This is a genomic window from Pseudomonas sp. NFACC39-1 (assembly GCF_900110355.1).
Classification (GTDB): domain Bacteria; phylum Pseudomonadota; class Gammaproteobacteria; order Pseudomonadales; family Pseudomonadaceae; genus Aquipseudomonas; species Aquipseudomonas tehranensis.
In genome coordinates this window covers 1-55,389 of record NZ_FODL01000017.1, presented here as the reverse complement: position 1 = coordinate 55,389, position 55,389 = coordinate 1, and the positions used below count along the sequence as shown (strand labels likewise).

Here is a 55,389-nt window from a genome sequence, read left to right as displayed (position 1 = left end):
CATTCGCGCCAGGAACACTTTGGCGAATCTGATTGACTGCTGCTGCCCCTTTCGACCGATTTCGGCCTGCGATGATGACATTCGCACCGGCACGGGCCAGCGCCAGCGCGTCCTGGAACCCAAGGCCGCCAGTACCGGTGACGACCGCCGTACGGCCGCGTTGGGAAGGGATATCGGAAGCTGTCCAGTGAGTCATGATCCTTGCCTGCCGAGGAGTGGGAACGTACACTAGGTGCACATAAATATGCACTTAGTGCTAAAACTTAATGCACTTAGTGCATAAATGCAACAGGCCATCGAAAATGTCAGAAACCCTCCCTCCCGCAGGTGCAGCCCCCACAGAAGGCTTGCGGGAACGCAAGCGCCGCGAAACACGTCAGCGCATCGCCGAGGCCGGCCAACGCTTGTTCCTCGCCAACGGTTACGAAGGCACAACGCTGGACACCATCGCGGCAGCGGCTGGCATTTCGCGCCGCACGTTTTTCTCGTACTTCAAATCGAAGGACGACATCATCTTGTTCTGGCAGGACGCCGATTCGGCCAGACTGATTGCCGACCTGCTGAAGACATCGCCCGACGTACCGCCACTCGATGCTGTTCGCGATGTGATGGTCAAGCACATCGCGCGCTATACGACCGAGCAGATGACAGCCGTGGACAATCTCATGCGTTCGAGCGAATCGCTTCTTGCACGCAAGCAGGCGTACTACGCGGAACAGGAGCAAGCGCTGTTCAATACGCTGTGTGAGGTCTGGCGGCAGCCTGAGCGGCGGCTGGCCCTTCGGATGGTGGCTGTGGTGTCCGTCGGTGCGATGAGACTCGCGCTTCAGGCGTGGCGGGATCAGACCGGCCAGCGAAAGCCGGTGGCCGAGTTCCTGCAGGACGCCTTTGACAGTTTGAGAACAGAGCTTTGACTGTGGCGACGAGGCGTTTGCGGTTGGCCATTGAGACCGGACGCGGCAGAACTGCCGCGTCCGGTTCGGGAAGAGCCCCGGCGCACGCCGGGGCCATACTGCGAGGTCATACGGCCAGTGTGGAGGCCACCCTCTCCTCGGCGGCATCTTCCGGCCCATCGTCATCGCTCAGCATGTGGCGCCGCTGCTCGGCGTACTCGGCCTTGTTATAGACCGAGCGCGAAGAACGTCCGTCCTCAGCTTTCGTGACGTACCTTTTTAATCAATACATTACAGCGGCTTTTCGATGGCCTGCGGTTGACCCCAAAGGACCTGATTTCACTCCCACTCAATCGTCGCCGGCGGCTTGCTCGACACGTCATAAGTCACGCGAGAGATGCCTTCGATTTCATTGATGATGCGTCCGGAAACGGTTTCCAGCAGCTCGTACGGCAGATGCGCCCAGCGAGCGGTCATGAAGTCGATGGTTTCCACAGCGCGCAGGGCGACGACCCAGGCGTAGCGACGGCCATCGCCGACCACGCCGACCGATTTCACCGGCTGGAACACCACGAACGCCTGGCTGACCTTGTGGTACCAGTCGGCCTTGCGCAGTTCTTCGATGAAGATGTGGTCGGCGCGACGCAGCAGGTCGGCGTATTCCTTCTTCACTTCACCGAGGATCCGCACGCCCAGGCCTGGGCCCGGGAATGGGTGGCGGTAGACCATGTCGTACGGCAGGCCCAGTTCCAGGCCAAGGCGACGTACCTCGTCCTTGAACAGTTCGCGCAGCGGCTCGACCAGCTTGAGGTTCATTTCTTCCGGCAGGCCACCGACGTTGTGGTGGGACTTGATCACGTGGGCCTTGCCGCTCTTGGCGCCGGCCGACTCGATCACGTCGGGGTAAATGGTGCCTTGAGCCAGGTACTTGATGTTGTCCAGCTTGCAGGATTCGGCATCGAATACGTCGATGAAGGTGCGGCCGATGATCTTGCGCTTCTTCTCCGGGTCGGACTCGCCGGCCAGGTTGTTCAGGAACTGCTCTTCGGCGTTGGCGCGGATCACCTTGACGCCCATGTTCTCGGCGAACATGGCCATCACTTGCTCACCTTCGTGCAGGCGCAGCAGGCCGTTGTCGACGAAGACGCAGGTCAGTTGATCGCCGATGGCCTTGTGCAGCAACGCGGCAACCACCGAGGAGTCCACGCCGCCGGACAGGCCGAGCAGTACGTTATCGGTGCCGACCTGGGCGCGAACCTGGGCGATGGCGTCTTCAGCGATCTTCGACGGAGTCCACAGGGCCTCGCATTCGCAGATGTCGAGGATGAAGCGCGACAGGATGCGGCCGCCCTGCTTGGTGTGGGTCACTTCCGGGTGGAACTGTACGCCGTAGTAACGGCGATCATCGTTGAACATGCCGGCAATCGGGCAGCTCGGAGTGCTGGCCAGGATGTGGAAGTCTTCCGGCATCTTGGTGACCTTGTCACCGTGGCTCATCCACACGTCGAGGCCGAACAGGCCGTCGGCGTCGATGTGGTCTTCGATGCCGTCCAACAGGCGGCTCTTGCCAACCACGTCGACGCGAGCATAACCGAACTCACGCAGGTCGGAGCCTTCTACCTTGCCGCCCAGCTGCTCGGCCATGGTCTGCATGCCGTAGCAGATACCGAAGACCGGCACGCCGAGGTCGAACACCGCTTGCGGGCAACGCGGGCTGTCGGCTTCGTGCACAGACTCGGGGCCGCCGGCGAGGATGACGCCTTTAGGCGCGAATTCGCGAATCGCTTCGTCATCCATGTCGAACGGATGCAATTCGCAGTACACACCGATTTCACGCACGCGGCGGGCGATCAGCTGGGTGTACTGGGAACCGAAGTCGAGGATCAGGATGCGGTGAGCGTGAATGTCGAGGGCCATGACTCATTCTCATGTAGTGAATCAGAAACAACTCGGGGCTGAATGAACAGCCCCGGTGATTAACGTTTTACTGAAGGCCTTAACCTACTCGGTAGTTCGGCGCTTCCTTGGTGATCTGCACGTCGTGGACATGGGACTCGGCCATGCCGGCGCCGGTGATGCGGACGAACTCCGGCTTGGTGCGCATCTCGTCGATGTTGGCGCTGCCGGTGTAGCCCATGGAAGAACGCAGGCCGCCCATCAGTTGATGGATGATGGCGCTCAGGGTGCCTTTGTACGGCACGCGACCTTCGATGCCTTCAGGCACCAGCTTCTCGGCGCCTGCGGAGGAGTCCTGGAAGTAACGGTCGGAGGAGCCCTGGGCCTGGGACATGGCGCCCAGCGAGCCCATGCCGCGATACGCCTTGTAGCTGCGGCCCTGGAACAGTTCGATCTCGCCTGGCGCTTCTTCAGTACCGGCGAACATCGAACCCATCATCACGCAGGAGGCCCCGGCGACGATGGCCTTGGACAGGTCACCGGAGAACCGGATGCCGCCGTCGGCGATCAACGGTACGCCAGTGCCTTCAAGGGCAGCGGCGACGTTGGCGATGGCGCTGATTTGCGGCACGCCGACACCGGCAACAATGCGGGTGGTGCAGATCGAGCCAGGGCCGATACCGACCTTGACTGCATCGGCGCCAGCTTCGGCCAGGGCCTTGGCGGCAGCGCCGGTGGCGATGTTGCCGCCGATCACCTGCACGTCAGGGAAGTTCTGCTTGACCCAGCGAACGCGGTCGATCACGCCTTTGGAGTGACCGTGGGCGGTGTCGACCACCACCACGTCGACGCCGGCATTGACCAGGGCCGCGACGCGATCGCCGGTGTCCTTGCCGGTGCCGACCGCAGCGCCTACGCGCAGACGACCCTGGTCGTCCTTGCTGGCCAGCGGATAAGCCTTGGCTTTTTCGATGTCATTGACGGTCATCATGCCCTTGAGGGCAAACTTGTCGTCGACGATCAGCACGCGTTCGATGCGGTGTTTGTGCAGCAACTCGCGAACTTCGTCCTTGCCGATGCCTTCCTTGACCGTGACCAGACGCTCTTTAGGCGTCATCACCTGGCGAACGGTGGCGTCCAGACGGTTCTCGAAACGCACGTCGCGGGAGGTGACGATGCCGACCAGGTCGCCATCGTGCAGCACCGGAACGCCGGAGATGTTGTGCATGCGGGTCAGTTCGAACAGATCACGGACCGTGGCGTCAGCCTCGATGGTGATCGGATCCTTGACCACGCCAGCCTCGAACCGCTTGACCTTGCGCACTTCGGCGGCCTGCTGTTCGATGGTCATGTTCTTGTGGATGATACCGATACCGCCTTCCTGGGCCATGGCAATAGCCAGACGGGCTTCGGTCACGGTGTCCATGGCGGCGGAAACCAGCGGAATATTCAGCTCGATGCCACGGGTAAGACGGGTTTTGAGACTGACTTCGTTAGGCAGTACCTCGGAATAACCAGGCACTAAGAGAATGTCGTCGAAGGTCAGAGCTTCTTGGCTGATACGCAGCATCGCGGGGGCTCCCGAGCGGGAAAATGGAAGCGCGCCATTATACTCATGGACCCCCTCTGGCTCAATGTAAAACTCTGTCTATTATTGCCTGGCTGATCGATGGGCTAAAACACAACACTCCTTGTTGCACGCCAGACCCTGTGGCGAGGGGATTTATCCCCGCTGGATTGCGCAGCAGTCCCAAAGCAGTCGACTCAATATGCCTAATGTACCGCATAGCCTGGGTTTAGGGCCGCATCGCGCCCCAGCGGGGATAAATCCCCTCGCCACAAAAGCAATCTCCAGCGCGCCCTTACAACTCCACCTTCACCCAACTCACCGGCTGATCCAGCCAGTCGGCGAACTCGTCGATAAAGTCCTGCTTGAACCCCGCCTCCAGCCAGTTATTGAAGATGAACCCCAGGTTGGAGAAGCCACACGGCTGCAGGAACAGGAACCCGTTGATGTCATCTTCATGCCCACACTCGGGACAAGTGAAGTTATCGGTGCGGGCAGGCATCCACTCCTCCAGGCTTTCGAACAGCGCCTCGCCGATCTCCTTGCGGCATTCGGCGCAGCCCGCTTCCTCGAGAAAGCCTTTGGCCGGGGTATAGATGCAGCGCTTGGTGATGATTTCCAAGCCATTGACCGGCTCGCCAAACGGCAAGGCTTCAGGGTGCATGACCACCTCGCGGGCGCCGGGGGCGATGGCGTGGGCCATGCGATTGCCGGTACGCCCGCAGGTGGTCAGTTGTTCTTCGACGATATTCTTGCGGACCAGCCAGCGCACAACCGCCCGGGCCCGAGGCTCGTGGACCGGCAAGGAGGAAATTTTCGGGACGATGATGCTTTGCGAATTCATGGGACATCCTGCGGTGAATCTACCGGTGGCGACGAGCAAGCCCGCGCCCACCTTGAACCTATGGGCAATGGTGCATTGTACCGCGCCAATTCCCGGAAGGTTTTGCGGTGAGCGTGGAGATTGAGCAGCGAATACCCTTATCATGCGGCCCATGATTAAAGATCCCTTTGCCCGACTGGGCCTGGACCGCGAGGTCCTGACTGTCAGCCAGCTCAACGGCCGTGCGCGGGTGTTGCTTGAAGACGTGTTCAGCAACATCTGGGTCGAGGGCGAAATCTCCAACCTTGCCCGGCCCGCTTCTGGCCATGTGTATTTCACCCTCAAGGACAGCGGCGCCCAGGTGCGCTGCGCACTGTTCCGGCAAAATGCCGCGCGGGTGCGTCAGGCCCTCAAAGACGGGCTGGCGGTGAAAGTACGCGGCAAGGTCTCACTGTTCGAGGGCCGCGGCGACTATCAGCTGATTCTCGACACCGTGGAACCGGCGGGCGATGGCGCCCTGCGCCTGGCCTTCGATGCGCTGAAGGAAAAGCTCAGCGCCGAAGGTCTGTTCAGCGCCGAACGCAAGGTGCCGCTGCCGGCCCATCCGCAACGCATCGGCATCATCAGTTCGCCCACCGGCGCGGTGATCCGCGACATCATCAGCGTCTTCCGCCGCCGTGCGCCGCAGATTTCCCTGACGCTGATCCCCACCGCCGTACAGGGCCGCGAAGCCACTGCGCAAATCGTCCGCGCGCTGAAACTGGCGGATGCCCGGGGGTTCGATGCGCTGATCCTGGCCCGGGGTGGCGGTTCGCTGGAAGACTTGTGGTGCTTCAACGAAGAAGCCGTGGCCCGGGCCGTGGATGCTTGCGTCACGCCGATCGTCAGCGCCGTCGGCCATGAAACCGATGTGTCCATCAGCGATTTCGTCGCTGACGTGCGCGCCCCGACCCCGTCCGCCGCTGCCGAACTGCTGGCCCCCGATGCCGGCGACCTGGTGCGCCGGGTCGAAAGCCTGCACCGGCGGTTGGTGATGCGCATGCGCGACCGCCTGATGCGCGATCAACTGCGCCTCGAAGGCCTCACCCGCCGCCTGCGCCACCCCGGTGAGCGCCTGCGCCAGCAAGCCCAGCGTCTCGACGACCTGGACATGCGCATGCGCCGGGCCTTCGAGCGCAGCCTCAATACCCGCCGCGAACGCCTGATCCGCCTGGAAACCCGCTTGGCCGGGCAACATCCGGGGCGGCAACTGGCACTGCTGCGCCAGCGCCTGGACAGCCTCGCCTCGCGCTTGCCCCGTGCGATGCGTGAAGGGCTCAAAGCCCGACGCGTGCAGCTGCACAACCAGATGCAGACGCTGCACATTGTCAGCCCCCTGGCGACCCTCGGCCGGGGCTACAGTATTTTGCTGGACGAGCGCGACCAGGCGATCCGCAGCGCCGGGCAGACCCAAACTGGCCAGCGCCTGACCGCGCGGCTCGGTGAAGGCGAACTGCTGGTGCGGGTCGAAGACAATCACCTGACGCCGGTCACCCTTTCTCTATTGGATTGATTCATGCCGCGATATCTCGCCCCATTGCTTTTGCTGTGCCTGACCTTCAACGCCAACGCTGACAGTTACATCACCCGCCTGCTGAACAAGCCAGTGCCCGGCGGCGTAGCCGTGGTAGACCTGGGCAGCGCGGCCCAGCCGCCAAAAGCCAGTTACCAGGGCAAACCGGTGCTGGTGGTCAAGGAAAAGGACAACTGGCTGGCGATTGTCGGCATCCCGCTGACGGTCAAGCCCGGCACCCAGCAGATCAGCAGTGGCGGCAGCACTCAGCCGTTCGTGGTCGGCTACAAAAAGTACCCCGAGCAACACATCACGCTGAAGAATAAGCGCCAGGTCAATCCAAATCCGGCGGACCTCAAACGCATCAACGCCGAGCTGGCCGTGCAACTGAAGGCGTATCGCAGCTTCAGCCCGAACATCCCCAGCAACCTGCTGCTGGACAAGCCGGTCAATGGTCCGATGTCGAGCAAGTTCGGCGTGCGGCGCTTCTTCAACGGCGAAGAACGCAACCCCCACGCCGGGCTGGACTTCGCTGTGCCCGCCGGCACACCCATCAAGACTCCGGCCGCAGGCAAGGTGATCCTCACCGGTAATTACTTCTTTAATGGCAACACCGTATTCGTCGATCATGGCCAGGGTTTCATCAGCATGTTCTGTCACATGTCGAAGATCGACGTGAAGGTCGGCCAGCAGCTCAAGCGCGGCACAGTCGTCGGCAAAGTCGGCTCCACGGGGCGGGCGACCGGGCCACACATGCACTGGAACATCAGCCTGAACGATGCGCGGGTGGATCCGGCGATTTTTATCGGGGCATTCCAGCCCTGAATTTTTGCGGTGAAGCTGCCGGCCTCATCGCGAGCAGGCTCGCTCCCACATGGGGATCTCTGGTGAACCCAGCATTTGCACCACCAGAGATCCTGTGGGAGCGAGCCTGCTCGCGATGACGGCAGACGCCTCACCACCATCCTGTGAATTGCCAAGCTCAAAACATCGACGCAATTTCCAAGATAAACACCTCTAATATGCGCGATTAAATCTCGCAAACCAGTCTAAAAACAGAACTTATCTCAATTTTTCCCGACTGCTTGCGATCCGTCCTCCGCGCGGTTAGGGTTGAGGGCATGAAAACCTCTCACACCCTCATCCAGCTTCGCCAGCACCGCAGCCTGTGCCTCGTCAGCGCACGACTGCCAGGCTGAATCGCGGCACCTCGTTCCGGCTTTAAGCCACCCCCGTACGAACCACCGGCAGGCCGCCTTTTTCCGGCCACGACAATAAAAGGATTCCCAGATGAGCATGCTCAAAGACCCGTCTTCCAAGTACCGCGCCTTCCCCACCATCAACCTGCCGGATCGCACCTGGCCGTCGAAGACCATCACCGCCGCGCCGATCTGGTGCAGCTCCGACCTGCGTGACGGCAATCAGTCGCTGATCGAGCCGATGGACGCCGCCAAGAAGCTGCGTTTCTGGAAAACCCTGGTCGCCGTGGGCGTGAAGGAAATCGAAGCGTCGTTCCCGGCGGCTTCGCAGACCGACTTCGACTTCGTGCGCACCCTCATCGAAGAAGGCCACATCCCGGACGACACCACCATCCAGGTGCTGACCCAGGCCCGTGAAGACCTGATCGCCCGCACGTTCGAATCTCTGCGCGGTGCGAAAAAAGCCATCGTTCACCTGTACAACGCCACCAGCCCGTCGTTCCGCCGCATCGTGTTCAATCAGGACAAGGAAGGCGTGAAGGAAATCGCGGTGAACGCGGCCAAGCTGTTCGTCAAATACGCCGCGCAACAGCCAGAAACCCAGTGGCAGTTCGAATACTCGCCAGAGACCTTCAGCGCCACCGAGCTGGAGTTCGCCAAGGAAGTCTGCGACGCGGTGATCGAGGTCTGGAACCCGACGCCTGAGCGCAAGGTCATCCTCAACCTGCCGGCCACCGTGGAAGTCGCCACTCCGAACGTCTACGCCGACCAGATCGAATGGTTCGGTCGCAACATCACCCGTCGCGACAGCGTGCTCATCAGCCTGCACACCCATAACGACCGTGGCACCGGCGTAGCCGCCACTGAACTGGGCCTGATGGCCGGCGCCGACCGTGTCGAAGGCTGCCTGTTCGGCAACGGCGAGCGCACCGGTAACGTCGACCTGGTGACCGTCGCGCTGAACCTCTACACCCAGGGCATCAACCCTGAGCTGGATTTCTCCGACATCGACGGCGTGCGCAAAGTGGTCGAAGAGTGCAACCAGATCCCGGTGCACCCGCGCCACCCATACGTGGGCGACCTGGTTCACACGGCATTCTCCGGCTCGCACCAGGACGCAATCCGCAAGGGTTTCGCCCAGCAGAAACCGGACACCCTGTGGGAAGTGCCGTACCTGCCGATCGACCCGGCCGACATCGGCCGCAGCTACGAGGCGGTGATCCGGGTCAACAGCCAGTCGGGCAAAGGCGGGATCGCCTACCTGCTGGAGCAGGAATACGGCATCAGCCTGCCGCGTCGCATGCAGATCGAGTTCAGCCAGGTGGTGCAGCGCGAAACCGATCGCCTGGGCCTGGAAATGACCGCCCAGCAGATCCACGCCCTGCTCCACAGCGAATACCTGCAAGCCAACACCCCGTATGCGCTGGTCAGCCATCGCCTGCAGGAAGAAAACGGCAACAGCGCCGTGGAAGTCGAAGTGGCCAGCAAGGGCCAGGGCGAGACTAACCTGCATTGGCGCGGCAAGGGCAACGGCGCGCTGGAAGCGCTGGTGGCCGGCCTGCCGATCCCGGTGGAGATCATGGACTACAACGAACACGCCATCGGCGCCGGCACCAACGCCAAGGCTGCGGCGTACATCGAGCTGCGGGTCAACGGTGAGCGCGCGGTCCACGGCGTGGGCATCGATGAGAACATCACCACCGCCAGCTTCAAGGCCCTGTTCAGCGCGCTGAACCGCTCCCTGAGCCAGCCGGAAGCCAAAGCGGCCTGATGGTTTAGCTGAAATACAAAAGGCCCCGGGGTGTGAACCCTGGGGCCTTTTTGTTTGGCTGATATTTTGTGCTGGCTGTTCCGGCCTCATCGCGAGCAGGCTCGCTCCCACATTGGAATCGCAGCGCCGCACCCTGTGGGAGCGAGCCTGCTCGCGATTGTGCCTGTCAGACGACCGGGATCGTCAGGCATGGGTATCGATCGAAACAGTCATCGCCTGCAGTAAAGCGGCCTGCAAGGTCTGCAATGTGGCCTGGGTGGCCATGATCTGAGTCTGGATCGCCATGGTCTCTTGGGCTTTCTGCTCCTGGTTGGCCTGGCTTTTCTGCACGCGAGCCAACTGGGCTTGCTGCTCGGCCAGCAGCTTTTCAGTCTGCTCTATCTGTTTTTTTAGCTGTTCGATGACATCGCCACTGCCGCTGGCCGGCGCGCCAGCGATGTTCGCGCCACTGGTGTCAACTTTCAACTGGCGGTCTTTGTCTGCGCTGGCGTCAGTCGATACTGCCGAGCTGACCGCTGCTTCATCTTCCGCACCCTTGATAGAAACTTTGGGTGCAGAGAGTGGGTATGGATTTACCGTGATTGCGCTGATGCTGGTCATAGGGGGACTTCTCCTTGGCTGCCCCGGTTATCGGCCACCATCAGCGGGTCTGAAGGGCTGAATCGTTTCAATCAGATGAATTCGAACGTGTCGGCATCCAGGTTCGCCGGAAAGCGTGTGCGATATGCCGCCAGGTCCGCCGCATTCAAACACACGGTGAACACCCCGTCGGCCTCACCGGCGCTGAGCAGGGTTTCGCCCTGGAAGTCCAACACCTGACTGTCACCGGTATAGGCAAAGCCCTTGCCGTCGTGGCCGATGCGGTTTACCGCGGCCACGTAGCACAGGTTCTCGATGGCCCGGGCCGGCAACAGACGATTCCAATGCTGGCGCCGCGCGCCGGGCCAGTTGGCGGTGTACAGCAACAGATCAGTGTCCTCGGCGTCGCGGCTCCACACGGGGAAACGCAGGTCATAGCAAATCAGCGGACGGATGCGCCAGCCGTTGAGTTCGAACAGCACCTGGCGCTCGCCCGGCGTGTAGTGATTGTGCTCACCGGCCATGCGGAACAGATGACGCTTGTCGTAATGCAGCACTTCGCCGTCCGGTCGCGCCCAGAGCAGACGATTGCGATGGCTGCCGTCGGCGGCCTGGATAATCACACTGCCGGTGATCACCGCTTCAAGCTTCGCTGCCTGAGCCTGGAGCCACTTGTGTGAAGGGCCGTTTTCCGGCTCAGCCAAGGTCTCGGACTCCATGGAGAAACCTGTGGTGAACATCTCCGGCAGGATAATCAGGTCCGCCCCGCGCGCCTGCGCAAGCAAGCCCTCGAAATGTTCCAGGTTGGCCTGGCGATCGTGCCAGGCCAGGGTGGTCTGGATCAGCGCCACATTGAGGTTGGGCAAGGCACTCAGATCACGCATAGCTTTTCCGCCGCTTCGCGCAGCGTCTCCTCGCGTTTGGCAAAGCACAGGCGCACCAGGCGCTGGCCTTCGGGTGGGTTCTGGTAGAACACCGAGACAGGGATCGTCGCCACGCCGTGCTCACGGGTCATCCAGATTGCCATGTCGACGTCATTGAGGTCCGGGCGGATCTGCGAGTAGTCCACCAACTGGAAATAAGTGCCGGGCACCCGCCTGAAACTAAAGCGCGAAGGGGTCAACAAGTCACAGAACAGGTCACGCTTGGCCTGGTAGAAGTCCGGCAGCTCTTCGACGTGTTCCGGGTGATCGGCCATGTAGTCGGCCAGGGCGTACTGCAACGGCGTCACGCCGCAGAAGCTGACGTACTGATGCACCTTGCGCAGTTCCGCCGTCAGGGCGGGTGGCGCCACCACGTAGCCGGTTTTCCAGCCGGTGACGTGGTAGGTCTTGCCGAACGAACTGACCACAAAGGCCCGCCGGTACAGCTCTTCATGGGCCAGGACACTGGCGTGGGCGACGCCGTCGAACACTAGGTGTTCGTAGACTTCATCACTGATCAGGTAAATGTCGCGGTCGCGAATCAAGGCCGCCAACTGGTCGAGCTCAGCGCGGCTGATCAGGGCGCCACTGGGGTTGTGCGGCGTGTTGAGAATGATCATGCGCGTACGCGGGCTCAAGGCTTCACCGAGCTTCTGGAAATCGATGGCGAAATCATCCAGGCCCAATTGCACATGCACGCAACGGCCACCGGCCAACTCGACGGCAGGTTCATAGCTGTCGTAGCAAGGGTCGAACACAATCACTTCGTCGCCGCTGTGAACCACGGCCGCGATGGCACAGAAAATCGCCTGGGTCGCACCGGGGGTCACGGTCACTTCCTGGTCGGCATCAACGCTGACGCCATAGCTGCGGGCAATCTTCGCCGCAATCTGCTGGCGCAGCGCCGGCAAACCGGTCATGGGCGAGTACTGGTTATGACCTTGGGCCACATGCCGGCCGACTGCATCGCGCAGGGCCTGCGGACCATCGAAATCGGGAAACCCCTGAGACAGATTGAGCGCGCCGGTCTGCGCGGCGAGTTGGGACATCTGGGTGAAGATAGTGATGCCGACATTCGGCAACTTGCTGGTGATCATTGGGGTTCCCTGCGTCTACACCCGGCTCTGGCGCGGCGCGGGAGAGCTCGAGGATAGCCCAATCGCCGGGCATGAAAAAGGGTGCCCATGGGCACCCTTCTCATTTGTCGCAGAGTGAACCACCGTGGCGAGGGAGCTTGCTCCCGCTGGGTTGCGCGTAGGAGCTGCCGAAGGCTGCGATCTTTTGATCTTTCGCTTGGGACTCAAGCGTCTAGGGAAAGATCGCAGCCTCGTTGCACTCGACAACTCCTACAGGGCGCAACCCAGCGGGAGCAAGCTCCCTCGCCACAGTAGTTCCCAGGCAATCGTCATCGAATCAACGCTTATCGCGGCGCTTCTTGTCGGCTTTTTTGTGGTGCGACATCAAACGGCGCTTCTTGTTGACCTGACGGTCGGTGAGCGTGTTCTTGTTGCCTTCGTACGGGTTCTCGCCGCCCTTGAACTCGATGCGGATCGGCGTACCGACCAGCTTGAGGACGCGGCGATAAGTGTTTTCCAGATAGCGGACGTACGACTTGGGCACTTTCTCGATCTGGTTACCGTGAATCACGATAATCGGCGGGTTGGCGCCACCCAGGTGAGCGTAACGCAGCTTGATCCGGCGGTTGTTGACCATCGGTGGCGCGTGCTCGCCGACGGCGTCTTCCAGGATCTGGGTCAGGCGGTTGGTCGGCCAGCGGGTGACCGCCGACTTGAACGAGTTCTGCACCGACGCGTAAAGGTTACCCACGCCCGTACCGTGCAAGGCCGAGATAAAGTGGATGTCGGCAAAGTCAACGAAGAACAGCCGACGCTGCAGTTCGACCTTGACGAAATCCCGTTCGCTAGGCGTCATGCCGTCCCACTTGTTGATCGCGATGACCAACGCACGGCCGGCTTCCAGAGCGAAGCCCAGCAGGTTCAGGTCGTGATCGACCACGCCTTCGCGGGCGTCCATCACGAAGATCACCACGTTGGCGTCTTTGATCGCCTGCAGGGTTTTGACCACGGAGAATTTTTCGACTTCTTCGTGGATCTTGCCGCGCTTGCGCACACCGGCCGTGTCGATCAGCGTGTACTTCTCTTCGTTACGCTCGAACGGGATGTAGATACTGTCGCGGGTGGTGCCGGGCTGGTCGTACACGATGACCCGGTCTTCGCCGAGCATGCGGTTGACCAGCGTCGACTTGCCGACGTTCGGACGGCCGATGATGGCGATCTTGATCCCGTCTTTTTCGCTAGGGCCAGGAATGCGCTTGGCTTCCTCACCTTCGGCAACGATTTCTTCTTCGCCGTCTTCCGGTTCGTCTTCGTCGTCTTTCGGGAAGTCAGCCAGGGCGATTTCCAGCATCTGGGTGATGCCCCGACCATGCGCACCAGCAATCGGAATCGCCTGGCCCATGCCCAGCGGAGCGAACTCGGCGCGGGCCATGTCCGGGTCGATGTTGTCGACCTTGTTGGCCACCACGTAGGAACGCTTGTTACGTTTGCGCAAATGCTCGGCGATCATCTGGTCGGCGGCAGTAAAACCGGCCTTGGCGTCTACCAGGAACAGCACCACATCCGCTTCTTCAATGGCGAGCAGCGACTGCTCGGCCATTTTTTCGTCCATGCCGTGTTCATCACCGGAGATGCCGCCAGTGTCGACCAGAATATAGGTACGCCCTTGCCACTTGGCCTCACCGTATTGGCGATCACGGGTCAGACCGGACAAGTCGCCAACAATGGCGTCGCGAGTCCTGGTCAGGCGATTGAACAAGGTGGACTTGCCGACGTTCGGTCGGCCCACCAGGGCGATTACGGGAACCATGCGGCTCTCCACTTCGTTATTTCAGAAAATACAAAAGCCGCTGCGAGGCAGCGGCTGGTGCTCGGAGGCAGTCCTGTGGGAGCGGGCTTGCTCGCGAAGACGGTGTGTCAGTTAACAAATTTTCTTCTGATACACCGTATTCGCGAGCAAGCCCGCTCCCACAAGGACGGGCCGCTTGAGATCTAGCCCCAAGCATAGTCTTACTTGATGGTCAGGGCTTCCAGTTTGCCGCTGTTGCCATACACATAAATCATGTTGCCCACCACCAGCGGACGGGCGCGCAGGCCGTCGCTGTCGATGCGCTCACGGCCGACAAAGCGACCGTCCACCTGGCTGAGCAGGTGCAGGTAACCTTCCAGGTCACCGACTGCAACGTAGCTGGAGAAGACTTCCGGGGCCGACAGTTGACGACGGGCCAGGGAATCGTTGCTCCACAATGCGGTGGTGGAACGCTCGTCGACGCCTTCAACCGTGCCCGAGGACAGGCTCACGTAGACGCTGCCAAAACCTTGGGCGACACCGGCGTAGCTGGACGCATCGCGCTGCCACAGTGGGCGACCGCTTTCCAGGTCCAGGGCCGCAACGCGGCCCTGGTAACTGGCGACATACAGCGTCTCGCCAGACAACAGCAGGCCACCGTCGATATCGACCACACGCTCCAGTTCCGAACGGCCCTGCGGGATGGCCACGCGCTGTTCCCAGACCGGCACGCCGTTGGAAATATCCAAGGCAACCACTTTACCGGTCGACAACCCAGCCACCGCGAGGCGGTTGGTCACGATCGGCGCACTGGTGCCGCGCAGAGTCAGTACCGCCGGAGTGCTGTCGTACAACCAGCGCTGCTCGCCAGTAGCTGCATCCAGACCGATCAGGCTGTCATCCTGGGTCTGTACCACCACCACGTCACCGTTGGTGGCCGGCGGTGCGAGAACTTCACTGGTCACGCGGGCGCGCCATTTCTCTTCACCGCTGCTGGCATCCAAGGCCACGATTTCGCCCTTGAGCGTGCCGATCATGACCAGCCCGTAACCCACGCCAACGGCGCCGGAAACGGGCAGTTCGAGATCCTGCTCCCACTTGACGTCGCCGTTGATGCGGTCCATCGCCATCACCACGCCAGTGACGTCGGAGGCATAAATAGTGTCGCCATCGATGGCCGGCACCAGCATGTTGTAGGTTTCACCCTGGCCGTCACCAATGGAGCGGCTCCATTGCTTCTGCAGCACGACTTCTTCTTTGAAGTCGGTCAGTTCGGCCGGTGGCAGTTCTTTCTTGCTGTTGCTGCTGCAACCCGCGGCCAGAATGGCCAGAGCCAGCAATGCTGCATGTTTCCAACGGATCACGTCACGCATCCCCTTTGGCCAGGTCGTCCAGCTTGATTTGCAGGCCACCGACCGCGGCTTCATCCGACAGCGCAGCCTTGGCTTTTTGGTAGGCCGCATGGGCCTCATCAGCACGACCAAGCTGTACCAGCAGGTCGCCCTTGAGTTCTTCGCGGGTCGCCAGGAACGCCTTGTTGGCATCACCGTCGAGCAGCTTCAACGCCTCTTCGGCCTTGTTCTGCGCCGCCAGCACCTGCGCCAGACGCTGACGCGCCACTTCGCCCAGGGTCGGGTTGACCGGCTTGTCGACAATGGCCTTCAGCTCAGTGGCGGCGTCGTCCAGCTTGCCGGTGTCTACCGCGACCTTGGCCACGAACAGGCGGCCATATTGCGCGTAGGCCGTGCCGCCGAATTCGTTGTCGAGTTTACCGGCCAACTCCGCCACGCGGGCAGCGTCAGGCTTGCCGTCCGGGGTCAGGGTGGTTTCCAGCAACTGCTGATAGAGCATCGAAGCGCCTTGCGCCTGGTTGCTCTGGTATTTCTGCCAGGCCTGCCAGCCGAACACGATGACCAGCGCCAACAGGCCGCCAGTGACCAGCGGCTTACCGTTGCGCGTCCACCAGTCCTTCAAATCCGCCAGCTGTTCATCTTCGGTACTCGACACCCCAATACTCCTTAATCGCTAAATCGGCTGTTTGACAGCTTCAACCCTGCACGACGCAGGTGGCCAGGTGTGCGGCAAGCGCATCCCAGGCAATGCTTTGTTGTTCGCCCTGGCCACGCAGGGGTTTGAAACCTACCACTTGCTGGGCCAATTCGTCGTCACCGAGAATCAGTGCATACAACGCACCGCTCTTGTCGGCCTTCTTGAACTGGCTCTTGAAGCTGCCGCCGCCGGCGTTGATCTGCAGGCGCAGGTTGGGCAACTGGTCGCGGACTCGCTCGCTCAGCGCCAGGGCCGCCAGTTCGGCTGCTTCGCCGAAGGCGCACAGGTAAACGTCGACCTGACGGGCGATTTCTTGCGGAATCTTGTCCAGCGTCTCAAGCATCAACACCAGACGTTCGATGCCCATGGCAAAACCCACGCCCGAGGTCGGCTTGCCGCCCATCTGTTCCACCAGCCCGTCGTAACGGCCGCCGGCACACACCGTGCCCTGGGCCCCCAGCTTGTCGGTGACCCATTCGAAGACGGTCTTGCTGTAGTAATCCAGCCCGCGGACCAGCTTCGGGTTGATGACGTAGGGAATGCCGACGGCGTCCAGGCGCGCCTTCAGGCCTTCGAAGTGCAGACGGGACTCTTCGTCGAGGTAGTCAGCCATTTTCGGCGCATCGACCAGGATCGCCTGCGTGTCGGCGTTCTTGGTATCCAACACCCGCAGCGGATTGGTCTTGAGGCGGCGCTGACTGTCTTCGTCCAGCTTGTCCAGGTGAGCGGACAGGAACTCCACCAGCGCTTCGCGGTAGCGCCCACGGGACTCGCTGGTGCCCAGGCTGTTGAGTTCGAGCTTGACCGCATCACGAATGCCCAGCTCGCCCCACAGGCGCCAGGTCAACACGATCAGCTCGGCGTCGATGTCCGGACCGTCGAGGTTGAATACCTCCAGGCCTATCTGGTGGAACTGGCGATAACGACCTTTCTGCGGACGCTCGTGGCGAAACATCGGGCCGATGTACCAGAGTTTCTGCACCTGGCCACCGCCGGTAATGCCGTGCTCCAGCACCGCGCGCACGCACGCCGCCGTGCCTTCGGGACGCAGGGTCAGCGAATCGCCGTTGCGGTCCTCGAAGGTGTACATCTCTTTTTCGACGATGTCGGTCACTTCGCCGATGGAGCGCTTGAACAGCTCGGTGAACTCGACGATCGGCATGCGGATCTGCCGATAACCGTAGTTATCCAGCAAACGCGCCACGGTGCCCTCGAAATAACGCCACAGGGGCGTCTGCTCGGGCAGGATGTCGTTCATGCCACGAATGGCTTGCAGGGACTTGCTCACAGGTAATCCTTAAATTCGTTCGACTCAACCACGCGCGATTACAGCAGCGTCGGCTTCGACCTTTTCGGCCGCTTTCTGGCGGATCAGCCGTTCCAGTTCATCCACCAGATTGTCATTCGTCAGTTTCTGCGACGGCTTGCCGTCGATGTAAATCAGGTTCGGTGTACCGCCGGTGAGGCCGATATGGGCTTCCTTGGCTTCACCTGGCCCGTTGACCACGCAACCAATCACCGCGACATCCAGCGGCACCAGCAGGTCTTCCAGGCGCCCTTCCAGCTCGTTCATGGTCTTGACCACATCGAAGTTCTGCCGCGAGCAGCTTGGGCAGGCGATGAAGTTGATGCCACGGGAACGCAGGTGCAGGGACTTGAGAATGTCGTAGCCGACTTTCACTTCCTCCACCGGATCGGCCGCCAACGAGATGCGGATGGTATCGCCAATTCCTTCGGCGAGCAGCATACCGAGGCCGACCGCGGATTTCACCGTGCCCGAACGCAACCCACCGGCTTCGGTGATGCCCAGGTGCAACGGCTGGACGATTTCCTTGGCCAGCAGACGGTAGGCTTCGACGGCCATGAACACGTCGGAAGCCTTCACGCTGACCTTGAAGTCCTGGAAGTTCAGGCGCTCCAGGTGCTCGACATGGCGCAGGGCCGACTCCACCAGCGCAGCCGGGGTGGGTTCGCCGTATTTCTTTTGCAGGTCTTTTTCCAGGGAACCGGCGTTGACGCCGATGCGGATCGGAATACCACGGTCGCGGGCGGCATCCACCACCGCACGCACGCGGTCTTCGCGACCAATGTTGCCCGGATTGATGCGCAGGCAGTCCACACCCAGCTCGGCCACGCGCAGGGCGATGCGGTAATCGAAGTGAATGTCGGCCACCAGCGGCACTTTGACCAACTGCTTGATTTTGCCGAACGCCTCGGCGGCGTCCATGTCCGGCACGGAAACCCGCACGATATCGACACCGGCGGCTTCCAGTCGGTTGATCTGCGCAACGGTGGCGGCCACGTCGTTGGTGTCGCTGTTGGTCATGCTTTGCACAGCGATGGGCGCATCGCCGCCAACAGGAACGTTGCCGACCCAGATCTTTCGCGATTCGCGACGTTTGATTGGAGATTCGCCGTGCATGACTTATTGACCCAACTTCAGGCGAGCGGTCTCGCCACTGGTGAACGGAGCCACGTCGACCGGTTGGCCGTTGTAGCTGACCTGCGCGCCACGGGCATAACCCAGGCGCACGGCAAACGGCGGCGTGCCGTTGACGGAAGCACTGTCGCCCTTGCGCTTGAGGCCACTGAACAGCACCTTGCCGGTGCCATCGGTGATCTGCGTCCAGCAGTCGGCGGTAAATTGAATCTGTACCTGGCCTTGACCGGCGGCGGGAGCGACAGGCGCTACCGCAGGGGTGGAGGCTGTCGGAGCGGCTGGCGTTGCGGCTGGCGTTGCGGCTGGCGCGGCCGGAGTTTCGACGACTGGGGCTGGCGTGCTCGGTACAGCCGGCGCTTGAGTAGCCGGCGCATTGGCGGTCGGGGCTGGCGCGACGGGTGCAGCGGGCGCGTCTGCCGGAGCGGCCGGCACACTCGGTTCGGCACCGACGGCCGGATCAGCGCCGTCCTGCCCCTGAGGCAACACCAGGGTGGTTTCCCCTGCGCTCTGGCCTTCCACCACAGCCTGATCTTCCGGCTCGTCCAGCGGATGTATGCGGGTGGTGCCGTCGGCGCCTTCGACTTCGACATGCTCAGGGTTCATGGCAATGGGATCCTTGGCGCGCAAAGCAGCCTGGTCCTGCCACCAGAGGAAACCGCCACCAATCACCGCGATCAACAGCAACAAGCTGACGATTCGCAAAATGGTGTGGGAAACGCGAACCGGCTCTTCGATGCGACCCAGGCTGTGCACGCTGCTGCCCTGGGCGTCGGAACCGGTGTATTGATCGAATTGCTGGACCAGTTCGGTCTGGTCCATGCCGAGCAACTTGGCGTAGGCACGGATGTAGCCCCGAGCGAACGTATGCCCAGGCAATTTATCGAACGCGCCGGCTTCCAGGTTGCCCAGGGAAGCCACGGTGAGATTGAGCTTGAGGGCCACCTCTGCCAGCGACCAACCATTGCTTTCGCGAGCTTGGCGCAGGGTCTCACCGGGATTTACGCGAGTCGCTGCTACAACTTCAGGATGCGCCGCTTTCATCATTGCTCCGACAGGTATTGCTGATATTCCGGCGTACCGGGATAGAGTCTTTTTAGTTGCAGGCCAAAACTGGCGGCCTTGTCACGATCTTCAAACACGTGGGCCAGCCGAACACCGAGCAATAGACTACGTGCATTTTGCTCGCTCAGCAGGCTAAAACGTTCGTAATAATCGCGCGCGGGCACATAATGCCTGTCTTCGTAAGACAACTCAGCCATTTCCAGCAATGCCCGCGGCTGCTGGCGGTTGAGCCGCAGGGCTTTTTCAAGCTGCTGGCGAGCCAGATCACGCTGACCAAGTTTCGAGGCCGTCATGCCCAGGTTCTCGAAAACCCGTGAGCGCTCTGGATAAAGGGTGTCGGCGGCCGCCTGCTCGAAGCGCTCGTAGGCTTCTTTATAGCGCTCCTGCTCGAAGAGGAAACTGCCGTAATTATTCAGGATCCGTGCATCCTGCGGCTGGGCAGACAGCGCCTTGCGAAAATGCGCGTCAGCCAGCTCAGGTTCCATCTCAGCCTGGAATACCAACGCCAGGGCTGCATTGGCATCGGCATCTGAATCATCCAGCTCCAGGGCTTTCTTGAGTGGCACCTTGGCTCGCTCGGTCATGCCCTGTTGCAGATAGCCTATGCCCAATTGCACATAGGCTTCACGCGCCTCGTCGCGCCCCTTGCTGGTTTTCATGGGGTTGTAGTCACCCGACAGAACACAACCGGTACAAAGACCGGCCAACAGCAACAGCAGCGCGAAGCGCAGGGACATAGAGTTCCTCTCTTAGTGACTGTTCGCAGCGTTTTGCGCGACATCGTCGGCGGCGTTCAACTCACGCACGGCAATGTAGCGCTCACTGCGACGGGTGCGATCCAGCACCTGTCCTACCAATTGGCCACACGCGGCATCGATGTCTTCGCCGCGGGTGGTGCGCACGGTGACGTTGAAGCCAGCGTGGTGAAGCTGATCCTGGAAGCGACGAATCGCGTTGTTGCTCGGACGCTCGTAACCGGAGTGCGGGAACGGGTTGAACGGAATCAGGTTGATCTTGCAAGGGATGTTCTTGAGCAACTCGATCATCTCGACCGCATGTTCAACCTTGTCGTTCACGTCCTTGAGCAGCGTGTACTCGATGGTCAGCACGCGTTTTTCGCCCAGGGACGACATGTAGCGCTGACACGATTCCAGCAGCATCTTAAGCGGGTATTTCTTGTTGATCGGCACCAATTGGTTACGCAATGCGTCATTGGGTGCGTGCAGCGACAACGCCAGGGAGACGTCGATATGCTTGGCCAGCTCATCGATCATCGGCACCACGCCGGAGGTAGACAGGGTCACCCGGCGCTTGGAGATGCCATAACCCAGGTCATCCATCATCAGGTGCATGGCAGCGATGACGTTGTCGAAGTTCAGCAGCGGCTCACCCATGCCCATCATCACCACGTTGGTGATGGCACGGTCGACGGTCGCCGGGACGCTGCCAAAGGATTTGTTGGCAATCCACACCTGGCCGATCACTTCGGCGGCGGTGAGGTTGCTATTGAAGCCTTGCTTGCCGGTGGAGCAGAAACTGCAATCCAGGGCACAGCCTGCCTGGGACGAAACGCACAAGGTGCCGCGTTTGCCCTGGGGAATGTAAACGGTCTCGACGCAGCTGCCGGACGCCACACGCACCACCCACTTACGGGTGCCGTCGCTGGAGATGTCCTCGCTGACCACTTCCGGACCGCGAATTTCAGCAACGGCCTTGAGCTTTTCGCGCAGGGCCTTGCTGACATTCGTCATGGCGTCGAAGTCGTCGACGCCAAAGTGGTGAATCCATTTCATCACCTGGCCGGCACGGAAACGCTTCTCCCCGATCGAGTCGAAGAATTTCTCCATTTCCGGCTGGGTCAGGCCCAACAGGTTGGTTTTGCCGTTCGATGTAGTCATGGATTCACCTTCACTCAAAAGCCTGGGCTTAGCGAGTGGTTACTTCAGTAGCGGAGAAAAAGTAAGCGATTTCGCGAGCAGCAGCGGCTTCGGAGTCCGAACCGTGAACGGCGTTGGCGTCGATCGACTCAGCGAAGTCAGCACGGATGGTGCCGGCAGCAGCTTCTTTAGGGTTGGTGGCGCCCATCAGCTCACGGTTGCGAGCAATGGCGTTTTCGCCTTCCAGCACCTGAACAACAACCGGACCGGAAGTCATGAAGGCAACCAGCTCACCGAAGAAACCGCGCTCGCTGTGCTCAGCGTAGAAGCCTTCGGCTTCGGCCTTGGACAGTTGCTTCATTTTCGAAGCTACAACGCGCAGGCCAGCGTCTTCGAAGCGGGTAACGATCTTGCCGATCACGTTTTTAGCAACGGCGTCAGGCTTGATGATGGAGAAAGTACGTTGAACAGCCATGGTGTAACTCCAGAAACGGTAATTTGCGAAAAATTAAACCCGCGAATTATACGCGGGTTCTTGGGTATTGCCTAACTGCGTCTGCCTACGTGTAGGAGCTGCCGAGCGAAGCGAGGCTGCGATCTTTTGATCTTGACCGTCCGCTTATAATCGCGAAAAGATCGCAGCCTCGCTTCGCTCGTCAGCGCCTACTCTGTCTCTTCGATCCAGGCCGACTGAATCGCTTCCAGCACCTTCTCACCGCCACGGGCCGGATCATCGCTGAACTCCGGCAACGCCAGCACCCACTTGTGCAGATCGACGAAGTTCACGTAACGGGGGTCCACATCCGGCTTGGATTCAGCCAGCTGGATTGCGATTTCCAGTACATCAACCCATTTCAGACTCATTGCAGCTTCCTGAATCAGTGCGGCGCTTCGGCCGCATGGTTAAGCGAATATTTCGGGATTTCAACGGTCAGGTCTTCGGTGCCGACAATAGCTTGGCAGCCCAGACGCGATTGGGCTTCCAGGCCCCAGGCCTTATCGAGGAAATCTTCCTCCAACTCATCCGCTTCTTCCAGCGAATCGAAGCCCTCACGAATAATGCAATGGCAAGTCGTGCAGGCGCAGACGCCGCCACAGGCACTTTCCATCTCGATATGGTGCTCATGGGCCAGCTCGAGAATGGAAATTCCGGGCTCAGCCTCCACGACCATGCCCTCGGGACAGAACTTCTCGTGGGGCAGAAAAATCACCTGCGGCATCAGTTATTCCTCAATTTCATTCAGGTTGCGCCCCGCCAGGGCGGCTTTGACCGTCGAGTCCAGGCGGCGGGCAGCAAAGGCATCGGTGACTTGCGACAGACGCTTGGTCTGCTGCTCGATGGCATAACCATCGGTGCCTTTGATCAATTCAGACAATTCCTGCATTTGCAGCTCGATCACCATGCGTTCCTCGGCGTCCAGCAGACGGTCGCCATCGGCCTCAAGAGCGGCCTGCACGGCTTCGACCAAACGCTGGCCGTCGACCTGCTGCTCACGCAATACCCGGGCGACCTTGTCGTCGCTGGCATGCTGGAACGAATCCTTGAGCATTTTGGCGATTTCGCCGTCGGTCAGACCGTAGGACGGCTTGACCTGGATGCTCGCCTCGACGCCCGAACCCAGCTCGCGGGCGGAGACATTGAGCAAACCGTCGGCGTCGACCTGGAAGGTCACGCGGATCTTCGCCGCACCGGCCACCATCGCCGGGATGCCGCGCAATTCGAAGCGCGCCAGGGAACGGCAGTCGCTGATGAGTTCACGCTCGCCTTGCAGCACATGAATCATCATGGCCGACTGGCCGTCTTTATACGTGGTGAAGTCCTGGGCACGGGCAACGGGGATGGTGGTGTTGCGCGGGATCACCTTCTCCATCAGGCCGCCCATGGTTTCCAGGCCCAGGGACAATGGAATCACGTCGAGCAACAGCAGCTCGCCGCCGTCGCGCTTGTTGCCGGCCAGGGTATCGGCCTGGATCGCGGCGCCGATGGCAACCACCTGGTCCGGGTCGATTTCAGTCAGCGGCTGGCGGCCAAAGGCCTCGGCGACGGCTTCGCGAACCCGCGGCACACGGGTCGAACCGCCGACCATGACCACGGCCTTGACGTCTTCGAGCTCCACACCGGAATCACGCACGGCACGGCGGCAGGCCTTGAGGCTGCGGGCGACCATGGGTTCGATCAGCGCATCAAAGGCTTCACGACTCAGCACAGCCTTCCAGTCGCCGTAAGCCACTTCGACCGTTGCCGCGTCGGTCAGGGCTTCCTTGGCGGCGCAGGCCGTTTGCAGCAGCTGACGTTGCGCGCCCGGATCAAGGTCTGCGGACAGGCCCGCTTGCTCAATGATCCAGCCGGCGATGGCGTGATCGAAGTCATCGCCGCCCAGGGCGCTGTCGCCGCCGGTGGCCAGGACTTCGAAGACGCCGCCGGTCAGGCGCAGAATGGAAATATCAAAGGTGCCGCCGCCCAAGTCGTAGATCGCGACGAGGCCTTCGGCGTGCTGGTCCAGACCGTAGGCCACAGCAGCGGCGGTCGGTTCGTTGAGCAGGCGCAGCACGTTCAGACCGGCCAACTTGGCCGCGTCCTTGGTGGCTTGGCGCTGGGCATCGTCGAAATAGGCCGGGACAGTGATGACCGCACCGACCAATTCACCGCCCAACGCCGCTTCGGCGCGCTGGCGCAGCACCTTGAGAATATCAGCGGAAACTTCCACCGGACTTTTCGGGCCCTGCACGGTTTCAATGAACGGCATGTGGGATTCGCCGTCAACGAAACGGTACGGCAGCTGATCACCCAATTGCTTGACGTCGGACAGACCACGCCCCATCAGGCGCTTGACCGAAACAATGGTGTTGAAGGGATCGGTCGCCGCGGCCAGCTTGGCTGACTCGCCCACTTCCACGCGATCGGCGTGATAGCGCACGGCAGACGGCAGGATCACTTGCCCCTGCTCATCGGCCAGCGGTTCGGAAAGGCCACTGCGCAACGCAGCGACAAGGGAATTGGTAGTACCCAAGTCAATTCCCACAGCCAGGCGACGCTGGTGCGGTTGTGGACTTTGGCCGGGTTCGGCGATCTGCAGTAGGGCCATCGTAATCAGGACTTATCTGTAATCAGGCGTGCGACCGGAGCGGCACTGGGTTAATCGTCGAGGCGCTCTTCTAGCTGGCGCACTTCGTAGGTGAGCTTGTCGAGGAATTGCATGCGCCGCATCAGGCGTTCGGCCTGTTCGCGTTGCGCAGCATCGTCCCAACAGGCTGCGAAGCTTTCATTCAAGGTGTGCTGGGCGTCCTTCAGGCGGCGCTTGAACACCGCGACACCGGCCAGATCGGCGCTGTCCTGCAGATCTTCGAGTTCTTCGCGCCACTGCATCTGCTGCAACAGAAACTCGGGATCATGCACGGTGACTTCCAGAGGCAACTCATGACCGCTGATGGCCAGCAGATAACGCGCGCGCTTGGCCGGGTTCTTGAGCGTCTGGTAAGCGTCGTTGAGGTTCGCCGACTGTTCCAGCGCGCGCCGCTGCTCTGCCTCCGAGGCATCAGCGAAACGGTCGGGATGGACGCCGCGGGCCAGCTCCAGATAACGAGCGGACAACTGCTCAAGATCCAGGGAAAAGCCCGGCTGCAACTGGAACAAAGCAAAATGACAAGGAGTACCCACAAGCCGCCTCAGATGTTGAAGCTTTCGCCGCAGCCACATTCACCGCGCACGTTGGGGTTGTTGAACTTGAAGCCTTCGTTCAACCCTTCCTTGACGAAATCCAGTTCAGTGCCGTCCAGGTACGTCAGGCTTTTCGGATCGATGATCACTTTCTGACCATGACTCTCGAACACCTGATCGTCTTCGCCGACTTCGTCGACGAATTCGAGCACGTAGGCAAGACCAGAGCAGCCCGTGGTGCGAACACCCAGGCGGATACCCTCGCCCTTGCCGCGCCCTGCAAGAGAGCGCTGGATATGGTTAGCTGCCGCTTCTGTCATCTGGATAGCCATGAAAACTCCTTACCTGTGCGCGGATCAGATCAAGCCTTTCTTCTGCTTGTAATCGCGAACGGCAGCCTTGATGGCGTCTTCGGCGAGTACCGAGCAGTGGATCTTCACTGGCGGCAGGGCCAGTTCTTCGGCCAGCTGAGTGTTCTTGATGGTTTCAGCCTCATCAAGGGTCTTGCCCTTCATCCACTCGGTGGCCAGGGAGCTGGACGCAATGGCCGAACCGCAGCCATAGGTCTTGAACTTGGCATCTTCGATGATGCCTTGCTCGTTGACCTTGATCTGCAGGCGCATCACGTCGCCGCACGCCGGGGCGCCGACCATGCCGGTGCCAACATCAGGGTCCTGCGCGTCCATCTTGCCGACGTTGCGCGGGTTCTCGTAGTGGTCGATGACCTTTTCGCTATATGCCATTTGCTTTAATCCTCATCAGTGAGTCGCTCTGGAGGCGACTTCTCAGTGCGCCGCCCACTCGATTTTCGAGATGTCGACACCGTCTTTGTACATATCCCACAGCGGCGACAGAGCGCGCAGCTTGGTAACGGCCTCGCAGACTTTCTGCGCGGCGTAATCGATTTCTTCTTCGGTGGTGAAGCGGCCGAAGGTGAAGCGGATCGAGCTGTGAGCCAGTTCGTCGTTGCGGCCCAGGGCGCGCAGTACGTACGAAGGCTCGAGGGACGCCGAGGTGCATGCCGAACCGGACGACACGGCCAGATCCTTGAGCGCCATGATCAGCGACTCGCCTTCAACGTAGTTGAAGCTCAGGTTCAGGTTGTGCGGTACGCGGGCGATCATGCTGCCGTTGACGTAGAGCTCTTCGAGGTGTTCGACCTGCTTGAAGAAACGGTCGCTCAGGGCCTTGATGCGCACGTTCTCGGCGGCCATGTCTTCCTTGGCCACACGGAAGGCTTCGCCCATGCCGACGATCTGGTGGGTCGCCAGGGTGCCGGAACGCATGCCACGCTCGTGACCGCCGCCGTGCATGGTCGCTTCGAGGCGAACACGTGGCTTGCGGCTCACGTACAGCGCGCCGATACCTTTAGGGCCGTAGGTTTTGTGAGCCGAGAACGACATCAGGTCGACTTTGAGCTTGGACAGGTCGATGTCGACCTTGCCGGTGGACTGGGCCGCGTCGACGTGGAACAGGACGCCCTTGGAGCGGGTCAGCTCGCCGATGGCTTCGATGTCGTTGACGGTGCCGATTTCGTTGTTCACGTGCATGATCGAAACCAGGATGGTGTCGTCGCGCAGTGCGGCTTCGACCATGGCTGGGGTGATGATGCCGTCTTCACCTGGCTCGATGTAGGTAACTTCGAAACCTTCACGCTCAAGCTGGCGCATGGTGTCCAGGACAGCCTTGTGCTCGATCTTGGAGGTGATCAGGTGCTTGCCCTTGGTGTGATAGAAGTGCGCGACACCCTTGATTGCCAGGTTGTCGGACTCAGTAGCACCAGAGGTCCAGACGATTTCACGTGGGTCGGCGTTGACCAGGTCAGCGACCTGGCGGCGGGCGTTTTCGACCGACTCTTCAGCTTTCCAGCCGAACACGTGGGAGCGGGACGCCGGGTTACCGAAGTTTCCGTCGACCAGCAGGCATTCACTCATCTTTTGCGCGACACGCGGATCAACCGGGGTGGTCGCAGAGTAATCAAGGTAAATCGGCAATTTCATGGACTTTCTCCTAAATCAGGCTGGCTGGCGTTCCGCGTGCTCTGCGGCGGTCATTCGACGGCGGACGCTTCAATCTTGTCCAGGTGCAGCGCCTTGCTGTTGCAACGGCGCTGGTCCTGACGCTGGGCTACTTCTTGCACCTCACGGCGAGTTACAAGGTCAGCCAAGCTGATACCGCTTAGAAATTCGTGAATCTGCAGGCTCAGGTCACACCACAAGTGATGGGTCAGGCAAGTATCGCCGCCATGGCAGTCGCCAAGGCCCTGGCATTTGGTCGCATCGACCGATTCGTTCACCGCGTCGATCACCTGGGCGACCTGGATGCCCTGCATGTCGCGTGACAGCTGATAGCCACCACCGGGGCCGCGCACACTGGAAACCAGGTTGCTGCGGCGCAGCTTGGCGAACAGCTGCTCAAGGTAAGACAGGGAAATGCCCTGGCGCTCGGAGATATCGGCCAGGGACACCGGCCCGTGCTGCGCATGCAATGCCAGATCCAGCATCGCGGTCACGGCGTATCGGCCTTTTGTAGTCAGTCGCATGGACAATTACCACGGAGTTCGGAATGGGGCGAGTATGCAATTCCCGAGTATTTAAGTCAACTATAAGACCTAGTGCTTTACTCAGGTTTACCCGCAAAAGAGCGCGCGCATCATAGCAAAGGCTGGCCAGTGGCGACCAGCTATACCGCGTTATCGTTCTTCGCGAGCAAGCCCGCTCCCACAGGGGATTTGCAGTGGTCACAACATCTAAGGCCGTCGCAGATCCAGTGTGGGAGCGAGCCTGCTCGCGATGAGGCCAGCAGGGTCTCAACTGGCCTGGCTTTGATCCTTATCCTTCACACACGCAAAATCTTCCTCGCGCAGCTCAGGCAGGTCCTTGGCGCAGTAATTACTGCCCAGGTCCTTCAGGGCGCCGCACATGCCCTCCAGGCGCCCGTCGACGGCCTGCAGGTGATCGAGCAACTGGTTGATGGCGCGAGCGACCGGGTCGGGCATGTCTTCGCCGACACCGTAGGCATCGAAGCCGATCTTCTCGGCCATGGCCTTGCGGCGGGCGTCCTGCTCTTCATCGGACTTGACGATGATTCGCCCCGGGATACCCACCACGGTCGCACCGGCCGGCACAGCCTTGGTCACCACCGCATTGGAGCCGACTTTCGCCCCTGCCCCCACCGTGAACGGCCCGAGCACCTTGGCGCCGGCACCGACCACTACGCCGTCCTCCAGCGTCGGGTGGCGCTTGCCCTTGTTCCAGCTGGTGCCGCCGAGGGTCACGCCCTGGTACAGCGTCACGTCATCGCCGATCTCGGCGGTTTCACCAATGACAATGCCCATGCCGTGGTCGATGAAGAACCGGCGACCGACCTTGGCGCCTGGGTGGATCTCGATCCCGGTGAGCCAGCGTCCGAAGTTGGAGACAACCCGTGCCAGCCACTTCCAACCCATGCCCCATAAGGCACCGGAGAGGCGATGGATCCAGATGGCGTGCATGCCCGGGTAGCAGGTCAGCACTTCAAAGGCATTACGCGCCGCCGGGTCACGATGAAAAACGCTTTGGATATCTTCACGCAAACGATCGAACATCTTTATTCCTTCCGCTTAATCAGCTCGCCACGGGCCGCTTTCTGGGTTTCCGTGAGGATGCCGCGCAATATATTCATCTCCGCCCGGCTGACCGAGCTTCGTCCGTACAACCGGCGCAGGCGCGCCATCAAGTGCCGGGGCTTGTCCGGGTCAAGAAACTCGATATCCACCAGGGTCTGCTCCAGGTGCTCATAGAGCCGCTCCAGCTCGTCCATGGTCGCCAGTGTCTCACTGCGCGGCGACGTGGCCTCGAATTTTTCGACCTTGCTGGGTTTGCCTTCGGCCGCCAGCCAGGCCATGCGCACTTCATAACTCAATACCTGCACCGCCGCCCCGAGGTTCAGGGAACTGAACTGTGGGTCGGAAGGGATATGCACGTGAAAGTGACATCGCTGCAGCTCTTCGTTGGTCAGGCCGGAATCTTCACGGCCAAACACGAGGGCGATCTCAGCGCCCTGCCCGGCTTCCTCGACCACTTTGGTTCCGCATTCGCGGGGGTCGAGCAGCGGCCAGGGGATGCGGCGGTCGCGGGCGCTGGTGCCGAGCACCAGGTTGCAGCCCACCAGGGCATCTTCCAGGGTGGCGACCACTTGGGCGGCTGCCAGGATGTCACCGGCACCGGAAGCCCGGGCGTCGGCTTCGTGATGGGGAAACGAGCGTGGCTCGACCAGCACCAGCCGCGACAGGCCCATGTTCTTCATGGCCCGCGCAGCCCCGCCGATATTTCCCGGATGGCTGGTATTGACCAGGACGACACGAATGTTCTGCAACAAGGGAGGCGCTCTCGAACACGATAAAGGGAGCAAATCTTACCTAAGCACCTACCGTTAAGCTATGAAAGCGAACACCAACCTTCTCCTGGGAAAACTTTCTGATAGAATGCGCGGCTTTCTTTAACAACCTTAGGTGACACATCCATGCAGCCCATGCTGAATATCGCGCTGCGCGCCGCCCGCAGCGCCAGTGAACTGATCTTCCGCTCCATCGAGCGCCTGGATACCATCAAGGTCGATGAAAAAGACGCCAAGGACTACGTGTCCGAGGTTGATCGCGCCGCCGAACAGAAAATCGTCGACGCGCTGCGCAAGGCTTATCCGAACCACTCGATCCTGGGTGAAGAGACCGGCATGCACGCCGGCACCGGCATCGAAGGTGAAGAGTACCTGTGGATCATCGATCCGCTGGACGGCACCACCAACTTCCTGCGCGGCATCCCTCATTTCGCTGTCAGCATCGCCTGCAAATACCGTGGTCGCCTGGAACACGCCGTCGTGCTGGACCCGGTTCGCCAGGAAGAATTCACCGCCAGCCGTGGCCGTGGCGCCCAACTGAACGGTCGTCGCCTGCGCGTCAGCGGTCGCACCAGCCTGGACGGCGCCCTGCTGGGTACCGGCTTCCCGTTCCGCGATGACCAGATGGACAACCTGGACAACTACCTGGGCATGTTCCGCGCCCTGGTCGGCCAGACCGCCGGCATCCGCCGCGCTGGCGCCGCGAGCCTGGACCTGGCGTATGTCGCCGCCGGCCGTTTCGATGCCTTCTGGGAGTCGGGCCTGTCCGAATGGGACATGGCAGCAGGCGCCCTCCTGATCCAGGAAGCCGGCGGCTTGGTGAGCGACTTCACCGGCGGCCACGACTTCCTTGAAAAAGGCCACATCGTTGCCGGCAACACCAAATGCTTCAAGGCCGTACTCACCGCCATCCAGCCACACCTGCCGGCTTCGTTGAAGCGCTAAGCAGCTCGGCTACAGAAAAAGCACCTTTCGGGGTGCTTTTTTTATGCCTTCTAGAACCAGCCCTTATGCCAGGCACCTCCCTTTGTGGCGAGGGGATTTATCCCCGCTGGGCTGCGTAGCAGCCTCCTTCCTCAAGCAGTCAATTCAATCTGCCTGACATATCGGGTTGCTGGCATTGAGGACCGCTTCGCGCCCCAGCGGGGATAAATCCCCTCGCCACAATGAGACATATCTTCCAAAAAGGGTGCAGGCTGAACCATCGCTATCGCGAGCAAGCTTTGCTCCCACAGAGGACTTGGGTGGGTTGTAAAATCCGGGCACAAAAAAAGCACCCCGAAGGGTGCTTCTTCATAACAGCCGGATCACTGAGCCGGTTCGTTCTGCCCCAGGATCAGTTGGCCTTCCTTGTTCACTGGGATCTGGTTGCCCGGGTCGCGGTCCATGCGGACTTTGCCTTCCTTGCCATCGAGCATGTAGCGAACGTCGTAACCTACAACCTTGTCGCTGATGTCGTTGACCGTGTTGCAGCGAGTTTGGGTGGTGGTGTAGGTGTCGCGCTCCTGCATGCCTTCCTGAATCTTGTTACCGGCATAACCGCCGCCGGCCGCACCCGCCACGGTGGCGATTTTCTTGCCGGTGCCGCCGCCAATCTGGTTACCCAACAGGCCACCGGCCACGGCGCCCAATACGGTACCCGCGATCTGATGTTGATCCTGGACCGGCTTCTGCCGGGTCACGGTGACGTCCTTGCACACTTCACGGGGGGTCTTGATTTGTGTCTTAACCGGGTCCACGGCCAATACTTGCGCATACTCAGGGCCGCTTTTGACCAAGCTGTAGGTGGCTACCGCACCACCGGCAGTCACACCGACAGCACCCAATACCGCACCAACCAGCATCGATTTGTTCACTTGAACCTCCTGACCATCACATGCGGATTTATCCGCGCTTCTCCCAGCCTTGGAGCACAAAAAAAGGCGCGAGTTCAACTCGCGCCTTTCGGGCTGTGACGGGCGGAGACCAAACCCTACGGGCGGTCGTCCACTTCCGTGTCAGTGGCCACCGGAGGAATCAGATCCTCGGTGCTCAGGTTCAGCCAGATCAGCACCACGTTGGCGATGTAGATCGACGAGTAAGTACCCGCCAATACACCAATGAACAGCGCAATGGAGAAGCCAAACAGGTTGTCGCCACCGAAAATCAGCAGCGCGCCGATCGCCAGCAACGTGGAGATCGACGTCGCCATGGTCCGCAGCAGGGTCTGGGTGGTCGAGATGTTGATGTTCTCGATCAGCGTCGCCTTGCGCAGCACACGGAAGTTTTCCCGCACCCGGTCGAACACCACGATGGTGTCGTTGAGCGAGTAACCGATGATCGCCAGCACCGCCGCCAACACCGTCAAATCGAAGGTGATCTGGAAGAACGACAGGATGCCCACGGTCACGATCACGTCGTGGATCAGCGACACAATCGCGCCCACCGCGAACTTCCACTGAAAGCGGAAGGCCAGGTAGAGCAGGATGCCGCCCAGCGCCATCAGCATGCCGAGGCCGCCCTGGTCGCGCAGCTCTTCACCCACTTGCGGGCCGACATACTCGACACGCTTGACCTGCGCCGGGTTGTCGCCACCGGCCTTCTGCAAGGCCTCGGCCACTTGCTGACCCAGCTGCGGGTCTTCACCCGGCATGCGCACCAGCAGGTCGGTGGTGGCGCCAAAGCTCTGCACCACAGCGTCGGTGTAACCCGAGGCCAGCAGTTGCTCGCGCACCTTGCCGACATCTGCCGGACGCTCGTAGGTCAGCTCGATCAGCGTACCGCCGGTGAAATCCAGGCCGTAGTTCAGGCCCTTGCTGAACCAGCTGAACAACGCCAGCAAGGTCAGCAATACAGTGACGCCGAACGCAACGTTGCGAACGCCCATGAAGTTGATTGTACGTAACATGGCAGCCCCTTAAATCCACAACTTCTTGAAGTCACGGCCACCATAAATCAGGTTGACCATTGCACGGGTCACCAGAATGGCTGTGAACATCGAGGTAAAGATCCCGAGGGACATGGTGACCGCGAAGCCCTTGACCGGGCCGGTGCCCATGGCGAAGAGAATCCCGCCCACCAGCAACGTCGTCAGGTTGGCATCGATAATCGCGGTAAATGCCCGGCCGAAGCCTTCGTTGATTGCCCGCTGGACCGACATGCCCGCGGCGATCTCTTCACGAATCCGCGAGAAGATCAGCACGTTGGCGTCCACCGCCATGCCCATGGTCAACACGATACCGGCGATACCCGGCAGGGTCAGCGTAGCCCCCAGCAGCGACATCAGCGCCAGCAGCAGCACCATGTTCACCGCCAGCGCCACCGTGGCGATCACACCAAAGAAGCGGTAGATGGCGATGATGAACAGCGAGACAAACAGCATGCCCCACAGCGATGCATCGACACCCTTGGCAATGTTGTCGGCACCCAGGCTCGGGCCAATGGTGCGCTCTTCAGCGAAGTACATCGGCGCAGCCAGACCACCGGCACGCAGCAGCAGGGCCAGTTCCGAGGATTCACCCTGGCCGTTGAGGCCGGTGATGCGGAACTGACTGCCCAGCGGCGACTGGATAGTCGCCAGGCTGATGATCTTTTTCTCTTCCTTGAACGTCTGGACCGGTACGTCTTTTTCGACGCCGTTGACCACTTGCTTGGTGTAAGTCGTCGTCGGCTTCTGCTCGATGAAAATCACCGCCATGCTGCGACCGACGTTGCTGCGCGTGGCGCGGCTCATCAGTTCGCCGCCGTGGCCGTCCAGGCGAATGTTCACCTGTGGGCGACCCTGCTCGTCGAAGCCCGCCTGGGCGTCGGTGACCTGGTCACCGGTGATGATCAAGCCACGCTCGATCTGCGCCGCCGGACGACCGCCTTCACGGAACTCGAAGCTCTCGGTGGTGGCGCGGGAAGCACCCGGCTCGGCCGCGAGACGGAATTCCAGGTTGGCGGTCTTGCCGAGGATACGCTTGGCTTCGGCGGTGTCCTGCACGCCCGGCAGCTCAACCACGATGCGGTTGGCGCCCTGGCGCTGCACGATCGGCTCGGCCACACCCAGCTCGTTGACGCGGTTACGCACCGTGGTCAAGTTCTGCTTGATGGAGTATTCGCGGATTTCCGCCAGCTTGGCCGGGGTCATCGCCAGACGCAGCACCGGTTGACCATTGAGGTCGGCCGGAACAATGTCGAAATCGTTGAAGTTCTTGCGGATCAGCGCACGGGCCTTCTCGCGGACATCTTCATCAGTGAAACCCAGCTGAACGGCACCGTCGAGCTGCGGCAGGCTGCGATAGCGCAGGCGCTCTTTACGCAACAGGCTCTTGACGTCGCCTTCGTAGACTTTCAAGCGTGCATCCAGCGCTTTGTCCATGTCCACTTCCAGCAGGAAGTGCACACCACCGGACAAGTCCAGACCCAGCTTCATCGGATGCGCGCCGAGGTTGCGCAGCCATTGCGGGGTGGTTTGGGCCAGGTTCAGGGCCACGACATAGTCGTCACCGAGAGCCTTGCGCACCACGTCCTTGGCCGGCAGCTGGTCTTCAGCCTTGAGCAGACGCAACAAACCGCCCTTGCCACCTTCGGCAACGGTCGCGGCCTTCACGTCGATGCCGGACGCCTTGAGCGCTGTGCTCGCACGGTCCAGATCGGCCTGAGTGACCTGCAAGGCAGTGCTTGCGCCACTGACCTGAATGGCCGGGTCATCAGGATAAAGATTGGGAGCGGAATAAATCAGACCGACCGCCAGCACCGCCAGGATCAGTAAATATTTCCACAGAGGGTATTTGTTCAGCATCACGCCGCCCGCTTATGACGCGGGGCGCCTTGCGCGCCCCGTCGATTGAATAGAAGTTGTTACTTAGATCGCTTTCAGCGTGCCTTTTGGCAGCGTGGCCGCGATGGCGCCTTTCTGGAACTTCATTTCAACAGTGTCGGACACTTCCAGTACCACGAAGTCATCGGCCACTTTGGTGATCTTGCCAGCGATGCCGCCGGTGGTGACCACTTCATCGCCCTTTTGCAGGCTGCTGAGCAGGTTCTTCTGCTCTTTGGCGCGCTTGGCCTGTGGACGCCAGATCATCAGGTAGAAGATGACCAGAAAGCCCACCAGGAAAATCCACTCGAAACCGCCACCCATAGGGCCGGCAGCAGGTGCCGCCGCGTCAGCCATGGCATTAGAGATAAAAAAGCTCATTTAGCACTCCAGTTGCAAGTATTGAATCTTAGGATCGGAAAACTCAGTCCAAGGGCGGAACAGGCAACCCGCGCTTGGCATAGAAGGCATCGACAAAGGCGGCCAATGTACCCTGTTGAATAGCCTCGCGCAAACCAGCCATAAGCACCTGGTAATGGCGCAAATTGTGGATGGTATTCAACATGCTACCCAGCATTTCGCCGCACTTGTCCAAATGGTGCAGATAAGCACGGGAGAAGTTCTGGCAGGTGTAGCAATCGCAGGTCGGATCCAGCGGCGAATTATCATGGCGATGAAACGCGTTACGGATCTTCAGCACGCCCGTATCAATGAACAGATGCCCATTGCGGGCATTACGGGTTGGCATCACGCAATCGAACATGTCCACCCCGCGGCGCACACCCTCAACCAGATCTTCCGGTTTGCCAACGCCCATAAGGTAACGAGGTTTGTCAGCCGGCATCTGACCCGGCAGGTAATCGAGCACCTTGATCATTTCATGCTTGGGCTCGCCCACCGACAGACCGCCGATGGCCAGGCCGTCGAAGCCGATCTTGTCCAGGCCTTCGAGCGAGCGCATGCGCAGATCCTGATGCATGCCGCCCTGAACGATGCCGAACAGCGCCGCCTTGTTCTCGCCATGGGCGTTCTTGGAACGCTGGGCCCAACGCAACGACAACTCCATGGAGACCCGCGCCACGTCTTCATCGGCCGGGTACGGCGTGCATTCGTCGAAGATCATCACGATGTCCGAGCCCAGGTCACGCTGGACCTGCATCGACTCTTCCGGCCCCATGAACACCTTGGCGCCATCCACCGGAGACGCGAAGGTCACGCCCTCCTCCTTGATCTTGCGCATCGCGCCCAGGCTGAACACCTGGAAGCCGCCGGAGTCAGTCAGAATCGGGCCGTTCCACTGCATGAAATCGTGCAAGTCACCGTGGGCCTTGATCACTTCCATGCCCGGGCGCAGCCACAGGTGGAAAGTGTTGCCCAGGATAATCTCCGCGCCCGTGGCGACGATGTCCCGCGGCAGCATGCCCTTGACCGTGCCGTAAGTGCCCACCGGCATGAACGCGGGGGTTTCCACCGTACCGCGGGGGAAGGTCAGACGACCGCGACGAGCCTTGCCATCGGTAGCAAGCAACTCGAAGGACATGCGACAGGTGCGACTCATACTGTTTCCTCGGGTCCGCGTGGCGCGGGGTTACGGGTGATGAACATCGCATCACCGTAGCTGAAAAAGCGGTATCCATGCTCGACGGCGGCCTTGTAGGCGGCCATGGCTTCGGGATAACCGGCGAACGCCGAAACCAGCATCAACAGCGTGGATTCGGGCAAATGAAAGTTGGTGACCAGGGCATCGACCACATGAAACGGCCGGCCCGGGTAGATAAAGATATCGGTGTCGCCACTGAACGGCTTGAGCACGCCATCGCGCGCAGCACTTTCCAGAGACCGCACACTGGTGGTCCCCACCGCCACCACCCGCCCACCGCGCGCGCGGCAAGCCGCCACGGCATCGACCACTTCCTGGCTGACCTCCAGCCATTCGTTGTGCATGTGATGGTCTTCGATACGCTCGACCCGCACCGGCTGGAACGTGCCAGCGCCAACGTGCAGCGTCACGAACGCCGTCTCCACACCCTTGGCGGCAATCGCCTCCAGCAACGGCTGATCAAAATGCAGCCCCGCCGTCGGCGCCGCCACCGCCCCCAAGCGCTCGGCGTACACAGTCTGATAACGCTCGCGGTCCGAACCTTCGTCCGGGCGGTCTATATAAGGAGGCAACGGCATGTGCCCGACACGGTCGAGCAGCGGCAACACCTCTTCGGCAAATTCCAGCTCGAACAACGCATCATGCCGCGCCACCATCACCGCCTCGCCGCCGCCGTCGATCAGAATCGACGAACCTGGCTTGGGCGACTTGCTCGAGCGCACATGGGCCAGCACCCGATGACTGTCCAGCACCCGCTCCACCAGAATCTCCAGCTTGCCGCCGGAGGCTTTCTGGCCAAACAACCGTGCGGGAATGACCCGGGTATTGTTGAACACCATCAAATCGCCCGGGCGCAAATGCTCAAGCAAATCAGTGAATTGACGGTGAGCCATGGCACCGCTGACCCCGTCCAGGGTCAACAGTCGACTGGCGCGACGCTCGGCCAGAGGGTGGCGAGCGATCAGCGAATCAGGGAGTTCGAAAGTAAAGTCAGCAACACGCATGATGGGGTTCGTCTAGCAGGGCCGGAAAGTCTAGCGGAATTATCAAAAATTCACCATGAAACGTGATTGACCAACGGTAGGCACCTCTCTATACTTCGCCGCCATTGAGCCCTGATGGCGGAATTGGTAGACGCGGCGGATTCAAAATCCGTTTTCGAAAGGAGTGGGAGTTCGAGTCTCCCTCGGGGCACCATCTTAAAAAAAGACCTTGAAATTCAAGGTCTTTTTTTTCGCCTGTAGGAAAGTGATTGGCCATGCCCCAAGCAGATCCCAGCCAACCCCACTCCCTTTTGTGGTGGGGGGATAAATCACCGCTCCCCGTTGTGGCGAGGGGATTTATCCCCGCTGGGCCGCGAAGCGGCCCCAACCACCAAACCTGTGGCAAGGAAGAATCTGTGACTAGTAGGAACCCGTGGCGAGGGAGCTTGCTCCCGCTTGAGCGCAAAGCGCTCACAAAAATGCCACTGCCCCCACCGATGCTCCGCCTTGCAACGCCCAGTTGACCCACCGCCCCTCCTCACCCGCTGACAAAGGACTTCACCCCATGGAATTGCTACTGGAAACAGTCGCTCTTTACTCCCTCAAGCTGGCCTATGAGACAGAAGGCCACAGCCCAATTCTGCGGGATGATCCGTTGATGGGCGGTTGTGATCGGGAGGTTTTTGGGTTGTTGGTGCGGCGAGGGGATGTGGCAGGGATTCAGAGTGAGATTGGTCGGTGCCTGGATCTGGCGTTGGGGGCGGTTGGTGGGGTGGATACGGTGCTGGGGCGGGAGCTGCATCGTCTGACTGCGAATTTCAGCGCGGCGCAGAGAATGGAGGACCTCCATGCTCCACTCATCGCGCTTAACGCTTATGTGAAAGATATCCTATAAACCGCAGCGCTCGTTTCCGATGCAGTAGCCAAGAGTGCTATTGCGTCCTGCAAGTGCTTGCGGAACCGGATGGGGTAGTCCCTTCAACTGCCGCCTGAATGCTGAAACGGCTGGCCAGCGCACGGCGCCAATCAGCCACTCGACAGACGGCAATGAAGGCGAGTCCGTTCTATTCGATCACTTTTCCGTAAAAGCGCAGGAGACGTTCCTTCGCGTATCGTTGGCAGCTAAAGCGAGCGGCCACCGTCGACGATGAGTTCCGAGCCAACCGTCCATCGCGACTCGTCTGACGCCAGGTACAGCACGGCCTTGGCCACTTCCTCGGGCGTACCAAACCGGCCGAACGGAATGGTCGCTGCGATATCCTGGTTGAGCTGTTCGCGATAGGCATCGGGAATACCGAGCTTGTCGTAAAGCGGCGTATCAATCGGACCAGGGCTGACTGCATTGACGCGAATACCACGCGGGAGCAGTTCGCTAGAAAGCGTCTTCGACATGTTCAGGAACGCGGCCTTGGTCGCGCCATAAACTGATGAACGCGCGGCGCCGAGGTGTGCGCTAACCGAGGTATTGAGAACCACCGACGCAGGGTTCGCGAAGACTGGTAGCAATGCCTGGATCAGAAAGTACGGCCCCTTAACGTTGATGTCGAAGGAGCGATCGAACATTTCCTCCGTCCACTCTTCGATCGGTAGCCAAACGGATACGCCTGCATTGAGAAAGGCAACATCGAGTTGGCCATAGTGAGTCTGAACGGCCTGCGCCAGTTTCTTCTGCGCATCGATGCTGGCTGAGTCAGCACGCAGTACCAATACTTCGCTTCCCAGTTCCGCCTGAGCCTTTGCGATGGACTCCGGATTGACTCCGGTAACGATCACGCGCGCGCCTTCGGCGAGGAACTGCTTAGCCGTTTCCAGGCCAATGCCGCTGGTGCCGCCGGTGATGAGAGTGCGTTTGCCTTGCAATCGGGACATGTAAGTTTCCTTTTGGGTTTTTCACGGTCAGTCGATGTACTGACCTGCCAGAGGGAAACTATGTATTCATACCTGTGCATTGATAAGATGGCCTATTCGAATACATTTCATGCTTGTATTGCATGAATGAGAGGCCTAGATGGATCGACTACTGCTGATGACCTGCTTTGTTCGCGCTGTTGAGACAGGAAGCTTCTCGGCTGCGGGGCGTGACCTGGGGCTGGGGCAGCCCAACGTCAGCCGCTATGTGGCGGCGCTGGAAGATCATTTGCAAACCAGGCTGCTTCACCGATCCACACGAAAGCTTGCCCTCACCCCCGAAGGAGAACGCTATTACGCAGATACCCGGCGCATTCTCGATGCCGTGGAAGAATCGGAGTCGTCCTTCAGGGAGAACGTCGCCCCGTCCGGATTGTTGCGAGTCGCCTGCCCGACCGCGCTAGCCCATGCATTCGTGGTGCCGCATGTATCCACATTTCTGGAGCGCTATCCAGAGCTGACGCTCGACCTGCAGATCAATGATCGCTATGTGAACCTGGTCGACGAAGGGGCTGAACTGGCGATCCGCATCGGACATCTGGAAGACAGCGCAATGCGTGCCCGGCCGCTAGGCTGGTTCGAGCGTGTATGCGTTGCCAGCAAGGGATACCTGGCCAAACGCGGAATCCCCACGACGCCCAATGATCTGAGAACGCACGATTGCCTGATCTACACGCTGCTGTCGACAGGCACCACATGGCGCTTTCGGGATATCGATGTTCCCGTTTCTGGCAGGCTTCGGGTCAACTCACCTGAGGCCATACGAGAGTGTGTAAACGACGGACTGGGGATCGCACAGGGCCCCGAATGGCTTTACGAGGAAGGGCTGAAAAATGGCAATCTGCAGGTGTTGCTTAGGGACTACGCAGCTCCGCCTGTCCCCGTGCAAGTCATTTACGTCGCCGACCGGCTTCTCCCCAAAAGGGCCATTGTATTCATGGATTTTATCGCCGAGGTGTTCGCAAAAAATCCTGCATTTAAGGATCAGCCTAAACCGTCGAAATTGCAGTAGTCAGCTTGGGGGGCTCATGACGCCCGACTAATCATGAAAATTCGCCAGGTGCCGGTTCGGCATTTTCGGCAGACCAGGGAGTCTATCCTTAACCAGTTTCGTGAAAACATTATTGACAGCTCGTCGGAAATTGGACGGAGATATCCGATCAAACTTTCATCCACACCAGTCCTTGTTGAAAGCAGGCAGGGTGTACACTTCGCAGTACAACGTGGAAGTGTATATAGACAAAAAACTATTTAAATCATACGGCTATGCTAATACTCGAGTCTCCCTCGGGCACCATCTTAAAAAAAGACCTTGAAATTCAAGGTCTTTTTTTTCGCCTGCAGGAAAGTGGTTTTTCGCGGCTAACGCAGATCCCAACCAATCCCCCACCCGCTTTTGTCGTGGGAGGGATAAATCACCGCTCCCCTTTGTGGCGAGGGGATTTATCCCCGCTGGGCCGCGAAGCGGCCCCAGAATATCCAACCTCATAATGAGGAAGAGCCAGTGGTAAGGAAGAACCTGGGAGTAAGGAATAACCCGTGGCGAGGGAGCTTGCTCCCGCTTGAGCGCAAAGCGCTCACAAAAATGCCACAGCCCCCCACCGATGCTCCGCCTTGCGACGCCCAGTTGATCCACCGCCCCTCCTCACCCGCTGACAAAGGACTTCACCCCATGGAATTGCTACTGGAAACGGTCGCTCTTTACTCGCTGAAGCTGGCTTATGAGACGGAGGGGCATAGTCCGATTTTGCGGGATGATCCGTTGATGGGCGGGTGTGATCGGGAGGTTTTTGGGTTGTTGGTGCGGCGGGGGGATGTGGTTGGGATTCAGGTCAAAGTAAGCCACTGCCTGGACTTGGCGCTGGAAGCGGTTGGGGGTATCGATACTGTTCTCGGCCATGAACTGCATCGTTTGACGGCAGAATTTCGCACAGCGCAGACGATGGAACAGCTTGACGCCCCGCTCATCGCGCTACGGGCTTATCTGAAGGATATTCAGTGAACAGCGTTGGACGAGAGGGCTTCGTCAGGAATCCCCCCTACTTCAACCAAGCCTATAGATTTCTCTGCTATTCAGCGGCGAGAGAATCTGCGGATATCACTCAGTTCTTCACGGTGATACAGAACAGCAAGTGAACACCGACCATTGTGACCTGGGATTCGTGTTCCTTTTGCGAAAGACAAATCGTATTTCTGGCCAGACGGTATGCTTCTGACGGATCGAGCCCTGAAGTGTCTGCGCCTTGATGCAAGAGCGAATGTCCCAACCTGCCGTCCGGGTAGCGTAGCCAACCTTCCCATCCCAACAACGACGCCCCTGCGGCCTCAAGAAGCTCCAAAGCTTTTACTGCATGTGGGTAGAGAAGGACCAGTTCGCTCTGAGATGCGGACAACCGTTGTAAATCATCTATCGTCATGTAAAACCCTTTTCCCGTATTCCGCCCTGAAGAAAAATAAACTCGCCTCTTTTCCCGAAAATCTCCTCCAGCTTGAGAAAGCACAACGGGAGCAACGCGGCGAAATCGAAAAAGCTCAAACCGCTGAACAACGTGCCGCCGAAGCATACGCAGCAGCATTGGCCGACGGTGACGACGCAGCCGAAGAGCGTGCCGAAAAGACTCTCAAGCAAGCATCGGAAGCAACGACACAAGCCGCTCAAGGTAAACGTGGACTCAATACGCTTCTGGCTACTTTAACGACCGAGATCGAGAAATTGGATGTTGCGATCTCAGACGCGAAGCAGCGGCTAGCGGATTATCGTCAAGCTCAGCTGAACGCTGCACGCCGACTCTGGACAGAACGCTTGGACAAGGCGGCGCAAGACTTTGCCAAAGTCGCCGCCCAGTTCACCGCGACAGAGAAAGCGCTCGGGCGTCGCTATAGCAACTTGGAGGATATCAACGTCCCTTTGCAGGCCCCAATGGGTCCCAAACACATTACCCATCGCAAAATCCTTGAAATGGCACAGGCACTTTCTATCGAAGAATTGCTAGCAGCGTGACCCGTACATATCACCGCTGAAGCGGTGAGATTCCAAAACCGGAGCCCCTAGGCGGAACACCAAACGTGTACCACTTAGCTTGTGTTCCGGTTTTCATTTTCGGTGTTCCACCAGCGAAACCCTTGTAAACCGCAGCTTCAAGCCCAGGTGGAACACATGGAACACGCGGAACACCCAATTTACAGCTATCTGAAAGCCCCTGTGCCCCATGCCAAGCGGCGGCCTTCAGCGGGGGAGTACGCGCCACCACCACGGCGTTGCGCGTCTTTTTTTGTCTCGCTCGTGATCCAGATCATCCGCTCTGACCTAGCAAGCGACTTCAGGCCAGCTCGCGAAACCTGGAATCATGGGTCCTCCCTAGGGGGGCCACCCCCTACACGGGTTATCAGACTCGCGAATTCTCTCTAGCTGAAATCCACGTAGGGATGTCCGTCTTTTCACATGCACGATTACAATCGTACAAGTTAGAGGACACGTCGGAATGACCAGCGACAGCTGATCTACCCCTCCCTAGCTCAGAGATCAACTTCGTGCCACCTCTGTTGACTAGGTTACGGGCAACCTATGATCAGCCTGCAAGCCATATACAGGCTGCCGCTGTTGAGGCGGAAGCAATGCGATAGGTGCAAGAAATCTGACGACGTAACCGCCAATATGCGCCCGACTCGCGTTCTCCACATCAGATCGCACCAGGTGAGTAATCATATTTAGACGGACAGTCAATTGCAGGCAGGCTCAGCTAACGCTAGGGTAGGCTAATGGAAGATCTTCGCAACACGGGCGAAATATGAAAAAACCAATTACCCAGCGCCTAATTGATCATAGGATTTATTGGGCTATAAAGAAACGATTAAACTCTTATTTACTGAAGGCTCGGAGCAAAAAATACAACACCACGAATTACTTTAATTCCGAAGCACAAAATTTTAGAATTCTAAGAAGCACTTTAAGCGAAACACTTTGGTTAGTTATAGCGGCCATCGTTTTCGCTGTCGTTCTTCAAAAAACGAATACATATACCACACCTTATTTTGAACATATTGGGCTCTCCGTGCCCAACGATGGAGATTACGTAACTTTCCTTTCCGCTGTAGGAGGAATAGGAGGCGTCTTTATTGGTTTGTACTACGCAGCATTGAGCTCGGTCGGAAGTGCTATATACGCGAAGGTACCAAACAACATCCGAGACTTACTAACACAGGAGCGATCCGGCACAGTATATATGCGCTTCCTATCAACCTTAACGCTTCTGTGCATAACGCTAATTACTTTTCGAGTGTGTGGACTTCCAAGAATCATAGCCGCAGTTCCGATTGTGGGATTGCTCGCAGGCGCGGGCGTCGTAGCATTTGTAAAGCTGGGAAAAAATGCCTTTAATTTGTTTGATCCTACAGCGCTTTCTCATCACGTATTTGAAGACATTCAAAAAAGTTTGTCTCTAGTACAAGTTAATGGCTACAGATGGAGCGACCCAGCCTTTCAAAATCACGCTTATAAGAAGGCGAGCAGAAGCATAGAAACGCTGAGACTCCTAATAGAAATCGCGATCAAGGAGACTCATCAGAACGGTCGTTCGCTAGTTAAACTCATATGTTATACGTTGGACTTTTTGTCAAACTACGAACTAATGAAAAAAAACATCCCCTCCAACAGCTATTGGTATCCTGAACAATTTAAACATAAAGACTGGTATGCTACGCCTGGCTATAACGTAAAAATAGCCCATATAACAGGCACATCATTACAGCCGGATATGGTCAGACGCCATCACTGGATTGAAGAACAACTGCACCCATATATTCTACGTTCCCTTTCTGTAAATCTGGCGGAGGGGAGACACCTAGAAGTGATGCAAGTCTTAAGTAAAATAGAAAGCTACGTTTCAGTACTTTCTTATACGGGTGACATTTCAAAAACTTTTGATTTAATAGATCAAATATCCAAAACTGCAATTGAAGCATACGCTTTAGAACCAGAAAAACCCAAACTTGCCAAGATAGAAACCCTATCAATAATTGAAGCAATCGCAACACTGCCAATTTCAATAGCATTAAACATGGCACAGCATGTTAGCAACAATTCTAGAGCAACACTTTCTGAGAAAACATCTAATATCAACTGGCACACAAAGGGTTCAATTTACGCTCAAAATATTCCAACTCACCTTATCCCGCAGGCCGAATGGCTCCAGACGCGAATAGATTTCGAAAAAACAACTGAGAAAAGGATTATTAGTCCATCCTGGTACCAATTAGAAATTATACTGTTAGCAGAGGCCAAAACATTAGCAACTCATATTGAAGAGTTCCCAAAGAGGTCAAAGAAATACTACAACAATCTCGCTGAAGAATTGCAAAAATTACCGAATCCTTGGTTATATGCAGCTGCGCAAAGTCGTGAGCATGAGTTCTGGCATAAAGCTGAGAGAACTGTTGAACTTCTTAGTAACAACTGGTTGGAAATAGAGAATAAACGTCTGATTCAAGGGCTGCCGTGGCCAACAGTAGACATCTCAATCACAGAACAATCCCTGCATTCCAATCAAAAAGCGTTAATAAAAGCCATGGCTGCCCAAGGAATAATACTCGCAGACGCGGAGGTACCGCCTGAGTATCCAGATTATGCGGGGCAATTTCTGCACATTACCGGCGAAGCACTTTTTTCAGCTTTATGCAGCAACGATGCAAACCTAATAAAGAATCTTTTTGGAATCTACATACTGGGATGCTTTTCTCGTTTCGAAAGGCTGAAGCCCAAAAATGGAGAGGCCGAAAATGCCGAACATAAATTACATATAGCATCTGCAGCAATTATGGACCTGATGGAGTTAACTGGTTATGCAAAGCTGCTTTCAGAACTTCATCAAAACATCAAAATTTGGGAGAACGTAAAAGACACTTGGAACCATTTGTTTAAAGACGAACAGGGAAAAACAATAACTGCATATCTGAATTTAATAATCAAGTTCTCAAGAGCCGCATATGCAATCCCTCATCGAAGCGAGCTTAGGTTTGAGTGGGAAAGGGAAATTAATTCATTACTAGAAAAGATACCAAGAGAAGAAGTACAGGCAAACCACGACTTTTTCCTAGAAACAGTCGCAGTACACCCAAGCAAGCTAGTGCAGTTCTCAGCAAAAGATCGTTATCAACATCTGCCTAGCGGTTTAAATATCTTCATTGTCTTCTTTTTTATTAAACTGGAAGGCCAGGAGAATTTTGAGTTAGATTGGGAGCAGCGTGACTTACTAAAACTGGTAGAAAAAGATCGCAAGGTACAGGGAGGAAAAAATCTTTGAGCCACTTAAACGGAAAGCCTAGTCGGGGCCTAAAATTAGTTCCTTTTTTTCGGAGCTTAGCTGACGAACATGTATTCCATTTATACGCTCAAATGTTCAGAGAAGATATCGCGCTGGCGGTAATGCCAATAGGTGGAAGGTCGAGAAGACACCCTAACTTTAAAGCGCAGATAACTGGATCAGACTCAGCCAAAGCCTCTGAATTTCTGCAGTCACTGAACGGGGACAGAGAGCGAAACATCAATCAAAGTGTGTGCAAAGCAATTGACAAGCTAGTGAAGGATTTAGTTTGGAACGGAAGCTCACTATATGAGATTTTCGAGCGAGAAGAGAAACCAAATATCATCTACATCTCCGAGGATCGAACATTTTGTTTACCGTGGTTCACTGTTCAGCTTGTGCCACGAGCAGATCAGGCAGAATGGCAAGTTAGGTATGCGATAATAAGAAACTCCAATGTATGGAGACTGTCAATACCAGACTCACTTGGAGGAAAACACGCATACAAAAAAACTATAAAAACCTTGAGCGCGGTTACATCCGGTTCCCTACCAGAGTTTGCACGTATAGACATGAGCTTAGGAATTAAAAACTCAAGCTTCAGCGTGCATGAGTACGACCTACTGCAAACAAAAGCTATAAACAAAGCGACCGAAGCATGGGGCTGGAATAGAAGAGACATATCTAGCGACAAGCAAACCGAATATCATTCAGCCTACAAAAGAGCAAAGTTTCGGCATTCACAGGCACTTCTAAGAGAACATATTACAAACGAGTTAAATACGTTATTTGCGATATTAAAATTTGATTGCCAGCTATCAATTTCTGGAATTCCCACTTCTGGAGACATCAAACTAAATTTAAAAAAACTTGAGAAAGGTGAAATCGACTTTAGTGAGCTATACGATCAAACATCCGTATAATTGATATTTTACGAACAACCTTACACATTGATGTTGGCTGGGATGCCAGATAGATACTCAAAATATCAGTTAGGTTGAGGCTCTACCGCCAGTGAAAGCATATGGGATTCCGAACACATATGAAGGAGAAAATCTAAAGGTCCCCGGGCGCTCTTCTGCTCTAAGATTCCGTCTAGAAACCAGAATCAAGCACTCATCGATACTAGCCATGGAGTACAGAGATGCACCTCTTGATGATCGACACATGCGTATGGCTGGAGGTGTCTTCGAAAAAAAGCGAGATCCCTATCCTGGGTCTCATCGAGCATTTGGTAGACCGTGAGATCGTCACACTGCTGGTTCCAGATCTCGTAAAGGAAGAGTACGAACGAAACAAAGATCGCGTAGCAAACCAGACGCGCCAGCGACTCACTCAAGAATGCAAACTGGTGAGAGAAATCGTTGAAGCCTTCGGTGGTGCGGATAAGCTCCAGGCAATCAATACGATTGACGATGTGAAACACAGGCTGCCGATACTCTCGGAAGCAAACTACATGACAATTCACCGTGTAGAAGATCTGTTCGACAAAGCCATCGCCACTCCCGTTTCTGATTCAGCAAAACTCAAAGCCGCTAACCGAGCAATTGACAAATTAGCTCCGTTCCATAAGAGCAAAAACAGCATGGCTGATGCGGCCCTCATTGAGGTCTTCGACGAGTTCCGACGCGCAAACCTTCACGACTTTGAGTCTTTCCGGTTCATAACCGTCAATTACACGGACTTCTCTGATGGCGACCATCGCAAGCCCCACCCGGACTTCTCCGAGATATTTGCTGAGCCGTCGTCTCAATTCTTCATCACCCCCAATGCCGCACTAGCCGATCTGCTCACACCTGACGATTTAGATTTTGAAATCGATAACGGCTGGGAGGAGGAAACCCGAGGGCTGTTCGAAATACTCGAAATGCTGGACGAACTCACCGACAAAATTTGGTACAGCCGACATTGCCTGAGAGCAGAGGGTATTGAGACCGGTCGTATACAACTCATACCTGAAAGTGCAGAGAGAGCCAACGGATCGGAAATCCACGAGCACATCTGGGCGGGTGCGTTGAAAGCGGCGGAGGAAGTCGAGGGCAGACATCCAGATTTGGGGCCCTGGGACGATTTTGAGTGGGGAATGCTCAACGGAAAACTATCTGCTCTCCGCTGGGTTCTCGGTGAGGAATGGGATAATCTCGACACCTGAAGCATGGTGGGAATCATAGCGACAAGCTTCAGCAAAACTTTTCGTGTATCCCTCCTTGTATCCCAAATTCTATAATCCGCCTGCAAGCCACGGAAAATATGGAACTCTCGAGTCTCCCTCGGGTACAAAAAGGTCTTGCCAAGCAAGACCTTTTTCCAATCGGACAGCGGATAGCCGCCTGCCCTACCTCACCTCAACAATATCCAAAGCCCGATTCGCCAACAACTCACTCACCTCAATCACCTGCAAAATCCCCAACGCAACATGCCGCCGCGCCCCATCCAGATCAAACGCCAAATCACTGATCATGGCATTCGCCGAAGCTAGGTTCTCACTCAGATTCGCAAGCAAACACTCAGAATCCACACCCGGATCAATCCGTAAAATGGAGTCGGACTTGTCAGACGTTTCTTTCTCAGGCTTGGGCTTCAGATAAAAATCCAACGCTCGCGTGGCAGCGTCGTCGATTTTCTTGTTGCGGGCGGACTGGACGCGGGAGGTGGGTTCGTCTGCCGCTGGGGGATTCGGAGTAACTTTTGCCATCGTCTTGCTTCCTGTAGTTGGAGCCATCACCCGCTCGCGACTAAACGATGGGAGGCAGCTGTACGCAGGTTAGTCGACCGGGGAAACAAGAAACCGGCGCGTCCGAGGACGCCCTGCGCACAGCCACCATCGAGTGCAGGATGGAATCCTGACTGGATGACGCCTTGCACAACCTGTTTCACCCTGGGCGACTAAACCCGATCACTGATGAGCAGTGACAGGACTCAAACTACCGACGCAACCCAAGGCGAACAAGCCGGCGGATTCTGGCGTAGTTGTAGGCAAAGGCGCAAGGCGAGGTCGGCTGGCGAGTTGCGGGCGCCCAATGTCTGACAGCCTGATCTGACGCTGTCCACTTCCTGCGGATACCTAGGCCTCAAATCAAGGCTGCCCAGACTGCTCAGCGACCTGACGATGGCCCGTCACGATGTAGGGCCTGCCCTGGGGGTCCATTTGCTCCAAGACCATCTTGTCCTTTTTCAGCTCCTTGATGCGCGCCTGCCCCGATGCTCCTGCCGGGTAGATATCGCTGAGGTTGGGCATGCTCGGGCCAACAAACTGCGCCACCCACAACGGCGAAACAGCCTTGCCGTCAACTGTATAGGCCTTAGGTAACGTCTTCATCTGCTGCAATGTGAACGAGAGGTTCTCGCCATCAGCACTCCAGCCACCCGCGCCATTTACGCTGTATTCGAGCCGGAAGAGGTTCGAAGGCTCTGTACCGACCAACGCGACCACGCCGCTAACGTTGTAATGGTCGTTGGCGAAGTACTCGATCATGCCCTTGAATTCGAACTGAACGCCGCCGGCGTTGGGATAACTGAACTCCTCGGTCCAACGGCCAATAAAATGGCTTTTGTAGTAGTCGGCCCTCATTTCGGCCAACCAAGAGGAAATGGTGGGGAAACCTGCCAGCAAGCCAACAATGGCTACGACAGCGGCCCAGCTTTTTATCGAGTACTGTTTAAGTGTTGAGGCAACGGTCATCAATAGCTCCTAATCCATGAGGAGGAAAAAGGGAAGGAAACAGACTTCTTATTCGGGAGAAATCTGCCCCCATATTCTCTACAGGACGATGCGGGCCGACCGCTCAGAGATCCTAGACTCGCAGCCTTTCAATAGAAGCGATCCTCTTCCTTCATACGATAAATTCGTCCAAAGGTCATGAAGGAGATCCCAAGGCATACCAATGTCAGCACGACTCCGCCAGCCATGATGATGAAGCCGGTGCGATACGTATGTAGCTCGGTGGCGATACTGCTGATTTGAGGGAACCAGCGTGAGTACAGCAGAGGAATGTCGCCACCTACCTCGTACTGATCGTGTTCGTTATAGCGTTGGTCCGCGTACTCGTCCTCATGGACTTGCTGATCGCTGTCGACATAGCGGTAATGAAGAATTATGCCGTTGGAATTCATCGGGATGCTTTCCAGTTGCGTTACGGTGCCTTTTACCTCGACGGCGCTCCATCGAATGGCTCCGTAAATGGACCCTGAATGCTTTGCCAGAGATGCGAGGAACAGCAAGACTAGGCATGCAACGGTCAGCAGGACTATTCGGTTGTACAGATGATCTTTTTCAGCTTCGCGTGGGTAAAACATGTTTCCAGTCCTTGGGTGATTTTCTTCCGCACACCTATCGGCGCCCGGTCCAATAACTTAAACCTGCACGATGCGCCCCCTCATTTTCTGAGGTTTCGTCGAAGGGCGGGAACCACTTCCCATTGAACAAAAAAGGTCTAGCTGTGCTAGACCTTTTTGGTGCAGCCGAGCGGCTCGGCTATCTTACTTCAACAATATCCAAAGCCCGATTCGCCAACAGCTCACTCACCTCAATCACCTGCAAAATCCCCAACGCAACACGCCGCCGCGACCCATCCAGATCAAACGCCAGATCACTGATCATGGCATTCGCCGAAGCCAGGTTCTCACTCAGATTCGCAAGCAAACACTCAGAATCCACCCCCGGATCAATCCGTAAAATGGAGTCGGACTTGTCAGACGTTTCGTTCTTAGCCTTGGGCTTCAGATAAAAATCCAACGCTCGCGTGGCAGCGTCGTCGATTTTCTTGTTACGGGCGGATTGGGCGCGGGAGGTGGGTTCATCAGTAGCTGGAGGATTCGGTGTAACTTTTACCATCGTCTTGCTTCCTGTAGTTGGAGCCATCACCCACTCGCTGCTAAACGATGGGAGGCAGCTGTACGCAGGTTAGCAGACCGGGGAAACAAGAAGCCGGCGCGTCCGGGGACGCCCTGCGCACAGCCACCATCAAGTGCAGGATGGGGAATCCTGACTGGATGACGCCTTGCACAACCTGTTTCACCACGAGCTGCTAAACCCGATCACTGATGAGCAGTGACAGGACTCAAACTACCGACGCAACCCACGGCGAACAAGCCGGCGGATTCTGGCGTAGTTGTAGGCAAAGGCGCAAGGCGAGGTCGGCTGGCGAGTTGCGGGCGCCCAATGTCTGACAGCCCGATCTGACGCTTCAGTTTGTTCCGAGCCTCAAATAGCCAGCCCTACCGGTATTGAGGAAACCGGAACAACCACTTCAAGAAACCTCCTACATCGCGTCCCTCCCTTCCCGCGTTAGCGTCTGTCCTGCATTTTTTCCGGACGAGACTCACTACGTGGCGACACGCAAAAAGGACATCCCCCAGGTCCGCAACCCGCCCAGCGGTGACGGGCATCACGTCACTTATCGGGACATGACCGCCAGCGAACTGGCCGAGCGCGAAACCCGGCAGCAGGCGTACGAAGGCATGCTTGCCCGGCAGGCGGCCTATGAGCAAGAACGCTGGGCCGCGGTAGATAACAAGCCTTTGCCCGCCGTGCCCGGATGCGTGTTTGCCAAGAGCTGCAAGCTCCCCAACGGCATCATCGATTACAGCAACCCCAACGGCTACGTGCCGGCAGATCTGGTCAAGCAGTACGGCGATCTCATGTGGCTGGGCGGCCGGAGCGCCGATCCATCCGGCACGCTCCCCCTCAAGCCGTTCGGCGCTGGCACGGTTCCGGTTACCTTGGGCCGGCTCGCGCTGGGCGGTTCGGCAACTTCCACGGCTGCCGCTGCGGGCGGCACCGTCGGCGCAGCCTTACTGACAGGCATCGTCGCCCTGCTCTGGCCGTCCAATTTGGGTGACAGCGCGCTCTACAGCGAAGACCAGTTACGCAACCTCAAACAGGCCCGCAGCCGCATGCGCTTGAGCATCGAGCAGCAGGCCGACGGCAGTCTCAAGGGCTATGGCTTCTACACCGGCCAGAACCGCGATTGGGAAATGGTCGACGTTGTTCAGTTCACCCCGCGAGCCGACCAGTTCATCGCCGACCTGGGGGATGGCATCGAACTGATCTGGACGCCGGCTACCAACCCGTCCGACACCCTCGGCATCCCCGCCCTGGAAGCGGCGCCCCAGGCACCTCACATCTGGATCTACCCGCCGACGCCGATGGCCGACAGCATCATCGTCGACCCGATCTATCCGCCGGAGTACAGGGATTTCATTCTGGTGTTTCCGGCGGATTCGGGGGTTCGGCCGGTTTATGTGGTTTTGAGTGTTCCGGGGGATCATAAGTACTACAAGCCCCCATCGCTGCTTCCTGCGTTTCCAGACGCAACGATTGCTCCATCCAAAACCTTTGTACGTGGTGGCGGCGTTAAACGTCGAAGATGGAAGGATCGTAAAGGAAAGATTTATGAATGGGACTCACAGCATGGCGCTGTAGAGCTGTACACAAAACAAGGCCAACACCTTGGCGAATTCGATCCGATAACTGGCGAACAAACCAAACCTGCCGATCCAACAAGGAAAGTAGAAAAATGAAGCCCACGGTTGAAATTTTCGACATGACCACTGAAGAGTTAATTCAGACCGTAGAAGTCCCAAGCGCATACATGGACCCGTTGGCCGCGCTTATGGGCTGGACAAAACCTGAAGATTTCTGCTTCGTCTACGACCTGTCACCACAGCAGATAAAGACGATAGAAGAGTGGACGCATACAACGATTCATGGCGACAACCGCATCATTCAAATCGTCTGTCTTGAATAAGGCTAAGGAGTATTTCGGCGACAGTGCGTCTAGCTCACTCAAGATCGGCCTGCCGCGTACAGAACCATCCGTGCATCAACCCCGCCTGAAAGAACTGCACAGGGGCGTCAAACCCGGCTGCTTCAATAAGCCCCGCGACCTGCCGCGCAGGCAGGATCGCAACATTCCTGGCGTAGGCAGTACGCGCTCGCGCCAGCACTTCTGGCTGAAGACCATCGGAGGACATCAATGTCAGCCAACTGCGTAACAGCACCTCGTAGGCCGGCGATTCGGTATCAGAGGCGAGGTCGGCGTTCGCCAATATTCCGTGTGGTTTAAGGCGGCAGGCAATCTCGCGAAAGAACGAGGTGCGGGCGCCTTCTTCTAACAAGAATTGGGATACCAGCAAGCAGGTAGCCGCGTCGTAGCTGGCCTCGGCGACGAGCGTGTCAAGGTAGCCTTCGTGAAAATGGCAGCGCGCGAGAAAGCTATTCTGAACGGCTCTCTGACGACAGACGTCAAGCATAGCGCCGGAGGGGTCGACAGCAGTGAAATGCCAGCAGGGAAAGCGCTCCGCCAAATGGGCAAGTTCTGCCCCCGTGCCAACGCCGACACAGAGTATCCGGGCATTTTCCGGCAGGCCGGCGAACTGAGATTCGAGCAGCAAATAAAGGGCGGCGCGAATCGGCGCCATCCTTTCCCATTGCTTGTCGTAGCTGACAGCTTGCTGGTCGAACACTATCTTGAGTTCTTCATTGCGCATAGGACACCTTGAGTCGTGATAGACGCGTCGCGTTAGCGCGGTACTGCTTTCAGTATCCCAGACCTGTCAAGCCCCACGCATTTGCGGCCGCGATGCTGTGGATCAGCACTTCCTAGGACCCCAGTCGAGCATTGATATTAGGATTATCTCAGCAGGTTGCGAGGGGGGACTCAACCCGATCACTGACCTCGGCCTATTCTGACGCTGTCCCCTCTCCCACAGGCATGCCCTTATGATCCACTGCAAACGAGCCTACGAAGCAGCGAGCACAGAGGATGGCGTGAGGGTTCTGGTGGACCGTTTATGGCCGCGTAATTATCGCAAGGACGAACTCCCGATTGCTGAGTGGCTGCCGGAGGTTGCGCCTTCCCATGAGCTGCGCAAGGCGTTCAAGGCCGGGGCGGTTTCGTTCGAGCAGTTCAAGGTGGCCTATCGCAAGGAGTTGGCTGCGCGGCCACAGTCTTGGTGGCGGTTGGTGGATGTGGCGCTGGGCGGCAATCTCACCCTGGTGTATGCCGCCAAGTCCACGGTCGAGAACAATGCCGTGGTGTTGGCTGAATGGTTGGAGGATGAGGTGGAGAAGCGGGCGCAAGGGAGTTCACCGGTTTGCTATCTATCCGAATTCCCCGACCACTGATGTGGGCTGTTGCTGGGCGGCATTTTCCGGGGGCATTGTGTTGGAGGGTTTGGGGCTGCTGCGCAGCCCAGCGGGAGCAAGCTCCCTCGCCACGGGGTCAGCGGCGTATTTAGGTCAGCGGGGCTGGGTGGAGGATGGGCGGTTGTTCAAGGGGGATCGCAATGTCGCCGCTGTCATCCATACAAACCATCAAACACAAAGCAAACCCCGAAACCCCCTCGCCGCGTAATACGACTGCACACCGTTGTGATAGATGAACACCCGCTCATAACGGTAATCACCGAACAGCGCCCCGCCGAGTGCGCGAAGCTCGGGAGGTGTGGCCAGCCAACTGGACGTTTTGGCATCAAACTCACCGAGCTTTTGCAGGGCGCGGTACTGGTCTTCCGTCAGCAGGGCGATGCCCATTTCTTCGGCCATTTCCAGGGCACTGCCTTTGGGTTTGTTCTCTTTACGTGCGTCCAGGGCGGCGCGATCGTAGCAGAGGCTTCGGCGGCCAGTCGGGCTCTCTTTGGCGCAATCGCAGAAGGTGATCAGACCGGTCTCTTTGTTCTGGTCGATGACGTCGGGTTCGCCGCCGGTGGCTTCCATGGCCTGGAGGGATTTCAGGGCGTTGCGGTTGGCTTCGAGCCTGGTTTGGACGTCGGCCCAGGGGATGTTTGGGTGGCGCTGGGGGTTTTGGTCGAAGCGGGTTTTCAGGTTTTTGAGGAGGTTTTCCTGATCTTGTTTTTTCATGACGCTGACGTCCGCTAATGATCGGTTGCTCAATGATAGTTACTTCAAAGCCTAATTAAGGTGCACAAACTCGCGGACCTGCCTGAAGATGGTCGTATTCGGCTCAAGTAAGGCGGAGAGTCTTAGCAAATGGTTATAGAAAATGCGCTAGGCGCTCGGCTGAATTTTCGTCCGGTCAACCTCAATCAAGACAGCAATGTTTGCGTGGGGTTCTTTGAAGACATGCTGCTCTGTGCATTCGATTCCGCACAACAGATTCAAGGCCCAGGTGGCAAGCAGCGTTACCTTCAGTCATTACGAGAAAAGGAAGCCGAGGTTCCTGGCAGCATCGTCCATGCCTGGGATGAAACACGGATTGTGGGTCAGATAGAGATGTCGCTGCTCAAGGCAGAACCTGCAGTGGGCTACATCCATTTTTTCTACCTCGTCCCCGAGTGGCGATCACGCGGTGCCGGGAAGTTGCTGCTGGCGTATGCCACCGACTTCTTTGCAGAGCTAGGTTGCGAACGGATGAAATTATCTGTGAGCGAAACGAACCAGAGGGCGGCGCGGTTTTATGGTCACCATGGTTGGATTGATATCGGGCCCAGACAAGATAGGCCGGAGCTGCGCTTGATGGAAAAGCCCATTGGCTCGGCGCAGACAGCAGAAGGAAGCCTTCAGTCATAGTTGAATCATATTGCCCGCACGCTATCAGCGCCGTTGATAGCGTGCAAAAAACCTGTTCGCAGCGACTCACAGTCCCCGCGTGACCTTTTGGCCGACACCCAGAAAGACCGCTTTGTTTTTTTCGCGGCGATCAGAAAAGTAAGGTCATGGCTGGGCCCGCCGAATTCAGCAACTGCCAGACATTCGTGGGGCGACATTCAAGCGTTATCCGCTATGGTGAAGTAACCCCTTGGCCCTGCCACTACTGAACACAGGAGGCCTGTATGAGGAACTTCACGATCCAACACATCGACCACATCGTCCTGCGCGTAAAAGACCTCGAGCGCAGTCTCGCTTTCTACACCTCGGTGCTCGGTTGTGAACTGAAAAAGCGTCGGGACGACCTTGGGATGCTCCACCTCAGCACCGGTGTTTCGATGATTGATCTGGTTGCGGTTGACGGCCCCCTCGGCCGCCAGGGCGGGCCGGCTGCCGGTAAGCAAGGGCACAACGTCGATCACCTCTGCCTGCGTATCGAGCCGTTTGATGAACCAGCCCTCCTCGCTCATTTGGCCTCCGCCGGTCTGACCGTTGAGAAGGCGCAGATGCGCTATGGCGCGCAGGGAAAGGGTTGGTCGATCTATTGCTTCGATCCGGATGGCAATCAGATTGAGCTGAAGGGGCCGGCGCTGGAGCCTTGAGCTTCACAGTCTGCCTGGGTCAGTGATGTTGAATGTGCCGCCGTCTTCGCGAGCAAGCCCGCTCCCACAGGGG

At 58.1% G+C, this 55,389-nt stretch carries 56 protein-coding genes and 1 tRNA gene (1 of these 57 only partly in view); 18 read left to right on the top strand and 39 right to left on the bottom strand.

The annotated features are described in order from the left end of the window. Positions 1-196 carry the 5' portion of an SDR family oxidoreductase gene (locus BMY45_RS24650; protein WP_092402631.1) on the bottom strand. 719 nt of this gene lie to the left of the window's left edge, so the window shows 196 of its 915 coding nt (coding positions 1-196); it begins with the start codon at positions 194-196; its stop codon lies beyond the left edge, outside the window. A gap of 106 nt (positions 197-302) precedes the next feature. Here BMY45_RS24650 and BMY45_RS24645 point away from each other — a divergent pair, with 106 nt between their 5' ends. Beyond that, entirely contained in the window at positions 303-914 is a 612-nt protein-coding gene (locus BMY45_RS24645; RefSeq protein ID WP_092402629.1) for a TetR/AcrR family transcriptional regulator, read from the top strand. Between the two features lie 318 nt (positions 915-1,232). On the opposite strand, the gene guaA is transcribed toward BMY45_RS24645, so the two are convergent. The 3 genes from guaA to BMY45_RS24630 all read right to left on the bottom strand — a co-directional run bounded on the left by guaA (position 1,233) and on the right by BMY45_RS24630 (position 5,200). Then, positions 1,233-2,810 carry a glutamine-hydrolyzing GMP synthase gene (gene guaA / locus BMY45_RS24640; protein ID WP_047227488.1) on the bottom strand — a complete coding sequence of 526 codons (1,578 nt, stop codon included), beginning with the start codon at positions 2,808-2,810 and terminating at the stop codon, positions 1,233-1,235. A 79-nt stretch (positions 2,811-2,889) separates the two neighbouring features. Continuing rightward, positions 2,890-4,359, bottom strand: coding sequence for an IMP dehydrogenase (gene guaB, locus BMY45_RS24635; RefSeq protein ID WP_092402627.1), 1,470 nt, complete (start codon positions 4,357-4,359; stop codon positions 2,890-2,892). Positions 4,360-4,651: 292 nt separating this feature from the next. Beyond that, positions 4,652-5,200, bottom strand: coding sequence for a sugar ABC transporter ATPase (locus BMY45_RS24630; protein WP_092402625.1), 549 nt, complete (start codon positions 5,198-5,200; stop codon positions 4,652-4,654). A gap of 151 nt (positions 5,201-5,351) precedes the next feature. On the opposite strand from BMY45_RS24630, the gene xseA reads away from it, so the two are divergent. The 3 genes from xseA (at position 5,352) to leuA (ending at position 9,701) form a co-directional block, all read left to right on the top strand. Then, positions 5,352-6,731: an exodeoxyribonuclease VII large subunit gene (gene xseA, locus BMY45_RS24625; protein WP_092402623.1), complete on the top strand. Its 1,380-nt coding sequence runs from the start codon at positions 5,352-5,354 to the stop codon at positions 6,729-6,731. A gap of 3 nt (positions 6,732-6,734) precedes the next feature. Next, complete coding sequence (locus tag BMY45_RS24620) at positions 6,735-7,556, top strand: peptidoglycan DD-metalloendopeptidase family protein (RefSeq protein WP_092402621.1); 822 nt, start codon at positions 6,735-6,737, stop codon at positions 7,554-7,556. A 465-nt stretch (positions 7,557-8,021) separates the two neighbouring features. Then, positions 8,022-9,701: a 2-isopropylmalate synthase gene (gene leuA, locus BMY45_RS24610; protein ID WP_047227484.1), complete on the top strand. Its 1,680-nt coding sequence runs from the start codon at positions 8,022-8,024 to the stop codon at positions 9,699-9,701. A 183-nt stretch (positions 9,702-9,884) separates the two neighbouring features. Here leuA and BMY45_RS24605 read toward each other — a convergent pair whose 3' ends face one another. The 22 genes from BMY45_RS24605 to trmJ all read right to left on the bottom strand — a co-directional run bounded on the left by BMY45_RS24605 (position 9,885) and on the right by trmJ (position 29,513). Then, a complete protein-coding gene (locus BMY45_RS24605; protein WP_092402619.1) occupies positions 9,885-10,301 on the bottom strand; it encodes a hypothetical protein in 417 nt (138 codons plus the stop codon). Between the two features lie 71 nt (positions 10,302-10,372). Then, on the bottom strand, positions 10,373-11,164 hold the full coding sequence (locus BMY45_RS24600) for an amidohydrolase (RefSeq protein ID WP_092402688.1): 792 nt from the start codon (positions 11,162-11,164) through the stop codon (positions 10,373-10,375). Continuing rightward, positions 11,152-12,300, bottom strand: a complete 1,149-nt coding sequence (locus BMY45_RS24595; protein ID WP_092402617.1) for a pyridoxal phosphate-dependent aminotransferase — start codon at positions 12,298-12,300, stop codon at positions 11,152-11,154. Before BMY45_RS24595 ends, BMY45_RS24600 begins: the two co-directional genes overlap by 13 nt. A 316-nt stretch (positions 12,301-12,616) precedes the next feature. After that, the gene (der, locus tag BMY45_RS24590; RefSeq protein WP_076386232.1) at positions 12,617-14,089 is read right to left on the bottom strand and encodes a ribosome biogenesis GTPase Der; all 1,473 of its coding nucleotides are present in this window, start codon (positions 14,087-14,089) and stop codon (positions 12,617-12,619) included. 200 nt (positions 14,090-14,289) lie between these two features. Continuing rightward, positions 14,290-15,441, bottom strand: coding sequence for an outer membrane protein assembly factor BamB (gene bamB / locus BMY45_RS24585; RefSeq protein ID WP_092402615.1), 1,152 nt, complete (start codon positions 15,439-15,441; stop codon positions 14,290-14,292). Then, the gene (locus tag BMY45_RS24580) at positions 15,434-16,075 is read right to left on the bottom strand and encodes a YfgM family protein (protein ID WP_092402613.1); all 642 of its coding nucleotides are present in this window, start codon (positions 16,073-16,075) and stop codon (positions 15,434-15,436) included. Before BMY45_RS24580 ends, bamB begins: the two co-directional genes overlap by 8 nt. A 40-nt stretch (positions 16,076-16,115) precedes the next feature. Beyond that, positions 16,116-17,405, bottom strand: a complete 1,290-nt coding sequence (gene hisS, locus BMY45_RS24575; protein ID WP_092402611.1) for a histidine--tRNA ligase — start codon at positions 17,403-17,405, stop codon at positions 16,116-16,118. Positions 17,406-17,429: 24 nt separating this feature from the next. Further along, positions 17,430-18,539 carry a flavodoxin-dependent (E)-4-hydroxy-3-methylbut-2-enyl-diphosphate synthase gene (gene ispG / locus BMY45_RS24570; protein WP_003185136.1) on the bottom strand — a complete coding sequence of 370 codons (1,110 nt, stop codon included), beginning with the start codon at positions 18,537-18,539 and terminating at the stop codon, positions 17,430-17,432. 3 nt (positions 18,540-18,542) lie between these two features. Beyond that, a complete protein-coding gene (locus BMY45_RS24565) occupies positions 18,543-19,598 on the bottom strand; it encodes a RodZ domain-containing protein (RefSeq protein ID WP_092402608.1) in 1,056 nt (351 codons plus the stop codon). Further along, a complete protein-coding gene (gene pilW, locus BMY45_RS24560; RefSeq protein WP_092402606.1) occupies positions 19,598-20,356 on the bottom strand; it encodes a type IV pilus biogenesis/stability protein PilW in 759 nt (252 codons plus the stop codon). The genes BMY45_RS24565 and pilW overlap by 1 nt, the downstream gene beginning before the upstream one ends. Before the next feature lie 12 nt (positions 20,357-20,368). After that, positions 20,369-21,517 carry a dual-specificity RNA methyltransferase RlmN gene (rlmN, locus tag BMY45_RS24555; protein ID WP_047227475.1) on the bottom strand — a complete coding sequence of 383 codons (1,149 nt, stop codon included), beginning with the start codon at positions 21,515-21,517 and terminating at the stop codon, positions 20,369-20,371. Positions 21,518-21,545: 28 nt separating this feature from the next. Next, the gene (gene ndk, locus BMY45_RS24550) at positions 21,546-21,971 is read right to left on the bottom strand and encodes a nucleoside-diphosphate kinase (protein WP_042727994.1); all 426 of its coding nucleotides are present in this window, start codon (positions 21,969-21,971) and stop codon (positions 21,546-21,548) included. A 188-nt stretch (positions 21,972-22,159) separates the two neighbouring features. After that, a complete protein-coding gene (gene iscX, locus BMY45_RS24545; RefSeq protein ID WP_092402604.1) occupies positions 22,160-22,360 on the bottom strand; it encodes a Fe-S cluster assembly protein IscX in 201 nt (66 codons plus the stop codon). Positions 22,361-22,374: 14 nt separating this feature from the next. Continuing rightward, positions 22,375-22,716: an ISC system 2Fe-2S type ferredoxin gene (gene fdx, locus BMY45_RS24540; RefSeq protein ID WP_092402602.1), complete on the bottom strand. Its 342-nt coding sequence runs from the start codon at positions 22,714-22,716 to the stop codon at positions 22,375-22,377. 3 nt (positions 22,717-22,719) lie between these two features. Beyond that, positions 22,720-24,582, bottom strand: coding sequence for a Fe-S protein assembly chaperone HscA (hscA, locus tag BMY45_RS24535; protein WP_092402600.1), 1,863 nt, complete (start codon positions 24,580-24,582; stop codon positions 22,720-22,722). A 50-nt stretch (positions 24,583-24,632) separates the two neighbouring features. Further along, on the bottom strand, positions 24,633-25,154 hold the full coding sequence (gene hscB / locus BMY45_RS24530; RefSeq protein ID WP_047227472.1) for a co-chaperone HscB: 522 nt from the start codon (positions 25,152-25,154) through the stop codon (positions 24,633-24,635). Between the two features lie 8 nt (positions 25,155-25,162). Continuing rightward, positions 25,163-25,486 carry an iron-sulfur cluster assembly protein IscA gene (gene iscA / locus BMY45_RS24525; protein ID WP_003185155.1) on the bottom strand — a complete coding sequence of 108 codons (324 nt, stop codon included), beginning with the start codon at positions 25,484-25,486 and terminating at the stop codon, positions 25,163-25,165. 24 nt (positions 25,487-25,510) lie between these two features. Continuing rightward, a complete protein-coding gene (gene iscU / locus BMY45_RS24520; protein WP_003185157.1) occupies positions 25,511-25,897 on the bottom strand; it encodes a Fe-S cluster assembly scaffold IscU in 387 nt (128 codons plus the stop codon). A 42-nt stretch (positions 25,898-25,939) separates the two neighbouring features. Beyond that, positions 25,940-27,154, bottom strand: a complete 1,215-nt coding sequence (locus BMY45_RS24515; protein WP_047227470.1) for an IscS subfamily cysteine desulfurase — start codon at positions 27,152-27,154, stop codon at positions 25,940-25,942. 50 nt (positions 27,155-27,204) lie between these two features. Next, on the bottom strand, positions 27,205-27,696 hold the full coding sequence (gene iscR, locus BMY45_RS24510; protein ID WP_092402598.1) for a Fe-S cluster assembly transcriptional regulator IscR: 492 nt from the start codon (positions 27,694-27,696) through the stop codon (positions 27,205-27,207). Positions 27,697-27,963: 267 nt separating this feature from the next. After that, entirely contained in the window at positions 27,964-28,740 is a 777-nt protein-coding gene (gene cysE / locus BMY45_RS24505; protein ID WP_092402596.1) for a serine O-acetyltransferase, read from the bottom strand. A gap of 2 nt (positions 28,741-28,742) precedes the next feature. Further along, positions 28,743-29,513 carry a tRNA (cytosine(32)/uridine(32)-2'-O)-methyltransferase TrmJ gene (gene trmJ, locus BMY45_RS24500; RefSeq protein WP_047227467.1) on the bottom strand — a complete coding sequence of 257 codons (771 nt, stop codon included), beginning with the start codon at positions 29,511-29,513 and terminating at the stop codon, positions 28,743-28,745. A gap of 144 nt (positions 29,514-29,657) precedes the next feature. On the opposite strand from trmJ, the gene suhB reads away from it, so the two are divergent. Next, positions 29,658-30,476, top strand: a complete 819-nt coding sequence (gene suhB, locus BMY45_RS24495; protein ID WP_003185165.1) for a type III secretion system regulator SuhB — start codon at positions 29,658-29,660, stop codon at positions 30,474-30,476. A 362-nt stretch (positions 30,477-30,838) separates the two neighbouring features. On the opposite strand, the gene BMY45_RS24490 is transcribed toward suhB, so the two are convergent. From BMY45_RS24490 to queA, 6 genes are all read right to left on the bottom strand, one after another. Continuing rightward, on the bottom strand, positions 30,839-31,387 hold the full coding sequence (locus BMY45_RS24490; RefSeq protein WP_047227466.1) for a glycine zipper 2TM domain-containing protein: 549 nt from the start codon (positions 31,385-31,387) through the stop codon (positions 30,839-30,841). A 116-nt stretch (positions 31,388-31,503) separates the two neighbouring features. Further along, positions 31,504-32,418 carry a protein translocase subunit SecF gene (secF, locus tag BMY45_RS24485; RefSeq protein WP_092402594.1) on the bottom strand — a complete coding sequence of 305 codons (915 nt, stop codon included), beginning with the start codon at positions 32,416-32,418 and terminating at the stop codon, positions 31,504-31,506. 9 nt (positions 32,419-32,427) lie between these two features. Next, entirely contained in the window at positions 32,428-34,296 is a 1,869-nt protein-coding gene (gene secD / locus BMY45_RS24480; RefSeq protein ID WP_092402591.1) for a protein translocase subunit SecD, read from the bottom strand. A 63-nt stretch (positions 34,297-34,359) separates the two neighbouring features. After that, entirely contained in the window at positions 34,360-34,695 is a 336-nt protein-coding gene (gene yajC / locus BMY45_RS24475; RefSeq protein ID WP_007982729.1) for a preprotein translocase subunit YajC, read from the bottom strand. Positions 34,696-34,738: 43 nt separating this feature from the next. After that, positions 34,739-35,854: a tRNA guanosine(34) transglycosylase Tgt gene (gene tgt, locus BMY45_RS24470; RefSeq protein ID WP_177193388.1), complete on the bottom strand. Its 1,116-nt coding sequence runs from the start codon at positions 35,852-35,854 to the stop codon at positions 34,739-34,741. A gap of 14 nt (positions 35,855-35,868) precedes the next feature. Beyond that, positions 35,869-36,918, bottom strand: a complete 1,050-nt coding sequence (gene queA, locus BMY45_RS24465) for a tRNA preQ1(34) S-adenosylmethionine ribosyltransferase-isomerase QueA (protein ID WP_025211994.1) — start codon at positions 36,916-36,918, stop codon at positions 35,869-35,871. Between the two features lie 108 nt (positions 36,919-37,026). Here queA and BMY45_RS24460 point away from each other — a divergent pair. Both BMY45_RS24460 and BMY45_RS24455 read left to right on the top strand, forming a co-directional pair. Continuing rightward, a tRNA-Leu gene (locus BMY45_RS24460) sits at positions 37,027-37,111 on the top strand. Between the two features lie 351 nt (positions 37,112-37,462). Then, positions 37,463-37,792, top strand: coding sequence for a hypothetical protein (locus BMY45_RS24455; RefSeq protein WP_092402587.1), 330 nt, complete (start codon positions 37,463-37,465; stop codon positions 37,790-37,792). 227 nt (positions 37,793-38,019) lie between these two features. Here BMY45_RS24455 and BMY45_RS24450 read toward each other — a convergent pair whose 3' ends face one another. Beyond that, on the bottom strand, positions 38,020-38,766 hold the full coding sequence (locus BMY45_RS24450) for an SDR family oxidoreductase (protein ID WP_092402585.1): 747 nt from the start codon (positions 38,764-38,766) through the stop codon (positions 38,020-38,022). 139 nt (positions 38,767-38,905) lie between these two features. On the opposite strand from BMY45_RS24450, the gene BMY45_RS24445 reads away from it, so the two are divergent. The 6 genes from BMY45_RS24445 to BMY45_RS24425 all read left to right on the top strand — a co-directional run bounded on the left by BMY45_RS24445 (position 38,906) and on the right by BMY45_RS24425 (position 47,256). After that, a complete protein-coding gene (locus BMY45_RS24445) occupies positions 38,906-39,817 on the top strand; it encodes a LysR family transcriptional regulator (protein ID WP_092402583.1) in 912 nt (303 codons plus the stop codon). A gap of 660 nt (positions 39,818-40,477) precedes the next feature. Then, on the top strand, positions 40,478-40,807 hold the full coding sequence (locus BMY45_RS24440; protein WP_092402581.1) for a hypothetical protein: 330 nt from the start codon (positions 40,478-40,480) through the stop codon (positions 40,805-40,807). A gap of 381 nt (positions 40,808-41,188) precedes the next feature. After that, entirely contained in the window at positions 41,189-41,806 is a 618-nt protein-coding gene (locus tag BMY45_RS24435; protein WP_092402579.1) for a hypothetical protein, read from the top strand. Positions 41,807-42,593: 787 nt separating this feature from the next. Beyond that, complete coding sequence (locus BMY45_RS24430; protein ID WP_143071700.1) at positions 42,594-45,104, top strand: hypothetical protein; 2,511 nt, start codon at positions 42,594-42,596, stop codon at positions 45,102-45,104. Next, positions 45,101-46,027, top strand: a complete 927-nt coding sequence (locus BMY45_RS27970; RefSeq protein ID WP_143071699.1) for a hypothetical protein — start codon at positions 45,101-45,103, stop codon at positions 46,025-46,027. Before BMY45_RS24430 ends, BMY45_RS27970 begins: the two co-directional genes overlap by 4 nt. A 221-nt stretch (positions 46,028-46,248) precedes the next feature. Next, on the top strand, positions 46,249-47,256 hold the full coding sequence (locus tag BMY45_RS24425) for a PIN domain-containing protein (RefSeq protein ID WP_092402575.1): 1,008 nt from the start codon (positions 46,249-46,251) through the stop codon (positions 47,254-47,256). 183 nt (positions 47,257-47,439) lie between these two features. Here the strand turns inward: BMY45_RS24425 and BMY45_RS24420 are convergent, their stop codons facing one another. The 4 genes from BMY45_RS24420 to BMY45_RS24405 form a co-directional block, all read right to left on the bottom strand. Continuing rightward, the gene (locus BMY45_RS24420; protein WP_092402573.1) at positions 47,440-47,799 is read right to left on the bottom strand and encodes a DUF6124 family protein; all 360 of its coding nucleotides are present in this window, start codon (positions 47,797-47,799) and stop codon (positions 47,440-47,442) included. Positions 47,800-48,180: 381 nt separating this feature from the next. Continuing rightward, complete coding sequence (locus BMY45_RS24415; RefSeq protein WP_092402571.1) at positions 48,181-48,786, bottom strand: hypothetical protein; 606 nt, start codon at positions 48,784-48,786, stop codon at positions 48,181-48,183. A gap of 128 nt (positions 48,787-48,914) precedes the next feature. Next, positions 48,915-49,400: a hypothetical protein gene (locus tag BMY45_RS28230; RefSeq protein ID WP_177193386.1), complete on the bottom strand. Its 486-nt coding sequence runs from the start codon at positions 49,398-49,400 to the stop codon at positions 48,915-48,917. 178 nt (positions 49,401-49,578) lie between these two features. Continuing rightward, the gene (locus BMY45_RS24405) at positions 49,579-49,938 is read right to left on the bottom strand and encodes a DUF6124 family protein (protein WP_092402569.1); all 360 of its coding nucleotides are present in this window, start codon (positions 49,936-49,938) and stop codon (positions 49,579-49,581) included. A gap of 494 nt (positions 49,939-50,432) precedes the next feature. Between BMY45_RS24405 and BMY45_RS24400 the strand changes: the two genes are divergently transcribed. Next, positions 50,433-51,626 carry a colicin E3/pyocin S6 family cytotoxin gene (locus BMY45_RS24400; RefSeq protein WP_092402567.1) on the top strand — a complete coding sequence of 398 codons (1,194 nt, stop codon included), beginning with the start codon at positions 50,433-50,435 and terminating at the stop codon, positions 51,624-51,626. Next, positions 51,623-51,853: a DUF7683 domain-containing protein gene (locus tag BMY45_RS24395; RefSeq protein WP_092402565.1), complete on the top strand. Its 231-nt coding sequence runs from the start codon at positions 51,623-51,625 to the stop codon at positions 51,851-51,853. Before BMY45_RS24400 ends, BMY45_RS24395 begins: the two co-directional genes overlap by 4 nt. A gap of 34 nt (positions 51,854-51,887) precedes the next feature. On the opposite strand, the gene BMY45_RS24390 is transcribed toward BMY45_RS24395, so the two are convergent. Beyond that, positions 51,888-52,595 carry a class I SAM-dependent methyltransferase gene (locus BMY45_RS24390; protein ID WP_092402563.1) on the bottom strand — a complete coding sequence of 236 codons (708 nt, stop codon included), beginning with the start codon at positions 52,593-52,595 and terminating at the stop codon, positions 51,888-51,890. A 232-nt stretch (positions 52,596-52,827) separates the two neighbouring features. On the opposite strand from BMY45_RS24390, the gene BMY45_RS24385 reads away from it, so the two are divergent. Further along, the gene (locus tag BMY45_RS24385; protein ID WP_092402561.1) at positions 52,828-53,232 is read left to right on the top strand and encodes a DUF488 domain-containing protein; all 405 of its coding nucleotides are present in this window, start codon (positions 52,828-52,830) and stop codon (positions 53,230-53,232) included. A gap of 189 nt (positions 53,233-53,421) precedes the next feature. Here BMY45_RS24385 and BMY45_RS24380 read toward each other — a convergent pair whose 3' ends face one another. Then, positions 53,422-53,967 (bottom strand): DUF4256 domain-containing protein, encoded by a 546-nt coding sequence (locus tag BMY45_RS24380; RefSeq protein ID WP_092402559.1) that lies wholly within the window; start codon positions 53,965-53,967, stop codon positions 53,422-53,424. 129 nt (positions 53,968-54,096) lie between these two features. Here BMY45_RS24380 and BMY45_RS24375 point away from each other — a divergent pair, with 129 nt between their 5' ends. Both BMY45_RS24375 and BMY45_RS24370 read left to right on the top strand, forming a co-directional pair. Further along, entirely contained in the window at positions 54,097-54,636 is a 540-nt protein-coding gene (locus BMY45_RS24375; protein WP_092402557.1) for a GNAT family N-acetyltransferase, read from the top strand. Positions 54,637-54,899: 263 nt separating this feature from the next. Then, positions 54,900-55,316: a VOC family protein gene (locus BMY45_RS24370; RefSeq protein WP_092402555.1), complete on the top strand. Its 417-nt coding sequence runs from the start codon at positions 54,900-54,902 to the stop codon at positions 55,314-55,316. Positions 55,317-55,389: the final 73 nt, after the last annotated feature.

What these genes read in the sequence shown, in the direction of transcription:
- BMY45_RS24645 (WP_092402629.1), top strand. Translation starts at nt 303, where the DNA reads ATGTCAGAAACCCTCCCTCCCGCAGGTGCAGCCCCCACAGAAGGCTTG.
- guaA (WP_047227488.1), bottom strand. Translation starts at nt 2,810, where the DNA reads ATGGCCCTCGACATTCACGCTCACCGCATCCTGATCCTCGACTTCGGT.
- guaB (WP_092402627.1), bottom strand. Translation starts at nt 4,359, where the DNA reads ATGCTGCGTATCAGCCAAGAAGCTCTGACCTTCGACGACATTCTCTTA.
- BMY45_RS24630 (WP_092402625.1), bottom strand. Translation starts at nt 5,200, where the DNA reads ATGAATTCGCAAAGCATCATCGTCCCGAAAATTTCCTCCTTGCCGGTC.
- xseA (WP_092402623.1), top strand. Translation starts at nt 5,352, where the DNA reads ATGATTAAAGATCCCTTTGCCCGACTGGGCCTGGACCGCGAGGTCCTG.
- BMY45_RS24620 (WP_092402621.1), top strand. Translation starts at nt 6,735, where the DNA reads ATGCCGCGATATCTCGCCCCATTGCTTTTGCTGTGCCTGACCTTCAAC.
- leuA (WP_047227484.1), top strand. Translation starts at nt 8,022, where the DNA reads ATGAGCATGCTCAAAGACCCGTCTTCCAAGTACCGCGCCTTCCCCACC.
- BMY45_RS24605 (WP_092402619.1), bottom strand. Translation starts at nt 10,301, where the DNA reads ATGACCAGCATCAGCGCAATCACGGTAAATCCATACCCACTCTCTGCA.
- BMY45_RS24600 (WP_092402688.1), bottom strand. Translation starts at nt 11,164, where the DNA reads ATGCGTGATCTGAGTGCCTTGCCCAACCTCAATGTGGCGCTGATCCAG.
- BMY45_RS24595 (WP_092402617.1), bottom strand. Translation starts at nt 12,300, where the DNA reads ATGATCACCAGCAAGTTGCCGAATGTCGGCATCACTATCTTCACCCAG.
- der (WP_076386232.1), bottom strand. Translation starts at nt 14,089, where the DNA reads ATGGTTCCCGTAATCGCCCTGGTGGGCCGACCGAACGTCGGCAAGTCC.
- bamB (WP_092402615.1), bottom strand. Translation starts at nt 15,441, where the DNA reads ATGCGTGACGTGATCCGTTGGAAACATGCAGCATTGCTGGCTCTGGCC.
- ispG (WP_003185136.1), bottom strand. Translation starts at nt 18,539, where the DNA reads ATGCACGGCGAATCTCCAATCAAACGTCGCGAATCGCGAAAGATCTGG.
- BMY45_RS24565 (WP_092402608.1), bottom strand. Translation starts at nt 19,598, where the DNA reads ATGAAAGCGGCGCATCCTGAAGTTGTAGCAGCGACTCGCGTAAATCCC.
- pilW (WP_092402606.1), bottom strand. Translation starts at nt 20,356, where the DNA reads ATGTCCCTGCGCTTCGCGCTGCTGTTGCTGTTGGCCGGTCTTTGTACC.
- rlmN (WP_047227475.1), bottom strand. Translation starts at nt 21,517, where the DNA reads ATGACTACATCGAACGGCAAAACCAACCTGTTGGGCCTGACCCAGCCG.
- ndk (WP_042727994.1), bottom strand. Translation starts at nt 21,971, where the DNA reads ATGGCTGTTCAACGTACTTTCTCCATCATCAAGCCTGACGCCGTTGCT.
- iscX (WP_092402604.1), bottom strand. Translation starts at nt 22,360, where the DNA reads ATGAGTCTGAAATGGGTTGATGTACTGGAAATCGCAATCCAGCTGGCT.
- fdx (WP_092402602.1), bottom strand. Translation starts at nt 22,716, where the DNA reads ATGCCGCAGGTGATTTTTCTGCCCCACGAGAAGTTCTGTCCCGAGGGC.
- hscA (WP_092402600.1), bottom strand. Translation starts at nt 24,582, where the DNA reads ATGGCCCTACTGCAGATCGCCGAACCCGGCCAAAGTCCACAACCGCAC.
- iscA (WP_003185155.1), bottom strand. Translation starts at nt 25,486, where the DNA reads ATGGCTATCCAGATGACAGAAGCGGCAGCTAACCATATCCAGCGCTCT.
- iscU (WP_003185157.1), bottom strand. Translation starts at nt 25,897, where the DNA reads ATGGCATATAGCGAAAAGGTCATCGACCACTACGAGAACCCGCGCAAC.
- BMY45_RS24515 (WP_047227470.1), bottom strand. Translation starts at nt 27,154, where the DNA reads ATGAAATTGCCGATTTACCTTGATTACTCTGCGACCACCCCGGTTGAT.
- iscR (WP_092402598.1), bottom strand. Translation starts at nt 27,696, where the DNA reads ATGCGACTGACTACAAAAGGCCGATACGCCGTGACCGCGATGCTGGAT.
- cysE (WP_092402596.1), bottom strand. Translation starts at nt 28,740, where the DNA reads ATGTTCGATCGTTTGCGTGAAGATATCCAAAGCGTTTTTCATCGTGAC.
- suhB (WP_003185165.1), top strand. Translation starts at nt 29,658, where the DNA reads ATGCAGCCCATGCTGAATATCGCGCTGCGCGCCGCCCGCAGCGCCAGT.
- secF (WP_092402594.1), bottom strand. Translation starts at nt 32,418, where the DNA reads ATGTTACGTACAATCAACTTCATGGGCGTTCGCAACGTTGCGTTCGGC.
- secD (WP_092402591.1), bottom strand. Translation starts at nt 34,296, where the DNA reads ATGCTGAACAAATACCCTCTGTGGAAATATTTACTGATCCTGGCGGTG.
- yajC (WP_007982729.1), bottom strand. Translation starts at nt 34,695, where the DNA reads ATGAGCTTTTTTATCTCTAATGCCATGGCTGACGCGGCGGCACCTGCT.
- tgt (WP_177193388.1), bottom strand. Translation starts at nt 35,854, where the DNA reads ATGTCCTTCGAGTTGCTTGCTACCGATGGCAAGGCTCGTCGCGGTCGT.
- queA (WP_025211994.1), bottom strand. Translation starts at nt 36,918, where the DNA reads ATGCGTGTTGCTGACTTTACTTTCGAACTCCCTGATTCGCTGATCGCT.
- BMY45_RS24455 (WP_092402587.1), top strand. Translation starts at nt 37,463, where the DNA reads ATGGAATTGCTACTGGAAACAGTCGCTCTTTACTCCCTCAAGCTGGCC.
- BMY45_RS24450 (WP_092402585.1), bottom strand. Translation starts at nt 38,766, where the DNA reads ATGTCCCGATTGCAAGGCAAACGCACTCTCATCACCGGCGGCACCAGC.
- BMY45_RS24445 (WP_092402583.1), top strand. Translation starts at nt 38,906, where the DNA reads ATGGATCGACTACTGCTGATGACCTGCTTTGTTCGCGCTGTTGAGACA.
- BMY45_RS24440 (WP_092402581.1), top strand. Translation starts at nt 40,478, where the DNA reads ATGGAATTGCTACTGGAAACGGTCGCTCTTTACTCGCTGAAGCTGGCT.
- BMY45_RS24435 (WP_092402579.1), top strand. Translation starts at nt 41,189, where the DNA reads ATGCGGACAACCGTTGTAAATCATCTATCGTCATGTAAAACCCTTTTC.
- BMY45_RS24430 (WP_143071700.1), top strand. Translation starts at nt 42,594, where the DNA reads ATGAAAAAACCAATTACCCAGCGCCTAATTGATCATAGGATTTATTGG.
- BMY45_RS24425 (WP_092402575.1), top strand. Translation starts at nt 46,249, where the DNA reads ATGCACCTCTTGATGATCGACACATGCGTATGGCTGGAGGTGTCTTCG.
- BMY45_RS24420 (WP_092402573.1), bottom strand. Translation starts at nt 47,799, where the DNA reads ATGGCAAAAGTTACTCCGAATCCCCCAGCGGCAGACGAACCCACCTCC.
- BMY45_RS24415 (WP_092402571.1), bottom strand. Translation starts at nt 48,786, where the DNA reads ATGACCGTTGCCTCAACACTTAAACAGTACTCGATAAAAAGCTGGGCC.
- BMY45_RS28230 (WP_177193386.1), bottom strand. Translation starts at nt 49,400, where the DNA reads ATGTTTTACCCACGCGAAGCTGAAAAAGATCATCTGTACAACCGAATA.
- BMY45_RS24405 (WP_092402569.1), bottom strand. Translation starts at nt 49,938, where the DNA reads ATGGTAAAAGTTACACCGAATCCTCCAGCTACTGATGAACCCACCTCC.
- BMY45_RS24395 (WP_092402565.1), top strand. Translation starts at nt 51,623, where the DNA reads ATGAAGCCCACGGTTGAAATTTTCGACATGACCACTGAAGAGTTAATT.
- BMY45_RS24390 (WP_092402563.1), bottom strand. Translation starts at nt 52,595, where the DNA reads ATGCGCAATGAAGAACTCAAGATAGTGTTCGACCAGCAAGCTGTCAGC.
- BMY45_RS24385 (WP_092402561.1), top strand. Translation starts at nt 52,828, where the DNA reads ATGATCCACTGCAAACGAGCCTACGAAGCAGCGAGCACAGAGGATGGC.
- BMY45_RS24380 (WP_092402559.1), bottom strand. Translation starts at nt 53,967, where the DNA reads ATGAAAAAACAAGATCAGGAAAACCTCCTCAAAAACCTGAAAACCCGC.
- BMY45_RS24375 (WP_092402557.1), top strand. Translation starts at nt 54,097, where the DNA reads ATGGTTATAGAAAATGCGCTAGGCGCTCGGCTGAATTTTCGTCCGGTC.
- BMY45_RS24370 (WP_092402555.1), top strand. Translation starts at nt 54,900, where the DNA reads ATGAGGAACTTCACGATCCAACACATCGACCACATCGTCCTGCGCGTA.